Below are 57,384 nucleotides of genomic sequence, written 5' to 3' on the forward strand. Positions count from 1 at the left end.
ACGGCGCGGCTCGCCCGCGAGGCGCTGGAGACCGACCTCGTCAAGCTCGAGGTGATCGCCGACGACCGCACGCTCCTGCCCGACCCGATCGAGCTCCTCGACGCCGCCGAGCAGCTGGTCGACGACGGGTTCACCGTGCTGCCCTACACCAACGACGACCCGGTGCTGGCGCAGAAGCTCGCCGACGCCGGGTGTGCCGCGGTGATGCCGCTGGGCTCGCCGATCGGCACGGGACTGGGCATCCGCAACCCGCACAACATCGAGATGATCGTGGCGGCCGCGGCGGTGCCGGTCGTGCTCGACGCCGGGATCGGGACCGCCTCCGAGGCGGCGCAGGCCATGGAGCTGGGCTGCGACGCCGTGCTGCTGGCCACCGCCGTCACGCGGGCCTCCGACCCCGAGGCGATGGCGACCGCGATGAAGCTGGCCGTCGAGTCGGGCCGCCTGGCCCGCGGGGCCGGTCGCATCCCGCGCCGGTACTGGGCGCACGCGTCGTCGCCGGCTCCCGACCAGTGACGGGAAAGCGTCGTTGCTGTCACCCGGTGACAGCAACGACGCTTCGCTGCCACGTGGGGTGAGAGGTCAGCCCGCCAGATGGTCCTCGATGAGCGGCAGCACGATCTCCGTGCGGTGCATGAGCCGGGTGTGCGTCGACCGGGGCACCACCGCCAGCGTCGCGTCCGGCAGCAGGTCACGTGTGAGCTCGGCGTGGGAGACGGTGACGAAGTCGTGGTCGCCGATCATCACCAGCGTCGGCGCCGTGACCCGGCGCAGCTCCTCGTCGGTCCATCCGGCGGAGGTCATGACGACGGGTCCGAGCTTCGCCATGACGTCGTCGAGGTCCGCGGCCCCGTCGGGCGCCAGCCGCTCGTGCTCGCGCCGCATCGCCGCGAAGTCCTCCTCGGTGGGCATGCGGGTGGAGGTGGCCCAGCGGTCGGGGTCGGTGATGTCGGGGTGGTAGCCGCCGGCGCGGACGAACCCGGACGCGAACACGAGCCGTCGAACCCGCTCCGGGTGCCGGATCGCGAGCAGCAGCCCCGTGAGCGCGCCGAGGGAGAAGCCGCACACGTCGACCTGCTCGAGGCCGAGGTGGTCGAGCAGCCCGAGCAGGTCGCCGGCGAGCGCGTCGAGCGTCGGGGTGCGGTCGACGTCGGCCGTGCGGCCGTGACCCTGCTGCTCGACCGCCACCACCCGGCGTCGGGACGAGAGCGGAGCCAGCACCGAGGAGAACGTGAGGTCGATCGTGTGGTGCCCGCCGGGCACCAGCAGCAGCGGGACGCCGCCGGAGCCGTGCTCCTCGTGGTACAGGTCGAGCGCTCCCAGCGGCGCGAAGGGCATCGTCAGGAACGCCCTTCCACGACGGCCTTGAGGCGGGGCAGCGTCTTCTCGATCGCGCGCGTGTTGGTCGCCGGGTAGCGCAGCAGCTCCAGGACGGCGGGCGCGCGGGAGTCCGACCAGTCGAAGGTCTCGGTCACCTGGGTGCCGCCGTCGACGGGGGTGAGCTCGTAACGCCAGCGGTGGTGGCCGAGGTGACGCCAGGCGATGCGCCGGTCCTGCTCGAACTCCACCACCGTGTTGTTGATCGTGTAGGGGACGCCGAGCTTCATGCTCATCCCGAACGACGAGCCGAGGGAGAGCCGGTCGGGACCCTTGATGGCGGAGCGGACGGTGCCGGAGCCGTCGAACTCACCGTGGCGCCGCGGGTCGGCGAGGAGGTCGAAGACCTCCGACGGCGAGGCGTCGATGACGATGTCGCGGCTGACCTGGCGGGTGCTCACGGGCGGCGAGCCTAGTGACGATGTGGCGTTCCTGCCGCTGGACGACGGCAACGACGCTTCGCTGCCACCAGGGCTAGAGCGTCACCGGCAACGCGTCGACGCCGTAGACCATCGAGGTGCCGCGCAGCGGGAGGGTCCGCTCGTCGACGGCCATCCGGAGCTCGGGAAAGCGGCGCAGCAGGGCCGGGTAGGCGGTGCGCAGCTCCATGCGGGCGAGCTCGGCGCCGATACAGCGGTGGATGCCGTGCCCGAAGGCCAGGTGGGGGGACGGCGGGCGGCGCGGGTCGAAGATCTCGGGGTCCGGCGTGAGGCGCGGGTCGCGGTCGGCGCCCGAGAGCGAGACGAGGACGCCGTCGCCCACCGCGATGTCGACCCCGCCGATCGTCATGTCCTCGGTCGCGAACCGCGGGAACGCGAGCTGCACCACCGTCAGGTAGCGCAGCAGCTCCTCGACGAACCCGTGCACGGAGTCGGGCTCGTCGCGCACCATGCGCGCGACCTCCGGATCCCGCAGCACGATCACCGAGCCCAGCGCGAGCATCGACGCGGAGGTCTCCAGCCCGCCGGTGAGGAGGCCGTCGGCGAGCTCGGCGAGTTCATCGGTGTCGAGCTCGTCGCCGTGCTCGCGGATCAGCATCCCGAGCAGGCCCTCGCCGGGCTCGGCGCGCTGCCGCTCGACGACGCCGCGCAGGTAGACCAGCGACTCGGAGATCTTGTCGAAGACGGCGGTGGCGCCGGACAGCAGGTCGAACCGGGCCGTCGACAGGGCCTGGAACTCGTCCCGCTCGTCGTAGGGGATGCCCAGGAGTTCACAGATGGTGAGCGCGGGGATCGGGGTCGCGAAGTCGCGGACCAGGTCCACCTCCTCGCCGCGGGCGGCCATCGCGGCCATCACGTCGAGGCGGTCGTCGACGATGCCGGTGATCCGCGGGCCGAGCCGGGAGAGCCGTCGTCCCGTGAACTCCGGCGTCAGCAGACGGCGCAGCCGGGTGTGCTCCGGGGGATCCTTGAAGCCCAGGCCGCCCGGGTTCTGGCTGCCGCCGATGCCCGCGCGCCCGACCAGGTGCCCGAAGTCGGTGGAGAAGCCGTGCGTCCGGCCGAGGACCTCGCGGGCCTCCTCGTGCCCGGTGACCAGCCACGCCTTGACCCCGAAGGGCAGCGGGAAGTCCCGGACCGGGTGGTCCTCGCGGGCCTCGCGCAGCTCCGGCACCGGGTCGAGACCGTCCCGACGCAGCGGCATGAGCGCGTAGTCGGGGATCAGCGACATCGGGTCCAGCCCGCGACGGGAGCGCCAGGCGAGGTACTGCCGGGCGACGAATCCGGTCGCCCGGGAGCGCACCGCGTCCAGGCCGCGGGTGAGCGCGGTCCCCGTCCTGCTCACGGTCACCACGCCCCCTACCTTCCCGTACGGACCGGTCCGACCTGGACGTCGGGGTGCAGGGTAGGACGTTCCGGCGTGTCGCTCGGGTGAGGGTGCCGTGTCGCAGGTCTCGTCACGGCTCCCGGGGAGGGCCGGACGTCACCGAGGTCGCACCCCGCAGCCCCATCCGCGCGAGCTCGACGTCGGCCAGCCGGATCAGCACCGGCAGCTCCCCGCGCCGCCAGGCCCCCGCCGCGTCGCCGCCCGGTCCCGCCGCGCGGCGGATCCGCCCCGGCGAGCCGCGGGTGAGCGCCCGCAGCGCGAGGAGGTCGACGTCCAGGGCGCGCGCCGCGACGGCGTGCCGGGCCCGGAGCACCCACCGCAGCCGCAACCAGAACCAGGTCGTCACCACCGGGAACGCCGCCACCACGACGACGAGCCACGCGAGTCCCGTCGCGATCGCCGCCACCGCCTCGACCTGCGCGCGGCCCGCATCGACGAGGGACGTGCCGGCGTCGGTGCCGGGGGAGAACGCGCCGGCGAGCCGGTCGCCCACGAAGGGCACGCCGCCCGCGGCCTCGGCCGCCCCGCTGAACGCCCCGCGCACCCGCTCGCCCGCGTCGGACAGCCCGCGGCCGGGGGCCTGGAGGGTGAGCACGAGGTCGTGCAGGGCGATCGCGGCCGACACGACCAGCGCGGCCCAGACCAGGACCGCGATGTCCGCGAGGACCTGCAGCATCCGTCGTCGGGGGCGCTCGGCGTAGAACAACAGGGTGCGCCGCGGCGGCGGGAACGAGGTCACGTCCCGGTGTGTGCCCTCCCCGGCCCGGGCATACGCGACCATGAAGGTCGCGCTGCTCGACGACTACCAGCGTCTCGCCCGGTCCATGGCCGAGTGGGACCGCCTGTCCGACGCCGAGATCACGGCGTTCGACCACCACCTCGGCGGCCCGGACGACGTCGTCGCGGCGCTCGAGCCCTTCGACGTCCTGGTCGCCATGCGCGAGCGGACGGCGTTCCCGGCCGACGTCCTCGAGCGGCTGCCGAACCTGCGTCTGCTCGTGACGACGGGTCCGGCCAACGCCGCGATCGACATGGACGCCGCGGCCGCACGCGGGATCACCGTCGCCGGCACGGGCGGGGTCGACGGCAACGCCTCGACCGTCGAGATGGCCTGGGCGCTCATCCTCGCCGTCGTCCGGCACGTCCCGGAGGAGGACGCCCGGGTCCGGGCCGGCGGGTGGCAGCGGACGCTCGGGCGGGACCTGGCCGGACGTCGCCTGGGCATCGTCGGGCTGGGCGGGATCGGGAAGCCGGTGGCCGCGGTCGGGCAGGCGTTCGGCATGGACGTCGTCGCCTGGAGCCGCCACCTCGACCCCGAGGACGCGCGCTCGGTCGGCGTCGAACCGGTCTCGAAGGAGGAGCTCTTCTCGACGGCGGACGTGGTCACGATCCACATGAAGCTCTCGGAGGGCAGCCGTGGCCTCGTCGGGCGGGCCGAGCTGGACCTCATGACGGCGAACGCGGTGCTGGTGAACACCTCTCGCGGCCCGATCGTCGACGAGGACGCGCTGCTCGAGGCGGTGACCGAGGGACGGATCGGCGGCGCGGGACTCGACGTCTACGGGGTGGAGCCGCTGCCGGTCGACTCGCCCTGGCGCTCGGCCCCGAACACCGTGCTCACCCCGCACCTGGGCTACGTCACCGGCGAGACGTACACCGCGATGTACGCGGACGCCGTGGAGGACATCGAGGAGTGGGCGGCGGGACGGGCGGTGCCGCGGCTCATCGTGGCTCCGCCAGGTGAGCAGAAAGGGTCGTGATAGCGGCCGTTGGTGCTCACGTGGGCGGAGCCCACAAGTCATTGACAACTGGGCCCGGCGACCGTCGGCGCCGTGACCACACTCGTTCCTTCCCGACGACGGGTCCCGGCTCCGGTCGGCCGGCTGGCGCGGCAGCCGTGGCCCACCGCTGACGTCCGACGCCGGCCGGGCGGGAGGCCGCCCACGGGGCAGCCGTGTGCCACCGCTGACACCCGACATCAGCAGGTCGACACGACGGCGCCCCGGACGCTGCACGACGACGCGGACCGGCTCGGCGGGCTGGTCCGCGGCCTCCTGCACGGCACGGTGACGCTGCGCCGCCCCGACCTGCTCGGCGCCGGGCTCCGGCGGCTCTGCGACGACGCCGCACCCCGGCTGACCGGCCAGGACCGGCTCGTCGACGACCTGCGCACCGCCGCCGGCCTCGCCGTGCACGCCCTCGAGTCCCGCCCGCTCGCGCTGGCGACCCCGGCGGACTTCGGACGGCTGGCCCGCCTCGGTGAGCTCCTCGGCGCCCTGTCCGCCGCGGCCGCCTCCGGCCCCGCCCACCCGGCGGGCGAGGTGACCCGTCGTCGGGAGGGCTGGAGCGCCCGCCGCCGGCGCGCCCGGGACGAGCGCGCGCTGTTCGGCGACCGCTGAGTCACCGGCGACGCCAAGTCCGCCGCCAAGTCGTCACCAAGTCGGCTCAGCCAACCTCGTCGTCATCAGCCAGTCGTCGACCCGCAGTCACCGAGGAGTCCGCCATGACCACCACCGCCACCCCCGTCCTCACCTCCGACACCGACCTGCTGGGCATCCGGGTCGCGCACCGCATCATGCGTCGGGACGCCCGTCGTCTCGCGGGTCTCGCCGCGGCGTGGGCCGACGGTTCCGACCCGCTCGTCGGGCGCCGACGGCGCGTGTTCGGGGCCTGGATCGAGGGCCTCTGCCTCGACATCCACCACCACCACGCCACCGAGGACGACGTGCTCTGGCCGGTGCTGGAGCGGTACGCGGGCGCCGAGGTCGACCTCGCGCCGCTGTCCGACGACCACGCCGCCCTCGACCCGGTGCTCGACGACATCCGCGCGGGATTCGCGGTCGCCGCCTCCGGGGGCCGTGTCGACGTGCTCGCCGAGCGCCTCACCCACCTCGCCGACCTGCTCGACGAGCACATCGGTGAGGAGGAGCGCGACCTGTTCCCGATCATCCGGGCCCACGTCCCGCTCGCGGAGTGGCAGGTCGTCGAGAAGGCCGCGCAGCGCGGTGGTGCCGGCATCCGCTACGCCCTGCCGCGCATCGTCGAGAACACCTCGGACGCGGAGTTCGCGACGATGACGGCCTCCGCCCCGAAGCCGCTGCTGCTCGTGATGAAGCTGCTGCTGCCGCGGTTCCGGCGGGAGTCGGCGGTGTTGTGGCCTGCGGCCAGGTGAGCAGAAAGTGGGGCTATAGCGCCACTTTCTGCTCACACGCGGAGCACCAACGTGGCCGTCCCGCTCATCGCGCCGGCCAGGTGTCCCTCCCAGGGGGCGAGGTCCCGACGGCAGGTCCCGGCGACGTCCGCGTCGCCGAGGGCCTGCGCGATCTCGAGGCGCAGCACCGTCCAGTAGACCCACCACCAGTCGCGGCGGATCGGCTGGTCGGGGCGCCACACCCGGCGTGCGTCGTCGGTGCGCCCGGCCGCGACCAGCGCCGCCGCGTAGGGCTCGGAGACCACGTCGCCGCGTCGGGCGTACTCGGTGGCCAGCGGGTCCACCAGGTCGGCCAGCCGACCCTGGGCGTGGCGGACGCCGATGAGCCCGGCCAGGGTCAGGGCCGAGGCGTTGGCCATGCCCTGCGCCTCCATGGCCTCGCCGAACCCGACGTAGAGCCGTTCGGCCTCGTCGTAACGACCCTCGATCGTCGCCATCATCCCGCGGAAGATCGAGGTCCAGCCGAGGACGGCGGCGAGCTGCCCGTCGGCGGCCTCGGCGAGCGCGGTGTCCGCGTGGGCGCGGGCCGCCGCGAAGTCCTCGCGGTAGCAGGCGTGCAGGAACCGGGCGTGGTGCCCGACCGCCCGGTGGCCGTGCGAGCCGGCGCGCTCCGCGGCGGCGAGCAGGTCGACGCCGAGGTCGTCGAGCCGGTGCCACAGGTCGGGCCGCAGCAGCGACCAGAACCGGGCGTTGAGCACGACGCACCGCAGGGCCGGGTCGTCCGGCAGGACCTCCAGGGCGGCCACGGCGTCGGCCTCCGCCCGTTCCGGTTCCCGCGGGTGCCAGGCGAAGGCGCGGACGGCCAGCAGGCGGGCGCGGTCGGCGGCGGGGAGGTCCCCGTCGAGCAGGCGACCGACCGCCGCGATCAGCGGCCGGTCCAACGCGCCGTTCTCCGCGAGGGCGAAGGTGACCGGTCCGTCGACGCAGGTCGCGGCGGCCAGCAGGGCCCCGTCGTCGCCCAGTCGCCCGGCCTCGACGAGGGCCGTCGCCCGCTCCCGCAGCGCGGGCGCCCCGGCTCCGGTGTGGGAGTACGCGGAGGCGAGCGCGCAGCGCAGGCGCAGCCGACGACCCGGCTCCTCGACGAGGTCGAGCGCGCCCGCGAGGAGGTCGGCCGCGGTGCGCGGCACCCGGTCGCGGCGGGCCTCGGCGGCGGCCCGCTCGACGTGGTCGAGGACCCGGTCGAGGCCCGCGACCGGACCGGCGGCGAGGGCGTGGCGGGCGAGCGCGGCGTGGTCGTCGGGCCGCAGCGACTCCAGCACCGTCAGCACCTCCGCGTGCACGCGCGTGCGCCGCAGGCGGGGGAGCTCGTCGTAGAGCGTCTCGCGGACGAGGTCGTGGGTGAAGCGGACGGCGTCGGGGCCGGACTCGACGAGCAGCCCGGTGACCACGCCCGCCTCGCACGCCGCGAGCACCCGGTCCTCGTCGTCGCCCTCGAGCGCGACCAGTACCGACACGTCGACGTCCCGCCCGAGCACCGCGGCCCGGCGCAGGGCGGTCTGGGTCGGGGCGGGGAGCTGGGCGGCGCGGCGGGACAGGACGTCGCGGACCCCGGACGGGACGGTGCGCCCCGCCGCCTCGAGCCCGACCGTGCGGGCGAGGCGCGCGACCTCGCGGACGAACAGCGGGTTGCCGCCGGTGCGGGCGGCGATGCGCCGGGCCGTGTCGTCGTCGATCGCGAGGTGCTCGGCGGCCACGAGGGCGGCGACCGCCTCCGGGGCGAGGCCCGCCAGCTCGACGCGCTCGGCGACGACGGCGGTGAGGGCGGCGAGGGTCGCGACGAGCTCGTCGGGGACCTCGTCGGGCCGGGCCGTGACCACGATGAGCACGCCCGGCACCCGGGCCGCAGCCACCACCCGCAGCAGCCGCCAGGTCTCCTCGTCGCCGCGGTGCACGTCGTCGAGCACGACGAGCAGGGGACGGGGCGCCCGCGTGACCACGGCGAGCAGGGCCCGGCCGACGTGGAAGGTGGTCCCGGTGGGGGCGCCCTGCCCGAGGCCCTCGACGACCTCGGTCCACGCCCACGCGGGCGGCGCCCCGTCGACCTCCGGGCAGCGGCCGCGGACGGTCCGCCAGCCACGGGCGGCGAGCGTGTCGGCCAGGTGCTCGGCCAGCACCGACTTCCCCGCGCCGGCCTCGCCCGTCACGACGGCGAGCTGTCCCGGCCCGCCGGCGACCGCGTCGGCGACGGCGAGCAGCCGTGCGGTCTCGCGCTCGCGCCCGAGGAGGCCACTCCCGTCGTCGGGAAGGATCTCGTCCCGTGGCAGCGGAGCGTCGTCGCTGTCGTCCGGTGACAGCGACGACGCATCGCTGCCACCGCCGTCGACGTCGTGGCACAGGATCGACGCCTCGAGCGCGGCGGTCGTGGGGGAGGGGTCGAGGCCGAGCTCGTCGGCGAGCCGGTGCCGGAGGTCCGCGAGCGCGGCGAGGGCGTCGGCCTGACGCCCGGCCCGGTAGAGCGCGCGGGCGAGCAGCCGGGCCGGTTCCTCGCGCAACGGTTCGTCGCGGACGTAGGGGGACAGGAGGTCGACGACGTCGACCGGGTCGGGCTCGAGTGCGGCGAGGCTCTCGACGACGGATCGGCGCAGCTCGGCGAGGCGCTCGAGCTCGGGCGGGGCCCACAGCGTGTCGGCGAACTCGGCCAGCGGGGGCCCGGTGAACGTCGCGAGCGCCGCGCGGAGGTCCTCGAGCGTGCCCGTGCGGCGCCGTTCCCGGACCCGGGTCACGTCCAGCTCGGCGTGCAGGGCGTAGCCGCCCGCGGCGCTGACCAGCACCGTCGCGGGGGTGCGGGGCGCGCGGTCCGGCTCGAGCGCGCGGCGGAGGTGGCTGACGTGGGCCTGCAGACCGGCGAGGGCGCGGGGCGGGGGTTCGCCGGCCCAGAGGTCGTCGACGAGCCGGTCGACCGGCACGACCTCGCCCTCGGCGACCGCCAGCCGTGCCACCAGAGCCCGCCGCTGCGCGCTGCCGAGGTCGACGGGGCGTCCGTCGAGCGACGCGGTCAGCGTCCCGAGCAGCCGGACCTCGAGCACGGCGGTGAGCTTCGCATGTGAGCACTAAAGGGGCCTATAGCCCCACTCAGTGCTCACGAGGGACGGAGTCCCACTCCGCGATCGCCCACAGCGGCGAGACCGGCCCGGTCCCGGCGCCCAACGGGTACGACGCCGCGACGGCCCGCCGGATGTAGCGCTCGGCGTAGGCGACGGCGTCGGGCATCGCGAGCCCGCGCGCCAGGCCGGCGCAGGTCGCACTGGCGAGGGCGTCGCCGGCGCCGTGCACGTGCGGGGTGTCGATGCGCGGGCCGGTGAACTCCCAGGTGTCGGTGCCGTCGGAGAGCAGGTCGACCACCTCCGGCGACCCGTGCAGGTGCCCGCCCTTGACCAGCGCCCACCGCGCGCCGAGGTCGTGCAGGGCGTCCGCGGCCTTCCGGGCGGTGTCCCGGTCGGTCACGGTGACCCCGGCGAGGAGGCGGATCTCGTCGAGGTTCGGGGTCGCCAGCGCCGCGCGGGGGAACAGCAGGGTGCGGATCGCCTCCATGGCGTCGTCGGCCAGCAGCGGCTCGCCGTACATCGAGGCGGCGACCGGGTCGAGGACGAACGGTGTGGTCTCCCGGCCGATCCCGACCTCGTCGATCACCTCGGCGACGGCGGTGATGATCCCCGCCGTCGCGAGCATCCCCGTCTTGGCGGCCCCGACGCCGATGTCGGTCACCACCGCCCGGACCTGCGCCGCGACCGTCTCCGGCGGCACGAGGTGCACGCCGGAGACGCCCAGCGAGTTCTGCACGGTCACGGCCGTCATCGCCACGCAGCCGTGCACCCCGCACGCGGTCATCGCCCGCAGGTCGGCCTCGATCCCGGCGGCGCCGCCGGAGTCGGAGCCGCCGATCGTCAGCGCGCGGGGCGGGGTCTCGGCCATGCTCGCAGTGTGGCCTACGGCCAGGTGAGCAGAAATGGTCGTCATGGCGACCCTGACTGCTCACATGGGCGCAGCCCACAGACTCGACACCGGACCGTGCCCGGCGCCGAGCGGGTAGGAGTCCTCGACCGCCCGGGTGATGTAGCGCTTGCCCAGCGCCACGGCGTCGACCAGCGACATCCCGCGCGCGAGGCCGGCCGTGATCGACGACGCCAGCGAGTCGCCCCCGCCGTGGGTGTGCGGCCGGTCCAGGCGCGGCGAGCGGAACTCGTGCTCCTCGCCCGTGGCCAGCGACAACAGGTCCACGCACTCGTCCTGACGACGGCCCGAGGTCGCCTCCAGGTGCCCGCCCTTCACGAGCACCGCGTGCGCCCCGAGGGCGTGCAGTGCCCGCGCGGCCTCCCTCGCCGAGGCGTCGTCGACGACCTTCACGTCCACGAGCAGCGCGATCTCGTCGAGGTTCGGCGTCACCAGCGTGGCGCGGGGGAGCAACTGCGTGCGGACCGCGTCGAGCGCGTCGTCGGCCAGCAGCGACGACCCGTGCATCGACGCCGCGACCGGGTCGACCACGAACGGGATGCGGCCCGAGCCGATCCCGACCTCGTCGCACACCGCCGCGATCGCCGCGATGATCTCGGCGGTCGCGAGCATCCCGGTCTTCGCCGCGTCCACGCCCATGTCCCCGGCGACCGTGCGGATCTGGTCGGCGACGACGTCCGGCGGGATCGGGTGGAACCCGCTCACCCCGAGCGAGTTCTGCACCGTCACCGCCGTGACGGCGACGGCCCCGTGGACGCCGCACGCGGCGAACGCGCGCACGTCCGCCGTCATGCCGGCGCCGCCGCCGGAGTCGGTGCCGGCGATCGAGAGCGCGACCGGTGGGCTCGAGGTGCGCGGACCCGGCGTCATGAACCGGCCACCGGCAGGTAGACGCGGTGGCCGCCCGCGGCGAACTCCGCCGCCTTGTCCGCCATGCCGGCCTCCACCTGGTCGCGGATCTCGTGGCTGATGCGCATCGAGCAGAACTTCGGCCCGCACATCGAGCAGAAGTGCGCGGTCTTGGCCGGCTCGGCGGGCAGCGTCTCGTCGTGGAAGCTCCGCGCAGTGTCCGGGTCGAGGGCGAGCCGGAACTGGTCGTGCCAGCGGAACTCGAAGCGGGCCTTCGACAGCGCGTCGTCCCGCTCCTGGGCCCGGGGGTGGCCCTTCGCGAGGTCGGCGGCGTGCGCGGCGATCTTGTAGGTGATCACGCCGACCTTCACGTCGTCGCGGTCCGGCAGCCCGAGGTGCTCCTTGGGCGTCACGTAGCAGAGCATCGCCGTCCCGGCCTGCGCGATCTGCGCGGCACCGATCGCCGAGGTGATGTGGTCGTACCCCGGCGCGATGTCCGTCGCGAGCGGGCCGAGGGTGTAGAACGGCGCCTCACCGCACCACTCCTCCTCGAGCCGCACGTTCTCCGCGATCTTGTGCATCGGGACGTGGCCGGGGCCCTCGATCATCACCTGCACGCCCTTCGCCCGGGCGATGTGCGTGAGCTCGCCGAGGGTCCGCAGCTCGGCGAGCTGGGCCTCGTCGTTGGCGTCGGCGATCGATCCGGGCCGCAGGCCGTCGCCGAGGGAGAACGTCACGTCGTAGCGGCGCAGGATGTCGCAGAGCTCGGAGAAGTGCTCGTAGAGGAACGACTCGCGGTGGTGCGCCAGGCACCAGGCGGCCATGATCGAGCCGCCGCGGCTGACGATGCCGGTCATGCGGCGCGCGGCCAGCGGGACGTGCCGCAGCAGCACCCCGGCGTGGACGGTCATGTAGTCCACGCCCTGCTCGCACTGCTCGATCACCGTGTCGCGGTAGACCTCCCAGGTGAGCTGCTCGGGGTCGCGCACCTTCTCCAGCGCCTGGTAGATCGGCACGGTCCCGATCGGCACCGGCGAGTTCCGCAGGATCCACTCCCGCGTCTCGTGGATGTCGGCGCCGGTGGAGAGGTCCATGACGGTGTCCGCGCCCCACCGGGTCGCCCACACCATCTTCTCGACCTCCTCGGCGATCCCGCTGGTGACCGCCGAGTTGCCGATGTTCGCGTTGATCTTCACCGCGAACGCCTTGCCGATGACCATCGGCTCGGACTCGGGGTGGCGGTGGTTCGCCGGGATCACCGCGCGGCCGGCGGCGACCTCGGTGCGGACCAGCTCCTCCGGCACCCCCTCGCGGACGGCGACGAACGCCATCTCCGGGGTGGTCTCGCCGTTCCTCGCGCGCTCCAGCTGGGTCTGCGCGTGTCCTTCCCGACGACGGGGCAGGCCCGCCTCGAGGTCGATGGTCGCGGTCCCGTCGGTGTACGGCCCCGAGGTGTCGTACACGTCGAGATGGGTGCCGTCGGTCAGCTCGATGCGCCTCGTGGGCACACCGTCCTCGTCGTAGATCTTCCGGGACCCGTCGATCGGGCCGGTGGTGACGTGCTGCGGTGCGGTGCTCATGACTCCCTACGCCGGCATTACCCGGTCAGGTTCCTGCGGTCGGCGGCGCCGGATCCCCGGGGATCCAGCCGCCCTCTCAGCCCGCTCCTGGTGCGAGCTCCCGCGTGTGCAGTTGTGGACGTCCGCCGTCGACGGTGCCACGCCGATCCGGACGTGGGCAAGGGATCCGGCGCACCTCATGATCACCGGTCCCTCGGCGGGCGCGCGGGTGCTCCGCGCGCCCGCTGAGGGACCGATGATCACTCAGCCGGTGAGCTCCGCCGGCACCGCGAGGACGTCGACCATCGCGTCGCCCCGCAGCACCGTGACCGGCAGGGTGCGGCCGATGGCGTCGGCGAAGAGGCGCCGCTGCAGGTCCCGGGCCTGGCTGACCGGCTCGCGGTCGGCGTCGACGATGAGGTCGCCGGCCTTCAGTCCGGCGCGCGCCGCCGGACTCTCCCGGACCACCTCGGCCACCCGCAGACCCTGGCGCCGTCCGAGCCGCAGCGCGACGTCGACCGGCAGCGGGGCCGGGGCGCCGACCACGCCGAGGTAGCCGCGGCGCACCCGACCGTCGCGGCGCAGGCTCGCGACGATCGCCCGCGTCGTCGAGTTCCACGGCACCGCGAGGCCCAGCCCGACGCCCGCCACGGCGGTGTTGATCCCGACGACGTGCCCGTGCGCGTCGGCCAGCGCCCCGCCGGAGTTGCCGGGGTTGAGGGCGGCGTCGGTCTGGATCACGTCCTCCACGACGCGGCCGTCCTTCGTCGGCAGGCTGCGCCCCAGCCCGCTGACGACCCCGGCGGTGACGCTGCCGGCCAGCCCGAACGGGTTGCCGACCGCCACCACGAGCTGCCCGACCCGCAGCCCGCTCGCGTCGCCGAGGGTGACCGGCCGCGGGGTCGTGGCGTCGGGGTGGGCGGCCAGCACAGCGAGGTCGGACAGCGGGTCGGCACCCAGGACCCGGACGTCGGCGTGGCTGCCGTCGGCGAACGTGGCCCGGCCACCCCGCGCCCGGTCCACGACGTGGGCGTTGGTGACCAGCACCGTGCCGGCGCCGGCGGGGTCGTCGATCACGACGGCGCTCCCGGCGCCGCTCGGGCGTTCCGGGTCGCCGACGGCGAGGGCGGCCACGGCCGGTCCGAGGGTCTCGGCGACCGTGACGACGGTGCGGGAGTAGGAGTCGAGCTCGTCCACGTCCTCGTGCTTACACCGTTGCAGTACGTGCGACCGCCGTGTTCGTCGTGGGCGGACGCACCTCCCGGTGCCGGCAATGCGTCGTCGCTGTCACTGGATGACAGCAACGACGCTTCGCTGCCACGAGGGGGTGGGTCAGTGGCCGAACGGGTCCGGGTCCACGCCCGGCATCCACGAGTGGCCGGGGACGCCCCACCCGTGGGCGCGGATCGTCCGCTTGGCGGCGCGCTTGTTCCGCCCGATGAGCCGGTCGGTGTAGACGAACCCGTCGAGATGGTCGGTCTCGTGCTGCAGGCAGCGCGCGAAGAAACCGCGGCCCTCGACGGTCACGGGTCCGCCGTCGACGTCCCGCCCGGTCACGCGGGCCCACTCGGCCCGGCCGGTCGGGAAGTTCTCCCCGGGCACGGACAGGCAGCCCTCGGCGTCGTCGTCCTCGTCGGGCATGGTCTCGGGGATCTCGTCGGTCTCCAGGACCGGGTTGACCACCACGCCGCGGCGCCGCTCGCCCTCGAGCTCCGGGTCCGGGCAGTCGAAGACGAACACCCGCCGGCCGACGCCGATCTGGTTCGCGGCCAGGCCCACGCCGTGGGCGGCGTCCATGGTCTCGAAGAGGTCCTCGACGAGGGTGCGCAGGGCGTCGGAGCCGAACTCGTCGTCGGTGAACGGGGTCGTCGGGGCGTGCAGCACGGGTTCGCCGGTCACGACGATCGGGCGGACGGTCACGGCGGGCGAGCCTAGACGGCGGCTCCGCCGCAGGTGGGAGCTGGTGACGACGTGCGTTGTGGGGGTGTTGTCAGGGGCTCGTGGTTGAATGGAGGAAGCGCGAATGACACCCGTGTCATTCGGCGTGGCGGTTCCCGCGGGAGCCGACGGAACCCTCTGGCGAGGAGCGTGATGGACGCACCTGCAGCTTCGACCGGCCCGGCCCCCACGGCCGGTCGGCACGCCTCGGCGCCCGACGACGGGCTGACCCGCCGGGACCGCGAGATCCTCGCGTTCGAGCGGCAGTGGTGGAAGTACGCGGGCGCCAAGGAACAGGCGGTCCGCGAGCTGTTCGACATGTCCGCGACGCGGTACTACCAGGTCCTCAACGCGCTGGTGGACCGGCCGGAGGCGCTCGCCGCCGATCCGATGCTCGTGAAGCGCCTCCGGCGACTGCGGCAGACACGACAGCGCGCCCGTGCGGCGCGTCGGCTCGGTGTGGAGCCCTCGTAGTGGTCTCCTGATCCCTCGAACGGTTGTCGCCGGAAGGGGAGCAGGGTCATGACGGGTCCCGGGGCGTCGGGCGCCTCCCGCTTGCGCATCGCGGGGGTCGCGTTGCTCGGCGTGGCCGCCATCGCCGCCGTGGTGGGCCTGATCAGCCTCGGTGGGCAGGGCACCTCCAGCGCACCGGCCGCCTCCCCGACGTCGACCATCGCGCCCCCTCCGAGCGACACCGCGGCGCCCGGGCAGCCGGGCGCACCCGGCCAGCCGGGCGCCGACGCGCAGGGTGCCGGCGCGCTGCCGGGCGCCGGGACGGCGCCGGGCGCGCCGACCCCGGGGGCCGCGCCGCCGGTCACCGGGGCCCTCCCGCCCGTCGCGGCGGCGCCGCCGATCGTGCCGGGCGGCGGCTCGGGCTCGGGCTCCGGTTCCGGCAGCGGAGGAGGCGGGGGTGGCGGCGGTGCCTCGTACGCGGGGGTGCCGGTCCGGGTCTACAACAACTCGACGATCCGCGGTCTCGCGGAGACGGCGGCCGGCCAGATCACGGGCCGCGGCTTCGACGTGGTGGAGACCGGCAACTACGCGCAGGGGATCATCCCCGCGAGCACGGTCTACTACCGCCCGGGCAGCGGCGAGCAGGGGGCGGCCGAGGCCCTCGCCGCCGCGTTCGGTATCCGCGCCGAGCCGCGCTTCGCGGGCATCCAGAACGCCTCGCCCGGCGTCATCGTGATCGCCACGAACAACTGGGGGCAGAACGCCCAGAAGGGCTCCTGATCCCACCTCGACGCCGACGGCCCGTCGCTCGCACCGGATGCGAGCGGCGGGCCGCCGTCGTTCCGGGCCCGGTCAGCCGCGGTTCGCGTAGGCCTCCAGCTCGGCGAGCTGCCGCGGGTCCAGGGACGGCCGGACCACCCGGCGGGCGGCCTCGAACTGCGCGGCCGTGACCTCCGTGGAGTCCAGCGACGCCCGCATCGCGGTGAGCGCCGCCTCGCGCACGAGCGCCGCGCAGTCCGCCGCCGAGTAGCCCTCGAGGGAGGCGCCGAGGGCGTCGAGGTCGACGTCGTCGGCGAGCGGGGTCGCCTTCGACGCCGCGCGCAGGACCGCCGCCCGGGCCTCGGCGTCGGGCGGGGGCACGTAGATCTGGCGCTCCAGCCGGCCGGGACGCAGCAGCGCGGGGTCGATCAGCTCGGGCCGGTTGGTGGCCCCCAGCACCACGACGTCGCGCAGCGGGGTCGCGCCGTCCAGCTCGGTGAGCAGGGCCGCCACCACCCGGTCGGCCACCCCGGCGTCGGAGGACCCGCCGCGCCGGGGCGCGAGGGCGTCCACCTCGTCGAGGAAGACCAGCGCGGGTGCGGCGTCGGCGGCGCGCCGGAACAGCTCCCGCACCGCCCGTTCGGACTCGCCGACGTACTTGTCGAGCAGCTCCGCGCCCTTCACCACGAACACGTTGAGCTGCCCGGTGCCCGCCAGCGCCCGCATGAGGAACGTCTTGCCGCCGCCGGGCGGGCCGTAGAGCAGGACGCCGCGCGGCGGGTCGACGCCGAGGCGCGCGAACGAGTCGGGGTAGGTCAGCGGCCACAGCACGGTCTCGGTGAGCGCCTGCTTCGTCTCGACCATGTCCCCGACGTCGTCGAGGGTCAGCCCGCCGGAGTGCAGCGTCTGCGATCCCGAGGACGACAGCGACACCGGCCGCACCGAGGCCACCGCGCCCACGAGGTCGTCGTGGCCCAGCTCGAGGTCGTCCCCGCCGCGCAGGGCCGCGCGCACGGCGGCCTCGCGACGCAGCGCCACGAGGTCGGCCGCGACGAAGCCCGGCGTCCGGAGCCCGACCGCGCCGAGGTCGACGTCGGCCGCCAGCGGCACCTCGCGCAGGAGCACCCGGAGCAGCTCGGCGCGCTCGCGGTCGCCCGGGGCCGGCAGCCCCAGCTCACGGTCGACGAGGTCGGGCGCGCGCAGCCGCGGGTCGACCGCCTCGCCGCCCTGCGCGGTCGCCACGAGGGCCACGCCGTCGGCGACGACGGAGCGGAGCTCGTCGAGCACCACGGTCGCGAGCGGCGGCGGGTCGGACGCCGGCAGGAGGGTCTCGACGTCGGGGACGAGCAGCACCGTCGGGCCGCCCGCGGACCGCGCGCGGGAGCACGCGGACCGCACCCGCTCGGCCGCGGCACCCGCTTCGAGCGCGGCGGCCGCCGGGGCGTCGAGCACCACGACGCCCACCTCGGCCTCGGCGGCGACCGCCCGGACGAAGGTCGTGCGGCCGACGCCCTCGGGGCCGGTCACCAGGACGCCGAGCCGTGCGGCGGCGCCGAGGCGGGTCAGCAGCTCCGGGCGCCTGAACACGAGGTCCAACCACTCCCGCAGCCGCCGCGCGGGCTCCTGCTGGCCGACGAGGTCGGTCACGGGCACGGCGGGGTCCGCAGCCGGCGCGGGTGTGACGGGCGCCGTCGCAGGCGCCGGTGTCCCCGTCGACGCGGCGGCGAGACCGGGACCGGGCGCGGCCGGACCGGTGGTGCGCGGGGCCGAGGCGAAGAACCCCGAGGGGGCGAACGCCGACCCGTCGTCAGGAAGGCTCCGCGCGCCGGTCCGCGGGCCGTCCTGCCAGCCGACGACGGTGCTCGGCGCGACGACGAAGGCGCCCGGCCCGGGCGGCTCGACGGCGACGACCGTGACCAGCTCGGTGGTCCACGTCCCGCCCAGCTCCGCGGCGAGGCGGGAGCGGGTGCCCGCGGCGTCCGCGCCGGGGACCGGGGCGAGGTCCTGGGGCAGCAGCGAGACCGTGTCGCCCGGGCTGAGCACCTTGCCGGTGAGCGCCAGGCGCAGCGTCTCGGGCGCGACGGCGGCGGCGGCGAGGCGGGACCCGGAGACCGTGACGGTGCGGGCCGAGCTCACCGCGACGGGCTCGACGGCCACGGAGGTCCCGGCGACGATCCCGGCGTTCACCATGGCGGTCTCGTCGAGCGTGGCGGTGCCCGGCGCGGTCATCCCGACGGCGGGCGCGGCGAGGGCCACGGTCGCGCGGGTGCCGACGAGGCGCACGGCGTCCCAGGCGCTCAGCCCGAGCGCGGAGAAGACCTCGCCGTGCAGCCGGACGACCCCGCGGCGCGCGTCGACCGCGGAGGTGGACAGCTGGGCGGTGAGGGTCACCTGCGGGGTGGTCACGACCGGTCCTGTCCTCGACGTGGCCGACGCGTGCCGAGCCGCTGGGGCCCGGGCCGGTCACGGTTGATCGTGCGGCGCCCGGCGCGGGCCGCGGCCCCGGCGACCCGGCGGGGGAGGGGCCGGCGCGGCGGCAGCAGGCCGAGCCGGCGGTGGGCGCGGCGGACGGCCCGGCGCTGGCGCGGAGGCACGTGCCAGACCTCGGGGTGCCGGTCGAGCCAGCGGTACCGGTAGACGGCGTACGGGATGTGGGCCAGGTAGGCCAGGATCGCGATCGGGTAGAGCAGGAACGGCACCGCGACGATCGCCGCCGCGATCAGCGCGACCAGCACCAGCGCGGGCGCGATCGCCTGCGGGGGCACGCGGACGCTCTTCAGCGACGCCGTCGGGATACGCGAGATCATCAGCCCCGCGGAGAACACCGTCCAGATCGCGACCGTGACCGGCGCCGACCACCAGCCCGGGCCGAGCAGCAGCTCGGTGGCCAGCGGCGTGAGGGCCACCAGGGCGCCCGCCGGGGCGGGCACGCCGACGAAGAACTCGCCGGCGAACGGCTTGGCCTCGGTGTCGTCGGCCAGCGTGTTGAACCGCGCCAGGCGCAGCGCGGCGGAGACGACCAGGACGAGGGCGACGACCCAGCCGACCCGGAGGTCGTGCAGCGACCAGAGGAAGAGGATGAGTGCGGGGGAGACCCCGAAGGAGATGCAGTCGGAGAGCGAGTCCAGCTCCGCGCCGATGCGGCTGGAGGCGTCGAGGAGCCGCGCGAGCCGGCCGTCGAGGGCGTCGAACACCCCGGCGAGGGCGATCGCCGCGACGGCCGCGACCTGGTTGCCGGCGATCATGAACTGCACGCCGGAGAGCCCGGAGCACAGGGCGAGGACGGTGACGGCGTTCGGCAGCAGGCGGACGCCGGGGGCGGTCCGCACGGCCGAGGCGGTCGGCGCGGGCACTAGGGCACCTGCCCCGAGGGCCCGCCGGGCCCGCCCGCTCCGGCCGCAGAGCCCGTCCCGCCCGCCAGCTCCGCCAGGACCGTCTCGGCCCCGACGGTCCGCTGGCCCACGTGCACGCCGATGTCCGCGCCCGGCGGGAGCAGCAGGTCGACCCGCGAGCCGAACCGGATGAGGCCGTAGGTCTCGCCGGCGGTGACCTCGTCGCCGGGCTCCGCGTCGCAGACGATCCGGCGCGCCACGAGGCCCGCGATCTGCACGACGGCGAGGTCGCGGCCCGCGGTGTCGCGCAGCCACAGCGAGGTGCGGGAGTTGGCCTCGCTCGCCTCGGGCAGGTCGGCCGAGACGAAGGTGCCGGGACGGTGCTCGACCGCGAGCACCTGACCGTCCGCGGGGATGCGCTGGACGTGCACGTCGTACACCGACAGGAACGTGCTCACCCGCGGGCGGGGACCGGCCGGGAAGCCCTTGGCGATCAGCTCGGGCGGGGCCTCGGCGTCGCCGATCACGCTGACCGTGCCGTCGGCGGGCGCCACCGCGACGTCGGCCCGCTGCGGGGTCGCGCGGTGCGGGGCGCGGAAGAAGGCCGCGACCGCACCCGTCGTCAGGATGGCGCCGAGGGTGCCGCGCCCGCGGAGCGCGCGGACGGCGAGGGCACCGGCGGCGACGGCGCCGATGACGGGCGCACCGCCCGGGTGCAGCGGCGGGAGCGTCTCGCGCACGAGGTCGACCGCGTGCAGGACCGGGTGCCGGCGCGGCGCGGGGAGTTTCTCCCGCGCGGTCGCCGCGGGGTCGCCAGGTGCGGGGGAGCGATCGGGCACGGCCAACCTTCGCGTCGACGACGGGTGCGATTCGAATCTATCGGGACGCTCCGGGTGGGGCCGGGGCCGCCATCCCCCGAGACGGCGACCCCGGCGAGAACCGCTCGTCCGCTCCCCAGCGACAAGCGGTTGGTCGACGCTGATCGGCAGCGCGTCGCGCTCCGATCGGCCATCGGGTTACCCGGGGTGAACTCGTCCGGCGAGTACGCCATGAGAGTTCTCACACATGGTGCCCGATCTTCCGGTCCCTGCCAAACCGTTTTCACGCGGACGGCGCCGTGCGACCACTCGAACGGAGGCTTCCACGCAGGTCGGCGGACCGGGACCGGTTCAGCTCTCGAGGAGCCAGACCTCGACCTCGCTCCCGGCGGCCACCTCCGTGACGTCCTCGCCGACCACGAGCAGACAGTCCGCCTGCGCGAGCGCGGCGAGCAGGTGCGAGCCCGCCCCGCCCACCGGGGCGACCGTGCCGGCCACGGCGTCCAGGCGCCCGCGGCGGAACTGCCGCCGGCCCGCGGGCGAGCGCAGGTCCTCGGCCACGCGGGCGCGCACGCGGGCCCGGTCGGGGTGCGGGTGGCCGGCGGCGCGGCGCAGGGCCGGGCGCACGAAGACCTCGAAGGAGACGAGCGAGCTGACCGGGTTGCCGGGCAGCGTCACCACCGCGACCCGCCCGTCGTAGGTCCCCGCCCCCTGCGGCATCCCGGGCTGCATCGCGACCTTGGTGAAGTCGACGCCGCGGGAGGTGAACGCGTCCTTGACCACCTCGTAGGCGCCCGCGCTCACGCCGCCGGAGGTGATGAGGAGGTCGGTCGGCTCGGCGAGGGCCGCGTCGAGCGCCGTCCGGAACTCCTCGACGTCGTCGGGCACGAACCGCAGCAGCCGGGCCTCGCCGCCCGCGTCCTCCACCGCCGCCGCGAGCATCGGGCCGTTGGACTCGTGGATCTGCCCGTGGCGCAGCGGCTCGCCGGGGGCGACGAGCTCCGAGCCGGTGGAGAGGACGAGGACACGGGGCCGCCGGTGCACGGTCAGCTCCGGGGCACCGACCGCGGCCGCGAGCCCGATCTGCGCGGCCCCCAGCACGGTGCCGGCGCGCAGCACCACCTGGCCGGCGGTCACGTCGTCGCCCGCCCGGCGCACGCTCTGCCCGGGCTCGACGCCGCGCTCGATCGACACCGTCGCTCCGGGCGGTCCGCCGTCGGTCCACTCGACCTGCACCACGGCGTCCGCGCCGTCGGGCACGGGGGCGCCGGTCATGATCCGGTGCGCGGTGCCCGCCTCGAGCGGGGGACCGTCGACCCGCCCGGCCGGCACGTCCTCGGCGACCGGCAGCGTCACCGGCGTCGTCGCGACGTCGGCCGCGCGCACTGCGTAGCCGTCCATCGCCGAGTTGTCGAAGGGCGGCAAGGCCACCGGGGACGTGAGGTCCGCGGCGAGGACCCGGCCCCGGGCGGCCGCGAGCGGGACGACCTCGGTGCCGGTGTCCGCGATCAGGGCCGCGACGGCGGCGGCGTGCTCCTCGACCCCCCGCATGGCCGCGGGGTCGCCGTGGTCGTGTCCGTGTCCGCGCGCTTCGCTCACGGTCGGTCATCGTGCCCCGCGGGCGCCGACCAGGGGCGGCAGGGGCGATCACGCCCGGACCGGGTGGTCCGGCCTCTACCCTCGGCGCCGTGACGACCGGGACCGAGGACCTGACCGGCTCCTCGCTCGGCCGCTACCGGGTGGAGGGCGTCATCGGGCGCGGCGGCATGAGCACCGTCTACCGCGCCACCGACACCCGACTCGGTCGAATCGTCGCTCTCAAGGTCATCGACCCGTCCCTCGCCGGCGACGAGGAGTTCCGCGAACGGTTCCGCGACGAGGCCCGCAACACCTCCGCGGTCGACCACCCGCACGTCGTGCCGCTCTACGACGTCGACAGCGTGGACGACCGGCTCTACATCGCGATGCGCTTCGTCGAGGGCCCGGACCTCGCGACCCTGATCGGCGGGCGCCCGCTCGCCCCGGACCGCGCGCTGCGGCTGCTCGACCAGGTCGCCGACGCCCTCGACGCGGTGCACGCGCACGGCCTGGTCCACCTCGACGTCAAGCCGGCCAACGTCCTCGTCGGCGGGTCCACCTCCGGCGCCGACCACGCCTACCTCGCCGACTTCGGCCTCACCCACCGCGGCGCCACCGGCCACCGCACCCGCGGCGGCGACTTCCTCGGCTCGCCGACCTTCGCCGCACCCGAGCACCTGCGCGGCGAGCCGGTCGACGCGCGCACCGACCTCTACTCCCTGGGCTGCGTGCTCTACACGTGCCTGACCGGCCACGCCCCCTACCGCGGCTCGGTCACCGAGGTCATCGACGCGCACCTGGCCGGCGCGGTCCCGACCGCCTCCCACGGCGTCGCCCTCGGCCCCGACGTCGACGCGCTCGTCCGCCGGGCCCTGTCGGTCGACCCGGCCGGGCGGCCCGCGAGCGCCCGGGACCTGATCGCCGAGGCCCGGTCCGTCCTCGCCCGGCGGCCGGCCTTCCCGACGGCGGTTGCTGCCGCTGCGGCTCCCGCCCCGCCCCTTGCGCGTGAGGGGAACCCTCATGCCGATAGAGCGCTCGGATCCTCCCCTCACGGAGCCCCGCCGCCCGCGCGTCCGGTCCCGCAGCGTCAGCCGTGGCCCACCGCTGACGTCCGACGTCAGCAGCCCGCCACGCCGGGCCGACCCCACCTTCCCGCGGCAGGACCTGTCGTCGGGAACGGGATGCCGCCGCGGGCCCCGCTCCCTCCGCGCCCTCCCGCGCCGCCGCAGCGGACCCGCGCGCCCGCCCCGCCGAGCGACCTCGGCGCGTTCGGCCGTGGAGGGGCACCCGGTCGGCCGGTCGTGGCCCTCGTCGTCGGGGGTGCCGTCCTGGCCCTGCTGATCGTCGTCGCGGTCCTGCTGCTGAGCTGACGCACGCCCGTCGGGTCGCTTGCACTCGACCCACCCGAGTGCCAGACTCGGGTTGGCACTCGGTACTGTCGAGTGCCAGGTCGGGTCGGTGAGACCGGCGTAATGGAGCCGGTCGTCCGTCGCGGGCACCCCCTGGCCGAGCACACGTGTCTCTCATCGGAGGACCACCCAGCATGGCCAAGATGATCGCGTTCGACGAGGAGGCCCGTCGCGGCCTCGAGCGGGGCATGAACAGCCTCGCGGACGCCGTCAAGGTGACCCTCGGCCCGCGCGGCCGCAACGTCGTCCTGGAGAAGAAGTGGGGAGCCCCCACGATCACCAACGACGGCGTCTCGATCGCGAAGGAGATCGAGCTCGAGGACCCGTGGGAGAAGATCGGGGCCGAGCTCGTCAAGGAGGTCGCGAAGAAGACCGACGACGTCGCGGGTGACGGCACGACCACCGCGACCGTCCTCGCTCAGGCGCTCGTCCGCGAGGGCCTTCGCAACGTCGCCGCCGGCGCCAACCCCATGGCCCTCAAGAAGGGCATCGAGAAGGCCGTCGAGGCCGTCTCGCAGGCGCTCCTGAAGTCCGCCAAGGAGGTCGAGACCAAGGAGCAGATCGCCGCCACGGCCTCGATCTCGGCCGCCGACCCGCAGATCGGCGAGCTCATCGCCGAGGCGATGGACAAGGTCGGCAAGGAAGGCGTCATCACCGTCGAGGAGTCGCAGACCTTCGGGCTCGAGCTCGAGCTCACCGAGGGCATGCGCTTCGACAAGGGCTACATCTCGCCCTACTTCGTCACCGACCAGGACCGGATGGAGGCGGAGCTCGACGACCCCTACATCCTGCTCATGTCCTCCAAGATCTCGTCGGTGAAGGACCTGCTCCCGCTGCTGGAGAAGGTCATGCAGTCCGGCAAGCCGCTGGCGATCATCTCCGAGGACGTCGAGGGCGAGGCCCTCGCGACCCTGGTCGTCAACAAGATCCGTGGCACCTTCAAGTCGGTCGCCGTCAAGGCCCCCGGCTTCGGTGACCGCCGCAAGGCCATGCTCGCCGACATGGCGATCCTCACCGGTGGCGAGGTCATCTCGGAGGAGGTCGGGCTCAAGCTCGACACCGCCGACCTCACGCTCCTGGGCCGGGCCCGCAAGGTCACCGTGTCCAAGGACGAGACCACCATCGTCGACGGTTCCGGCGACGCCGAGCAGATCGCGGGTCGCGTGACCCAGATCCGCTCGGAGATCGAGCGCTCGGACTCCGACTACGACCGTGAGAAGCTCCAGGAGCGCCTCGCCAAGCTGGCCGGCGGTGTCGCGGTCATCCGCGCCGGTGCCGCCACCGAGGTGGAGCTCAAGGAGCGCAAGCACCGCATCGAGGACGCGGTCCGCAACGCCAAGGCCGCGGTCGAGGAGGGCATCGTCGCCGGCGGCGGCGTCGCCCTGCTGCAGGCCTCGACCGGCGACGTCTTCTCCGGCCTCGGGCTGGACGGGGACGAGGCCACCGGCGCCAACATCGTGCGCACCGCGCTCGAGGCGCCGCTGAAGCAGATCGCGCACAACGCCGGCCTCGAGCCCGGCGTCGTGGCCGAGAAGGTCCGTGGACTCAACACCGGTGAGGGCCTCGACGCCGCCACCGGCGAGTACAAGGACCTGATCAAGGCCGGCATCATCGACCCGGCCAAGGTCACCCGCTCGGCGCTGCAGAACGCCGCGTCGATCGCCGCGCTGTTCCTCACCACCGAGGCCGTCGTGGCCGACAAGCCCGAGAAGGCGGGCGCCGGTGCCGGCGCCGACCCGACGGGCGGCATGGGCGGCATGGACTTCTAGTCCACACGCGCTCTTCGGAGACGACGGGCCGTACCCCACCGGGGTGCGGCCCGTTCGTCGTTCTCGGCCCTCCCTCGTGGCAGCGAAGCGTCGTTGCTGTCACCCAGCGGCAGGAAAGCCACATCGTCGATCGTGTGGTCGAAACGGGAGGAATCGCCTACGGTGCGCGCACGACCGGCGACCTCGAGGGAGCGCGCATGAGCCAGGTGACGGACTCCGCGTCCACCGAACGTCACAAGCTGCCCGTCCGGACGCTCGTCGCCGCCTCGATCGGCAACGCCGTCGAGTGGTTCGACTGGACGATCTACGCGACGTTCGCGGTCTATTTCTCCTCGCAGTTCTTCGACAAGAGCAATCCCACGCTCGCCCTCATCGGCACCACGTCGACCTACGCGCTGGCATTCTTCTTCCGCCCGCTCGGTGGTGTGCTGCTCGGCCGCCTCGCCGACCTGCGCGGCCGCAAGTTCGCGATGCTCGTGACGATCCTGCTGATGGCCGGCGGGTCGCTGCTGATCGCCGTGCTGCCGACCTACGGCGCCGTCGGCTGGCTGGCGCCGATCCTCCTGCTGCTGGCCCGGATCGCGCAGGGCCTCTCGCTCGGCGGCGAGGTGTCCAACGCCAGCGCCTACCTCGCCGAGATCGCGCCGCCGGCCCGCCGCGGCCGGTACTCGAGCTTCTTCTACATCTCGACCGGCACGGCCCTGCTGGCCGCGTCGCTGCTCGGCCTGCTCCTGACCTCGACGCTGTCCCGCCCCGACCTCGAGTCCTACGGCTGGCGCATCGCCTTCGCCGTCGGCGGGGTGCTCGGCCTGGTCGGGCTCTGGCTGCGGCGCAGTCTGTCCGAGACCGACCAGTTCGAGGAGAACGTCGAGAAGGCCAAGGCCACGAAGAACCCGCTGCTGCGGACCCTCACGCACCACCCGCGCTCGGTGCTGCAGCTCTTCGGCTTCACGCTGCTCTCGACGCTCTGCTACTACACGTTCTTCAGCGCCCTGACCCCCTACGCGGTGCAGTTCCGCGAGGCCTCGGGCAGCGACGTCTTCCTGGCGCTCTCGATCGGGACCGTCGTCTTCATCGTGCTCCAGTACCCGATGGGGGCGTGCGCCGACCGGTTCGGGCGCAAGCCGCAGATGCTGGTGTGGTCGGCGGCGTTCGCGCTGCTCACGGTGCCGTTGAGCCTGCTCATCACCGACCGGCCACCGCTGATCAACCTCATCGTGGTCTTCTCCGTCGGCCTCGGGCTCTACGCGGTGTTCTCCTCGATCGCGCCCGCGATCATGAGCGAGATCTTCCCGACGGAGCTGCGCGCCCTCGGCATCGGCGCCTGGTACAACCTCACGGTCGCCCTCTTCGGCGGCACGGCGCCACTGCTCATCGCGGCGCTGTCCGGGGCCGGGACCCCGCAGCTGTTCTTCTGGTACGTGGCGGGGGCCGCCCTCGTGGCGTTCCTGATCATCCTGACGCTGCCGGAGACGAAGGGGCGCGTGCTCGACTGACCCGCCCCGACCCGACGTCGGGAAAATAGTTCCCGGCCTGCTCAGGGAGCTCTCAGCGGATCCCGGCATCCTGGACACATGGAAGCCCTGCGGATCGTGCTGAACCTGGTCTGGCTCGTGCTGGCCGGGGTGTGGATGGCGATCGGCTACGTGATCGCCGGCGTCATCTGCTGCGTGCTGATCGTGACGATCCCGTGGGGCATCGCCTCGTTCCGCATCGCCCTGTTCGCGCTGTGGCCGTTCGGCCAGCGACTCGAGCGGCGTCCGGACCACGGCGTCGGGTCGACGCTGGGCAACGTCGTCTGGTTCGTGGTGGCGGGCTGGTGGCTCGCCCTCGGGCACGTGTTCACCGCGATCGCGCTCGCCGTGACGATCATCGGCATCCCGTTCGCGTGGGCCAACCTCAAGCTGATCCCGGTCTCGCTGACCCCGCTGGGCCGCCGCATCGTCGACGTCGACGACCCGCGGACCTTCGGGGTGGGGCCGACCACGGCCACCACCCCGATCCCGGGCGCCCGCTCCGAGGTGCCCTGGTACGGCCGCTAGTCGGCGTCGACCTCCGGCACGGGCGGGCCGAGGATGTCGTCGGCGTCGACGATCCGGTAGGCGTAGCCCTGCTCGGCGAGGAAACGCTGCCGGTGGGCGGCGTAGTCGGCGTCCACCGAGTCGCGCGAGACGACCGAGTAGAAGTGCGCCTGCCGACCGTCCGCCTTCGGGCGCAGCAGTCGGCCGAGGCGCTGGGCCTCCTCCTGGCGTGACCCGAAGGTCCCGGAGATCTGCACCGCGACCGACGCCTCGGGCAGGTCGATCGAGAAGTTCGCGACCTTCGAGACGACGAGCCGCGGCAGCTCCCCGCGCCGGAAGGCGTCGAAGAGCTTCTCCCGCTCCTTGTTCGACGTCGAGCCCTGGATGACCGGGCAGTCGAGCGCAGCGCCCATCTCCTCGAGCTGGTCGATGTAGGCGCCGATGACGAGGGCGGGCTCGTCGGGGTGCTTCTCCAGGATGGAGCGCACCACGGGGATCTTCGTCCGCGCGCAGGCGCACATCCGGTACCGCTCGTCGGCCTCGCTGGTGGCGTAGACGATCCGCTCGTTGTCGGTCATCGTCACGCGGACCTCGACGCAGTCGGCGGGGGCGACCCAGCCCTGCGCCTCGATGTCCTTCCACGGCGCGTCGTAGCGCTTCGGGCCGATCAGGGAGAACACGTCGCCCTCGCGGTTGTCCTCGCGGACGAGCGTGGCGGTGAGGCCCAGGCGCCGACGGGACTGCAGGTCGGAGGTCATCCGGAAGACGGGTGCGGGCAGCAGGTGCACCTCGTCGTAGATGATCAGACCCCAGTCCTTGGAGTCGAAGAGCTCCAGCGCGCGGTGCACGCCCTTGGTCTTGCGCGTCATCACCTGGTAGGTCGCGATGGTGACCGGGCGGATCTCCTTGCGCTCGCCCGAGTACTCGCCGATCTCGTCCTCGGTGAGCGACGTGCGGGCGACCAGCTCGCGCTTCCACTGCCGGCCGGCGACCGTGTTCGTCACCAGGATCAGCGTCGTCGCCTTGGCCTTCGCCATCGCGGCCGCGCCGACCAGGGTCTTCCCGGCGCCGCACGGCAGGACGACGACGCCGGAGCCGCCCGCCCAGAAGCCCTCGACGGCCGCCGCCTGGTAGTCGCGCAGCTCCCAGTCGTCCTCGGCGAGCTCGATCGGGTGCGCCTCGCCGTCGACGTAGCCCGCGAGGTCCTCGGCGGGCCAGCCGACCTTGAGCAGGATCTGCTTGAGCAGGCCGCGCTGCGACGGGTGCACGATCACCGTGTCGTCGTCGATCTGCTCGCCCAGCAGCGGGGCGATCTTCTTGTTGCGCAGCACCTCCGCGAGCACGGCGCGGTCGTACGACACCATGACCAGGCCGTGCGCGGGGTGGTTGGTCAGCTGCAGCCGCCCGTAGCGCCCCATCGTCTCGACGACGTCCATCAGGAGGTTCTGCGGCACGGCGAAGCGGGAGTGGCTGACGAGCGCGTCGACGACCTGCTCGGCGTCGTGGCCGGCCGCCCGGGCGTTCCAGAGGGCGAGCGGCGTGACGCGGTAGGTGTGCACGTGCTCCGGCGCGCGCTCGAGTTCGGCGAACGGCGCGATGGCGGTCCGCGCCGCCGCTGCGTCCTCGTGGTCGACCTCGAGCAGCAGCGTCTTGTCGGACTGGACGATCAGCGGTCCGGTCCCGGGGGTGCTCACGCGTCCGGCCTCCAGGGGGTCTCGCGGGGTTTCTCGACGGCGGGGAGTCCGCCGCCATTGTCCTCTCAACGCCGCGACGGTCCCCGGCCGTCCCGTGCAGGCCCGTGACCTGCCACATCCGGTGATCGACGCCGCTCGGAGGGGGTGCGGGGAGAACGGGGAGATGATCTCGTCGGGGGGGCGGTCTACACTCCGGCATCACCGACACCTGCTCCGAGGAGTGACCCACCACCCGACGGAGCCGTCGCGAGCCACCGACCGGTGGCCGTGCCGGCTGCACTGCCCACTGCCCCCGCGTCGGGGCGTCCGGCCCGTCCCCGACGGGCCACGACGGTCGCTCCGACCCGACGTGACGGACTCAGCTATGCGACCGACTGCCGCGACCCGTGCACTTTGCGTGCACGTTTGTGCGCCGTCCGCGGTGACCGTGTCACCCACGGTGGGTCGTGATGCCCGCTCCGTCGTCAGTGTAGCCCATGAACAACTACACAGGGTGCAGCAGGCGTCCGTTCGAGGGGGCGTGTCCGTGACAGGCGACCGACCGACCGGTGCAAGGGGAAGGACCACCGCGTGACCGCTCCCGTCCGTCGGACCGACGCGCGAGGCGAGGCCCGCGGCGGTGCTCCCGACCCGCAGGCCCGTCCGCCCCTGGGGGAGCGGCTGGCCCTGCGCAACTGGAGCCTGCCGGTCAAGCTCGCGGCGGTCCTCCTGGTCCCCACCCTGTTCGTCATCACCCTGGGCGTGCTGCGGATCGTCGAGCAGACCGACAAGGCCCGCTCCTACGACGGCGTGCAGCAGGCCGTCGCCCTGGAGAGCAACAACGCGAAGGTGCTGGCCGCCCTCGACGCCGAGCGGCGCGCGGCGGCCGTGTTCCTCGCGACGAACCGGGCCGGCGGCTTCGGTCCGGTGCAGGAGGCGGCCGACGCGACGAACGACCAACTGGGGCAGCTGCGCAGCGCCTACGGTTCGGCCGACTCGGTCGACGACCAGACCCGGTCGGCGTACCGCGACGCGTTCTCCGCGGTCGAGGGCCTCGACCGCGTGCGGGACGACGTGCGCGCCGGGGCGGTCGACCCGGCGGGGGCGATCTCGCGCTACACCGACGCCACGTCGGCGGTGCTCACCTTCGACGAGTCGCTGACCCGGGAGGCGGCGGACCCGTCGATCGCCGGGCTCTCCACCGGGCTCTACGCGCTGTCCGTGGTCCGCGAGCAGGACGCCTACGTGCAGGCCGTGGTCGCCGCCGCCATCGCGGGCGGCCGGATCGACGCCCCGTCGATCGACCAGGCGCGCAACGCCACGCTGCGCCGGAGCATCGCCGTCGACGAGTTCCGCAGCGCCGTCGGCACGGACAACGCCGCACTCGCGGACGCCCTCGTCGGGCCGGACGTCGACCAGCGGGACCGGTTGGCCCAGGTCGTGCTCGGCCGCGGCAGCGCCGGGCTGCCGCTGCAGGTCTCGGCCCAGGACTGGGACGCCGCGTCGACGGCCGTCCAGCAGAAGGTCACCGGGGTGTCCGACCAGCTGCGCGAGCGGCTGCAGGTCAACGCCGCGTCCCTGCAGAACGGGGCCCGCAACGCCGCGGGTGTCGCGTCGGTGGTCCTGCTGCTCGCGCTGATGGCGGGCGCCGCCGTGGTCTTCTTCGTCACCCGGTCGCTGCTGCGCCCGCTGCGGCTGCTGCGCCGCACCGCGCTCGACGTGGCGGAGCGGCGCCTGCCCGACGCGGTCCGCAGCCTGCGCGAGGGCGAGGCGCCCGACACCGACGTCAGCCGCACCCCGATCGAGACCCGCGAGGAGATCGGGCAGGTCGCCCGCGCCTTCGACCAGGTGCACGAGCAGGCCGTGCGGCTCGCCGCCGAGCAGGCCGGTCTCCGGTCGGCGTTCAACAGCATCTTCGTCAACCTGTCCCGGCGGTCGCAGGCCCTCGTCGAGCGCCAGCTGCGCCTGATCGAGCAGCTGGAGAACAAGGAGGAGGACCCGGAGGCCCTCGCCGACCTGTTCCAGCTCGACCACCTCGCCACCCGCATGCGGCGGAACTCGGAGAACCTCCTGGTCCTCTCGGGCACCGACCTCGCGCGCCGCGGCGGGCGGCCGGTGCCGCTGGTCGACGTGCTGCGGGCCGCGGCGTCGGAGGTGGAGCAGTACCAGCGGGTCGAACTCTCCCCGCCGCCATCGGTGCAGCTGCTCGGCCGCACCGCCGCCGACGTCGTGCACCTCGTCGCCGAGCTCCTGGAGAACGCCACGGCGTTCTCCGCCCCCGAGACCCGGGTCGACGTCTCCGCGCGTCCGGAGCCCGACGGTGCGGTCGTCCTCGAGATCGCCGACAGCGGCGTCGGGATGACCCAGGAGGACCTCGCCGACGCGAACCAGCGGCTCGGCTCGCCCCCTACCGTCGACGTGTCCGCCTCCCGTCGCATGGGCCTCTTCGTGGTCGGTCGCCTGGCGATCCGTCACGGCATCGGCGTCACGCTCCGCACCCGTGAGGACGGCGGCGTCGTCGCGGCCGTCCGGATCCCTGCCTCCGCGGTGCTCTCCGGCGTGCCGGGGTCCCGCCCCGGTGGCGGCACCTCCACCCGCGCCCTCGGCGGGACCGGCCTGCCCGTCCGCTCGCCCGGCTCGAGCCCGCTCGGCGGGCCGGCCAACGGCGCCGCGCGGCCCGACGTCCCGGGCATCCCGCGCCAGGAGCCCCGCGAGGAGCGCACCGACCTGCCCCGCCGTCCCGCCGCCCGCGGGGCCGAGGTTGCCGGTGCCGCGGCGGCCGGAGCGGGCGCCGCCGGTGCCGCGGCGTTCTTCGCCCCCTCGGGCGCACCCGACGAGGCGCCCGCGGAGTCGACCGCGGCCCCTGCGGGCCCCGAGGCTCCGGCCGCGGACGCCGCGCCGGAGCGTCGCAACGGGCTGACCGGGGCGCTCGCCGCCGCACTGCCCCGCCGCCCGGTCCGTCCGGGCGCCACCCCGCCGCCGGAACCGCCGACCGAGGTGCGTGGACCGCAGTCCGACGGCGCCGACCTCGACGACGACGAGGACGACGAGGACGACGACCGGGTGGCCACGGTCTGGGGTGGCGGCCAGGACGACGGCGTGGCCGTGTGGAGCCAGAACGCCCGCGAGGCTCCGGAGCAGGCCCAGGAACAGGCCCAGGAACAGGCCCCGAGCGGGGTTCCCGAGCGCCCCGTCGCCGCGCACGCCTGGCACGGCGCAGACGGCGCCGTGGACGAGGACGACGTCGCGACCGGCACCGCCGAGGACGCCGGCCCGGCCGGGCGCCACGGTCTGCGCCCGGAGCCCGCTCCCGAGCGGACCTCCGGCGGGCCCGGCGCCGACCGGACCACCCGCGACGGCCGTCCCGCCCCGCGCCCGCGGCCGGACCAGGGCTGGGCGGAGGGCCCGCAGGGTGCGCCCGTCGGCCCCGGTGGTCCGGGCCTTCCCCCCGGTCCGCCGCCGAGCCGCCCCCTGCCTCCGCGTCCAATGCCCCAGCGGCCGGGCGCTCCCTTCCCGGGTGCCGCGGCCGGCCCACGCCCCGGCCCCTGGGGACCCCAGGACCAGGGCCCGCAGCCGCCCGGATCGGCTCCCGCCCCGCCGCCCCCGATGTGGAACGGCGCGGAGATCGTGCCCCCGCCCGGTCCCACGGCGCAGGAGCCGCAGGTCGACGCGGCCGGGTCCACGGAGGGTCCCGCCACCGGCGCGTCCCCCGTGGTCGAGCCGACGGCTCCCGGCGTCGCGGCGTCCGCGTCCGATCCGGACGACGTCCCGGCGGAGGCCGTCGCGGGCGCCGCTGCGGGCGAGGACGTGGCCGGGTCCACGCCGTCGCCGGCCGACGGCGAGTCCGTCGAGGGCGACGCCGTGGCGGGGTCCGAGGAGGCCGAGGAGCTTCCGTCGCGCCCGAACCGCCGCTCGCTGCGGCCGCTCGCGCAGCGCCGTCGGCCCGAGGGCGGTCCGTTGCTGCGGCCCGGCTCGGCGCCCCGGCTGCGCCCGCGGCCGGCCGACGAGGCGGCGGAGGCCGACGCCGCACCGGCGGCGTCGGGGGACGAGCTGTTCGCCCCCGGCGACGACACCGCGGCCCCCGCAGCCCCGGAGCCCGCAGCCCCGGAGCCCGCAGCCCCGGAGCCCGCAGCCTCGGAGCCCGCAGCCCCGGAGCCCGCAGCCCCGGCCGCGGCCGCCCACGGGCCGGCGCGGAACGGCCTGACCACGTCCGGCCTGCCGACGAACGGCCTGCTCACGAACGGGACGTCGGACGGCCACACCAACGGTCACGCGAACGGCGCCTCGCCGAACGGTGCGCCCCCCAACGGCGCCCCACACGGAGGGGACGCGGTACCGCCCGGCGGGCTCGGCTCGAACGGCACGGGAGCCCTCCCGGTGCGGCCGGCGCCCGAGGGACTGGCGCGTCGTCCGGCGGCGGTACGGCCGAACCGGGAGCGGACGCCGATCTTCGACGAGGTCGCGTCGGTCTGGTTCCGCGAGGCGGAGCCGAACGCGCCCGACACCGTCGACCCGGAGTGGTCGGACGCCGGGCGGCCCGGGTTCGACGCGGGCGCCCCGTCGCTCGCCGCCGTCGACGCCGGGACCACCGAGTCCGGCCTGCCCCGCCGTCGTCCCCGGGCACACCTCGTTCCCGGCAGCGCCCGGCCCTCACCGACGCCGGTCGCGCCCGGCGGCGGTGGTGGCCCGGAGGCGCCGCGCCGCAACCCCGAGGCGGTCCGCGGGCGGCTCGCGAGCTATCAGCGCGGCGTCGCCGACGGGCGCTCGACCCGGCCGAATCCCGAGGGCGGCCCCGCCGCCGACACGAACGCCATCGAGGAGGAGCAGTGACGGCACCCCAGTCGCAGCCCAGCAGGTTCGGCTGGCTGGTCTCGAACTTCGCGGAGCGGGTCCCGGGCGTGGCCCACGCCGTGGTCGTCTCCGCCGACGGGCTGCTGCTGACCGCCTCCAGTCGGCTGCCGCGGGACCGGGCCGACCAGCTCGCCGCCGTGGCATCCGGGCTGGTCAGCCTCACGCAAGGTGCGGCCCGCTGTTTCGAGGCCGGCGACGTGGTGCAGACGGTCGTCGAGATGGAACGCGGCATCGTGCTGCTGATGTCCATCAGCGACGGCTCGTGCCTGGCCACGCTCGCGGCGCCGAACTGCGACATCGGCCTCGTCGGCTACGAGATGACGCTGCTGGTCGACCGGGTCGGGCAGTTGCTCACCCCCGAACTGCGGGCGGAGCTCCAGGGGTCGGGATTCCGGTGAGGTGGTCCGGGGGAGGTGAGCGGCGGTGAGTGAGGACGACTCGTACGCCGAGGTCCTCAACGGGATCACCGGGGGCGGGGTGCGCCGGTCCGGGGAGCGTCGCGGGTTGTTCCGGCGCCGCCGCAAGGACGACGCCGCCGACCTCGCCGAGCAGTCCGACCAGGAGGCGGCCCGGCGGCTCGACGCTGAGGACGTCGGCGGCGCCCACCGTGGCCCACCCGCGGGTCCGCCACCCGGCCCCCCGGGCGGCTACCGACCGGGACCGGGGCCTCGGCCCGGTCCGCTGTTCCCGAACGGTGACCCGGCCCTCCCGCCGACCACGCCCGGGGGCATCCAGGTCCCGGGCCGCCACGAGTTCGTGGCCCCCGACTACCCGGACGGCCCGCGGGGCGGCGACGAACCGCCCGAGGCCTCGTTCGTCCGGCCCTACGCATGGACCCGCGGCCGGACCCGCCCGGCCTACGACCTCGCCGTCGAGACGCTGCTGTCGACGACGGCCCAGGGGCGCGACCCGGCCCAGGTCGTCCAGTACGAGCACCGCATGATCGCCGACCTCTGTGCCGAGCCCAAGTCGGTCGCGGAGGTCGCGGCGTTGCTCCGGCTGCCCCTCGGGGTGGCCCGGGTGCTGCTCGGCGACATGGCCGCGCACGGATCGATCGTGGTGCACGAGACCGCCTCGTCGACGGGGGAGAACCCGGACATGGCGTTGATGGAAAGGGTGCTGAGTGGACTACGACGGCTCTGACGAGGCGGTCCCGACGACCACGTCGGCCAAGATCGTCGTCGCCGGGGGGTTCGGGGTCGGCAAGACGACCTTCGTCGGCTCGGTCTCGGAGATCGACCCGCTGACCACCGAGGCGGTCATGACCGACGCCAGCGCCGGCGTCGACGACCTCACGGCGGTGCCGAACAAGCGCACCACCACCGTGGCGATGGACTTCGGCCGCGTCACCCTCGACGCCGACCTGATCCTGTACCTGTTCGGCACGCCCGGGCAGGACCGGTTCTGGTTCATGTGGGACGACCTCGTGCGCGGCGCCATCGGCGCGGTCGTGCTGGTCGACACCCGCCGCCTCGCCGACTGCTTCGCGGCGGTCGACTTCTTCGAGGACCGGAACCTGCCCTACGTGCTGGGCGTGAACCTCTTCGACGGGGTGCTGACCCACTCGCTGGAGGACGTCGCCGAGGCGCTCGCCATCGATCCGTCGGTGCCGGTGGTCACCGTCGACGCCCGGGACCGGGAGTCGACGAAGGAGACGCTGATCGCGCTCGTGGAGCACGCCATGCAGGTGTGGGCGGTCGGCGCCCGCGCCTGACCCCTCCGCCGACCGAGCGAGCGGCACGTTCGCGCACATCGCTGCTGCGAACGTGCCGCTCGCTCGCGGCGGACGGCCCGGCCCTGGCCGAGCGAACGGCACTCTCACGCACCTCGATGCTGCGAACGTGCCGCTCGCTCGTGGCGGCGGGGTCGGGCTCAGTTCTCGGTCAGCACACTGACCGAGGTGATGCGGTGCAGCGCGAACGACACCGCCGAGCCGGGGCCGGTGTCCTCCGCCTCGACCGCGGCGTCGGTGCCCTCCAGCAGCCCACCGCCGACCCGCAGCGGGCGGACCACACGCTGGGACGCGGTTCCGGCGGCGTCGACGTAGCCGATCCACACGGTCCGCCCGGTCCGGGCGGCGTCGGCGAGCACCGCCACCGTCGCCGACGCGGTCTGCCGGGTCGAGCCGGGGACGGTCGCCGACCCGCGGGCGGCGGTCGCGGCCCGGTCGCCCGCCCGCAGCTGGGCGACCAGCGCCGCGATCTGGTCGTCGGAGAGCCAGGGCGACCCGGTGCCGGAGCGGTCGGGCCGTCGGGGGGCGGTGCGACGGCCACGCGGCCGCAGGTCGAGCACCCCGCCGTCGGCGTCCTCCGCGACGGGGGAGAGCCCGGCGGCCCGCAGCGCGTCGAGCACCTCGGCGAGCGGGGAGGTCGAGATGACGACGGTCGGGGCCAGCCGCCGCAGCCCCAGCGCCTCCGCCGTCGGGAGGGCCATGACCTCGACGAGGAGGGCTTCGTCCTCGGAGCGCAGGAACGACGCGGCCGACCCGCCGCGCAGGCGGCCGTGGCGGCGAGCGACGTCGTCGACGAGGTAGGTGAGGCCCTGCGGCACCGGGGTCGCGGACCGCTCCGAGAACAGCGCGTGCACGTCGGCGGCGGTCCAGCCGAGGTCGAGGGCCCGCCGGATCGACCCCTCGCTGATCCGGTAGACCGTGGCGCCGCCGGCCGACTCGACATCGGCGAGCCGGTCCATCGCCGCCGCCAGGTCCGGCTCGAGCCGACCCGGGGCGACCGCCGTGAGGTCGGCCTGCAGCAGGATGTGGCCCACCGGCGCGGGCATGGCGGGTCGCAGCGCGGCCGCGGCGGCGGCGTCCGGGTCGTCGTCGGGGCGACGGGGGACGCGCAGCAGCTCCCGACCCGCCGTCGTGATGGCGTCCAGGGCCACGACGCCGAGCGCGGTCGCCTCGCGGACGGTGGCGCGGACCAGCTCGTCGCGCTGCCGTCCGCCGCGCCGCGGGGCGCGCCAGGCCAGCGACTCCACCAGCGCGTCGACCGAGACCGGCCCGGCCCCGTCGTCGAACTCGGCGAGCCGCGCGAGCACGCGGCGGCGGACCTGGGCGGCCCACGGGCGCCGCACCTCGTCGGAGAGCGGCCCGACCAGCTTGTCCATCGAGTCCCGCTGCCCGATCGACGACGGCTGGCGGGGCATCTCCAGCCACGCGCGGGCGAGTGCCACCCACTGCGTCTCGGGGGGCGAGGCGAGCCACCGGTCGGCCGTGGTGGTCGGGCACCAGACGGCGTCGGCGTCCTCGCTCACGGCGAGGAGCGACGCGGCGGCGAGGGTCTCGACGACGAGGCCCGCGGCGGTCTCGTCGACGTCGAGCGTCTTCGCGAGCCGGCGCAGGTCCCGCACCCCGAGCCCGCCGGAGCGCAGGACGGCGGGCGGGGCGGCCGACCAGGCGGCGAGGACGCCCTCGGCCCGCCGTACCGTCTCGAGGGCCTCGCCCGCGGCGGTCGCGTCGATCGTGGCCGGGTCCTGCACGCGGGGGGCGGGCATCGGGTCGGCGGCCACGAGCGGGCCGAGCGGGCGGTCACCGCGCAACCCGAGCCCGGCCTCGCGGGTCAGTTCGACGGTGTCGTCGTCGATGCGGCGCAGGATGCCGTCGGCGAGCAGCCGGGCGACGGGGTTGTCGTCCCCCTCCTTCGCGCGGCTGCGCCCGACGGGGCCGTCGCGGTCGAGGGCGACGACGACGGCCCGCTGGTCGTCGGGCAGGCCCGCCATGACCGACGCCGGGTCCTTCTCGTGCAGCACCGACGGCGACGGCGCGGGCCGGCCGAGCCCGGCCGGGTAGCGCCGGGCGGTGTCGCGCAGGGCGGGCACCGCGCGGACGCGGACCGGGCCACCCCCGTCGTCGGGAACGTCCCAGACCAGCGCGAGCACCCGCAGCCGGTCGAGCGCCGCGCGGCCGCGCTCCGGGGGGACGTCGGCACCGAGGAGGCCTAGGACGTCCGCGGGGTCGGCGGGGGACTGGTCGGCCTCGGCGACGAGCAGGGCGTCGACGAGTGCGAGGTGCAGTTCGTCGAGGTCCTCGCAGGCCCGCCCGACCGACGTGCGGACGCCGGCGCGGGTGGCGACCACCCCGGTGTCGGCGGGCGCGGGCAGGGCCAGGTCGGGCCGCGCCCGCAGCAGCGCGCCCAGCGTCTCGTCGTCCTGGGCACGCAGGTGCTCGAGGAGGGTCCTGGCCATCCCTACCAGGCTAATCGGTCGTGATCGCGGAGGCGGTCCGGTCGGTGGGTCGGGCCGGGATGCGGCAGACTGGAGACCCACGGAGCGACCAGGGAGGAACCGGTGGCAGCGCAGAGCGACGGTGAGCAGACTTCGAAGGCCGCCCAGCCCCGGCAGGACCCGGGCTGGCCGCAGGTCGACGGCGGACACCCCATCACCGAGCTGATGGCGCCCACGCAGGGCGCCGCCTCCCCGTTCGGTGAGATCGAGTTCCCGCTCCCGGCAGACCAGCTCGGCTACGAGCACCCCGTGACGGAGATCAATCGCTGATGACGGTCGCCGGCCTCCTGCTCGCGGCGGGGGCCGGCCGCCGGATGGGCACACCGAAGGCGCTCGTCGAACTCGGCGGTGAGCCGCTGGTGGCCCGGGCACTGCGCGCTCTTCAGGACGCCGGGTGCACCCCGCGGGTCGTGGTGGTCGGCGCGGACGCCGACCGTGCCGCCGCGGCCGCGCGCGACGCGGACCCGGAGGCCCTCGTCGTGACGGCGTCCGCCTGGGAGCAGGGTATGGGGGAGTCGCTGCGAACTGGGCTCGCGGCGCTGCCCGACGTCGACGCCGTCCTGGTCCTGCTCGTGGACACCCCCGGGATCGGACCGGTCGCGCTCGCCCGGGTGGCCGCCGCGGCGACCCCCGGGGACATCGTCCGTGGCGCCTACGACGGCCGTCCGGGCCATCCGGTGGTGTTCGGACGGGACCATCTGGCCGCGGTCGCGGCCGCCGCGCACGACGATGTCGGCGCGCGGGGCTACCTTGCCGGGCGGGACGACGTGCGGGCCGTGGAGGTCGGTGACGTCGCCACCCGAGACGACGTCGACACCCCGGCCGACCTGGCCCGGGTGTCATCGGACCGAGCGCAGGAGGGCTGAACCGTGGCGGTCCCCGGACCCGGCTATGCCATCACCGCGAGGGTGGAGGCGCCGCCGAGCGCCACCGCGGCGGGTGACCTCGCGGTCGCCGTCGGGCGGGTCGGCGGTGTGATGACGGCGTTCGACGTCGTCGAGTCGCGCCCCGACTCCATCATCGTCGACATCAGCTGCAACGCCCTCTCCGAGCGGCACGCTGAGGAGATCACCGACGCCCTCGGCACGCTCGACGGCGTCCGGGTGCGCAACGTGTCCGACCGGACGTTCCTCGTGCACCTCGGCGGCAAGATCGAGGTGACCGCGAAGGTCGGCCTGCGCACCCGCGAGGACCTCTCCCGGGCCTACACGCCGGGCGTCGCGCGGGTCTGTCAGGCGATCGCCGCCCGCCCCGAGGCCGCACGGAGCCTGACCATCAAGCGCAACACCGTGGCGGTGGTGACCGACGGCTCGGCGGTGCTGGGGCTGGGCAACCTCGGTGCTGCCGCCGCGATGCCGGTCATGGAGGGCAAGGCCGCCCTGTTCAAGCGCTTCGCCGGGGTCGACGCGTGGCCGGTGTGCCTCGACACGCAGGACACCGAGGAGATCATCCGGACCGTCGAGATCCTCGCGCCGGCCTACGGCGGGATCAACCTCGAGGACATCGCCGCGCCCGCGTGCTTCGAGATCGAGGCCCGCCTCCGCGAGACGCTGGACATCCCCGTCTTCCACGACGACCAGCACGGCACCGCCGTCGTCGTGCTCGGGGCGCTGCGCAACGCGCTGCGGGTGGTGGGCAAGCGCGCGGAGGACTGCCGCATCGTGATCTGCGGGGTCGGCGCCGCCGGCTCGGCGATCATCCGGCTGCTGCTGCCGCTGCAGCCCGCCGACCTGCTCGCCGTCGACGTCGACGGGATCATCCACGAGGGCCGGCCCGGGCTGCACCCGTCGCTGGAGTGGGTGGCCGAGCGGACCAACGCCGAGAACCGCACCGGCGACGTGCACGACGCGCTGCCCGGCGCCGACGTGTTCATCGGGGTGTCGGCGCCCAACCTGCTGCACGCCGACGACGTGAAGGGGATGGCCGACGACGCGATCGTCTTCGCGCTCGCCAACCCCGACCCGGAGATCGACCCGGGCATCGCGCAGCACTACGCCGCCGTCGTGGCGACGGGGCGCTCGGACTACCCGAACCAGATCAACAACGTGCTCGCGTTCCCCGGCATCTTCCGAGGTCTGCTGGACGCGCAGGCCCGCACCATCACCGACGCGATGCTCCTCGCCGCCTCGGCCGCCATCGCCGACGTCGTCGCAGAGCCGAACCCGCTGTTCATCGTGCCGAGCGTGTTCGACTCGACGGTGTCGCCGGCCGTGGCCTCCGCGGTGCGCAAGGTGAGCGAGGCGCGCGGCTCCGAGCTGGCCTCGGTGCAGGCGGCCCTCGACGCGGGGGCGGAGTCCGCCGAGGGCGTCACGAAGGAGGAGACGTGAGCGCGGCGCAGGGAGACGCGGCGCCGCGGAGCTCGACCGCCGGGCGGGGACTGACGCACGTCGACGAGACCGGCGCCGCGCGCATGGTCGACGTCGGCGACAAGGAGGTCACCCGGCGGGTGGCCACGGCGAGCGGGGTGCTGCGCACCACCGACGAGGTGTGCGCCGCCCTGCGCGACGGCACGGTGCCCAAGGGCGACGCCCTGGCCACCGCCCGGATCGCCGGGATCATGGGCGCCAAGCGCACCCCCGACCTCATCCCGCTGTGCCACCCGATCCCGCTCGCCGGCGTCACGGTGGACCTCGAGGTGGGCGACGCCGAGGTGTGGATCACGGCGACCGCGCGGAGCGCCGACCGCACCGGGGTGGAGATGGAGGCGTTGACCGCGGTGTCGGTCGCGGGCCTCGCGCTGCACGACATGGTCAAGGCGCTCGACCCGGCCGCGACCATGGACGGGGTGCGGCTCGAGCGCAAGGAAGGTGGACGCTCCGGCGTCTGGACGAGGCCGGAGGGACGCTAGATGGCGGAGCCGTTGCGACGGGCACGGGTGATCACGGCGTCGAACCGGGCGTCGGCGGGGGTGTACTCCGACCGCGGTGGGCCGGTGATCGTCGACTGGCTGCGCGAGCGCGGCTGGACCGCCGACGACCCGCAGGTGGTTCCCGACGGCGAGCCGGTGGCGGAGGCGCTGCGGGCGGCGGTCGCGGAGCGCGTGCAGCTCGTCCTGACGACGGGTGGCACCGGCATCTCGCCGACCGACGGCACTCCGGAGGCCACCCGGTCCGTGCTGGACTACGAGGTGCCCGGGATCGCCGACGCGGTGCGCGCGGCCGGGGCCTCGACGGTGCCGACCAGCATGCTGTCCCGCGGGGTCGCCGGCGTCGCGGGGCGCACACTGGTGGTGAACCTGCCCGGCTCGCCGGGCGGGGTGCGCGACGGACTGTCGGTGCTCGAGCCGGTGCTCGAGCACGCCGTCGACCAGATCCAGGGAGGGGACCACCAGTGAGTGCACCGACGGAGCGGGCCACCGTGCTGCGGGCGGCCGTGGGCGAGGAGCCGCTCGACGTCGCCGAGCACGCCGCGCTGGTGGACGGGCCGCGCAGCGGTGCGGTGGTGACGTTCTCGGGGGTCGTGCGCGACCACGACCACGGCCGCTCGGTCCGGGCGCTCGACTACGAGGGACACCCGTCGGCGGGCTCCGTGGTGGAGAAGGTGGCGGCCGAGATCGCCGGGCGCTTCGAGGGCGTCACCGCGATCGCCGTGTCGCACCGGGTCGGTCCGCTCGCGATCGGGGACGTCGCCCTGGCGTGTGCCGTGGCCGCCGAGCACCGGCGCGAGGCGTTCGACGCCTGCAGCGACCTGGTCGACGAGGTGAAGCGGCAGCTGCCGGTGTGGAAGCGCCAGGAGTTCGCGGACGGCTCCGAAGAGTGGGTCAACTGCCCGTAGCCGCGAGGGTGACGTGGGGCAGCTTTTCGGGCTGCCCCGCCTGCCTGGTGTGCACCTCGCGGTGGGGCGGCCGGGAGGGCCCGCCGCGAGGGTGACGTGAGGCAGCTTCTGGGGCCGCCCGACCTGCCTGGTGTGCACCTCGGGAACGGGCCGACCGACCCTCGACGCGCGCCGACCCCCGTCGGCGCTCGGGGCGCCGGCGGGGGTCGAGGCGGTGCGGCGGGATCAGCTCAGGGCGAGCTGCTGCCCGACGGAGATGGCGTCGGGGTTCGTGATGCCGTTGCGCTGCGCGACCTGCTGCCAGTTCACGCCGTGGGCGGCGGCGATCGAGCTCAGGGTGTCGCCGGAGACGACGGTGTAGCCACCGGCGGGGGCGACGGCCGAGGGAGCCGGGGCCTTGATGGCCTCGGTCTCGCTGCTCTGCTTCTTCGACGACCCGGAGGAGCCCGACGACGAGGACTTCGACGAGGACTTCGACGAGGACTTCGACGACGAACCGCTGTTGGCGCTGTTCGAGGTGTTGCCGGTCTTCTTGGAGCAGGTCGGCCAGGCGTTCATGCCCTGCGCGGCCTTGACGCGCTCGGCGACCTGGATCTGCTCCTCGCGGCTGGCGTTGTGGGCGCTGCCCGACCCGCCGAACGCCTTCCAGGTGGACGGCGTGAACTGCAGGCCGCCGGAGAACCCGTTGCCGGTGTTCGTCGACCAGTTACCGCTGCTCTCGCACTTGGCGAGGGCATCCCAGTCCGTGTCGGCGGAGGCGGTGCCGGCCGTGAGCGCGAGCGGGGTCGCCGCGAGCGCACCGACCAGCGTCAGCTGGGCAGCCTTCCGGATGAGGACGTGCGCCAGCGAGGACTCGGAATTACGAAGCATGACCTCTCGTCGCACCGCGTCCCACGACACAGTCGGCCGGGAGATGACTCTCCCCAACGGATCGACGACCGGTTCCACGCGGTCTCACCGGGGGTACGCCCCGTGGGGCGCACCATGCCTCTGCTCGCTCGGCCCGTCCGGTCCGCACCTCTCGTATCGGGTCACCCGGGGCCGCTGGACGGGCGTCGGACGCGGCGACCTCGGGGCTGGTCGATGGCCGCGTCGAGCACGGCCGAGACGGAACGGTACGGAGCACGCGCGCTCTTTCAACCACCTCTCAGAAACACCAAGATCACCCTATTGGGGCCTTGCCACGACCCATCGTCACCGTCGTTGCAGGTCAACCCTCGTTTCCAGCACGTTCGTGCAGGTGTTACACGCCTGTGACTTATGAAGGTGGTGTCACGGGCGTCACGGCCACGTCGGGCCGGTTTGCGGCGTGTGCCACAGCAACCTGAGCGTGATCCGGTCGTGTAGGGAACGATGGGGACGTGACCGCCGCCTCCGAATTCGACCGGCCCGATGCCGTCGCCGCCGCCCTCGAACGCACCGGATACCTCGCCGACCCGGGCCTCGCGTCCGCGGCGTTCCTCGCCATGCGCATGGGGCGGCCGCTGTTCTGCGAGGGGGAGCCGGGCACCGGCAAGACGGCGCTCGCGCAGGCGCTGGCGCAGGTGCTCGACGCGCCGCTCGTGCGGCTGCAGTGCCACGAGGGCATCGACGCGGCGCAGGCCCTCTACGACTGGGACTTCCCGCGGCAGCTCCTGCACCTGCGCACGATGGAGGCCGCCGCCACCGCCTCCGGTGACGCGCTGGACGCCGACGCGGTCGAGGCCTCGCTCTACGACCGGCGCTTCCTGCTCGCCCGGCCCGTGCTCGAGGCCCTCCAGACGACGCCGAGCGTGCTGCTCATCGACGAGGTCGACCGGGCCGACGACGAGTTCGAGGCCTTCCTGCTCGAGGTGCTCGCCGAGAACTCGGTGACGATCCCCGAGATCGGGGTCGTGCGGGCCGAGACGCCGCCGCTCGTCGTCCTGACCTCCAACCGCACCCGCGAGGTGCACGACGCGCTCAAGCGCCGCTGTCTGTACCTGTGGCTCGAGCACCCCGATCTCGCCCGCGAGGTCGCGATCCTCAAGTCCCGGATGCCGCAGCTCTCCGACGAGCTGGCCCAGCAGGTGGCGCAGGCCGTGCACCGCCTGCGCGGCCTGGACCTGCTCAAGCCGCCCGGCGTCGCGGAGTCGTTGGACTGGGCCGCGGCGCTCGAGCTCATCGGCGCGCGGCATCTCGACCTCGAGTCGGCGACGACCACGCTCGGCGCGGTGCTGAAGTACCGGGAGGACGCCGACCGCGCCCGCGACGCGCTGGACGCCCTGCTCGCCTCATGACCACCTCGGGCGAGCGGAGCGAACCATGACCGCGGCCGACCGGGGCGGGAGCACCGACGGCCCGGCACCCCGGGCGCACGCCGGGGCCGTCCTGGCGGGCGGGATCATCGACGCCCTGGCGGCGCCGCCCGACGAGGACGCCGTGCTGCGCGATTTCGTCGCCTTCACGCGCCTGTTGCGCAACGCCGGGGTGCCCGTCACCTCCGACCGCACTGCGACCTACCTGCGCGCGCTGCGCGAGATCGACCTCGCCAGCGAGGTGGCGACCTACTGGGCGGGGCGGCTGACGCTCTGCGGCGATCCCGACGACGTCGCGCGCTACGACCACGCCTTCTTCGCCTGGTTCTCCTCCGACCCGCGCGAGCAGCGGATGGGGCGGCCGGCCCCGCCGAAGCCGCGCGCGGCGACGATCGCGGCGCTCACCCCGCCGCCGGGGCAGGGGCAGGGCGACGAGAACGACGACACCCCCGAGCTCAAGGTGGCCGCCTCCGGGGAGGAGGTGCTGCGCGACCGCGACATCGCGGACCTGACGATCAGCGAGCGCGAGCACATCCGCCGCATGCTCGCCCTGCTCACCCCGACGCCGCCGCGTCGTCGGGCCCGCCGTCGCCGACCGAATTCCCGCGGCGAGCCGGACCCCCGGCGCACGCTGCGCGCGACGCTGCGCCACGCGGGCGAGATTCCGGGACTGTCGCGGAAGAACCGTCGCGAGCGGCCGCGCCGCGTCGTGATCCTGCTCGACGTGTCGGGCTCGATGGCCCCGTACGCCGACGCGCTGCTGCGGTTCGCGCACGTCCTCACCCGCCGGACCCCGCAGGCCGTCGAGACCTTCACCCTCGGCACCCGGTTGACCCGCGTGACGCGGGAGCTCCGCCAGCGCGACCCCGAACGCGCCCTGCGCGACGCGGGCAACACCATCCCGGACTGGTCCGGCGGCACCCGGCTCGGCGAGGTGCTGGCGGCGTTCCTCGATCGCTGGGGACAGCGTGGGGTGGCCCGGCGGGCCGTCGTCGTGATCTTCTCCGACGGCTGGGAGCGGGGCGGGACGGAACTGCTCGGCGAGCAGATGGAGCGCCTGGCCCGGTTGGCCCACGCGGTGGTGTGGGTGAACCCGCACGCCGGCAAGCGCGGGTACGAGCCGGTCCAGGGGGGAATCGCCGCGGCCCTCCCGCACGTTGACCGGTTGCTGGCCGGACACTCGCTGGCCACGTTGCAGGAGCTCACGGAGGTGCTCGCCGATGCGTGACGTGCTGGGAACCCTCGAGGGATGGTGGTCGGAGGGCCGGTCGGCGGCGCTCGCGACCGTCGTCGGGACCTTCCGGTCCGCGCCCCGCCAGCCCGGGGCCTCGATGCTGGTCGGACCCACCGGCGAGGCCGTCGGCAGCGTGTCCGGCGGGTGCGTGGAGGGCGCGGTCTACGAGCTCGGCTCCGACGTGCTGCGCGGGGAGGACCCCACGCTGCAGCGCTACGGGGTCTCCGACGACGATGCCTTCGCGGTCGGGCTGACCTGCGGCGGCATCCTCGACGTGTTCGTCGAGCAGGTCGACCGCGAGACCTACCCGCAGCTCGGCGAGATCGCCGCGGCCGTCCGCGAGCACCGCCCGGTGGCCACCGCGACCATCGTCTCCGGGCCCGGTGTCGGGCGCCGCCTCGTGGTGTGGCCCGACCGCACCGAGGGATCGCTCGGCAGCCCGCGGCTCGACGACGCCGTCCGCGACGACACCCGGGGGCTGCTCGCCGCCGGGCGCACCACCCTCGTGACCTACGGGACCGACGGCGAGCGCCGCGGCGAGGGGCTCGGGGTGTTCGTCGAGTCGTTCGCCCCGCCGCCCCGGCTCATCGTGTTCGGCGCCATCGACTTCGCCGCCGCGGTCGCGCGCATGGGCACCTTCCTCGGCATGCGGGTCACGGTGTGCGACGCGCGCCCGGTGTTCGCCACCTCGAGCCGCTTCCCCGAGGCCCACGAGGTCATCGTGGAGTGGCCGCACCGCTACCTCGCGGCGGAGGCGGAGGCGGGCCGGGTCGACGGCCGCACCGCCCTCGCCGTGCTCACCCACGACCCGAAGTTCGACGTCCCGCTGCTCGAGGTGGCCCTGCGGCTGCCCGAGATCGGCTACATCGGGGCGATGGGGTCGCGCCGCACCCACCACGACCGCCTGGAGCGGCTCCGCGAGGCCGGGGTCACCGACGCCGAGCTCGGGCGGATGTCCAGCCCGATCGGGCTCGACCTCGGCGCGCGCACCCCGGAGGAGACCGCGGTGTCGATCGCCGCGGAGATGATCGCCCACCAGTGGGGCGGGGACGGCACGCCGCTCTCCGACCGCCAGGGCCCGATCCACGGCGACTCGAACGTCGAACCCGGCATCCAGGCGTCCGAACTGGCGACGGGCGCTCGCTGACCGGAACTACCTGCGGGTAACCGGCATGATCCCTTCCGAGGCTGCCCAACCCCGTCGTCCGTCTGTAACGTGGACTACACCGAGCAGCCGAACCAACGGTGGGGAGGGGGCAGCGTGGTCCTCGTCGACTCCGTGACCCGTGCGGGCGAATCGCTGGTGGTGAGCCGGCGCAGGGTGGCGGCGGAGACCCCGACGGGGCCCGCTCCCACGCCACGTGACGCCGCCACCGGGCGCGGTCACCTGCAGTCGGGGCCGGAGACGCCGCGCCTCGCCAAGTTCCACGTCCCGGAGATCGTGTTCGGGTCGGGCTCGCTCTCCGAGGCCGCCCACGCGGCGGCGCGCCTCGGCGCGCGCCGCCCGCTGCTCGTCACCGACGAGGGCCTGCTCGCGGCTGGCTGGCCGCAGCAGCTCAGCCGCCACCTGCACGACGCCGGGATGCGGCCGGCGGTGTGGAGCGGGGTCACGCCCAACCCCAAGGACCACGAGATCGCCGCCGGGCACGAGTGCTATCGCGCCGAGCGGTGCGACGTGCTCGTGGCCGTGGGCGGCGGATCGGTGATCGACGCCGCGAAGGGCATCGCCCTGCTCGCGGGCAACGGGGGCGTGATCACCGACTTCGAGGGCGTCGACCGCATGGTCAACCCCATCCCGCCGATGGTGATGGTGCCCGCCACCTCCGGGACCGGGGCCGACGTCAGCCAGTTCTGCATCGTCACCGACACCCTGCGGAACACCAAGATCACGATCCTCGGCCGGGCGCTTGTGCCCGACGTCTCGGTGGTCGACCCGCAGCTGCTCACGACGATGCCCGACTGGCTGAACGCCGCGACCGGGCTCGACGCGCTCACCCACGGCATCGAGGCCTACGTGTCGCGGGCGCACAACCCGCTGACCGACCACCACGCGCTGCAGGCGATCTCGCTGGTCGGCGGGCACCTCGAGCGCACGATGGACCATCCGCTCGAGCAGGAGTCGCGGGTCTTCATGGCCCAGGCCGCGCTCGAGGCGGGCCTCGCCTTCACCAACGCGATCCTCGGCGCGGCGCACGCGATGAGCCACCAGGTCGGCGGCCTGCTCGACCTGCCCCACGGCGTGATCAACGGGATCCTGCTGCCGCACGTCGTGCGGTTCAACGCGGAGCCCGATCCGGCCCGCTTCGTGCCGATCGCCCAGGCCCTCGGCTTCGCCGAGGTCAGCGGCGGCCGCTGCTCGGACGCGATGGCGGAGGACGCGGCCGAGTGGGCGGCGGAGGAGGTCCGGCGGCTGGCCGACGAGCTCGGCGTCCCGAAGGGGCTGGCCGAGATCGGGGTGACCGAGGACGACGTCGCGCAGCTCGCGACGATGACGATGGCGGACGCCTGCCTGTCGACCAATCCCCGGGAAGCCACGCGGGACGACATCGAGGCGCTGTTCCGGCAGGCCCTGTAGCCGCAGTGACCGAGCACCGCATCTCCGGCCGCGACACGGACCCCGGCCTCGATCTGGACCTGCTCACCGGCATCCGTTCGGGCAAGCCCTCGTTCTACGTCGAGTATCTCGCCTCCGCCGAGCGGCTGCGACGGGTCATCCACGCGCTCGACCGGATCAGCCGGGCCCTGGTGCGGACCACCGAGGGGCCGGGCACCCTCGTGCGCTCGGTCGCCGAGGCCGCCTCGGAGCACCTCACCGCCCACTGGGTGGTCTTCGCCCTCGCCGACGGCGCGCTCCCGGAGGCCTCGCCCCGCCACCTCGTGCTCGGGCCCGATCTCGCCGAGGTGCCGTTCGCCGAGGTGCCCCGCGACGGGGACGGGGCCGCTGCGGAGGCCGGGGCGCCGGAGCTGCCGCCGTACGTCCTGCGACACCTGCACGCCGTCCGCCGCGGCGACCACGACGAGTCCGACCTGAACGCGGGCGACGGTGCGGCGGCCGACCCGCACCCGCACGACCCCCACCACCTCCACGTGCCGGTCCGGCTCGACGGCACGGTGGTGGGCGAGATCGTCGCGTGGACCGGGGTCGAGCGGCGCATCGACGCCACCGACGCCTCGGTGCTGCGCGTCCTCGCGAGCCAGACCGCGGCGGCGCTGCAGAACTCGGCGCTGCACCAGCGGACGCTGCGGCTCTACGACGAGGCCAGCCGCCACGCGGAGGACCTCGCGGCCCGCAACGAACAGCTCCAGCGCACCCGCGACGCGCTCACCGTCGCCCGGCAGCGCGAGGTGCTCGACTCGGAGCGCCACCGCATCGCCCGGGAACTGCACGACTCGGTCACGCAGTACGCGCTCTCGGCGGGCATGCAGATCGAGGTGGTGCGCTCGGAGATCCGGGACGAGCGGCAGCGGGAACGGCTGGAGACCGCGAAGCAGCTCACCCGACGCGCGGTCGAGCAGCTGCGGTCGGCCATCTACGCCCTCAACCACTCCGGCGAGCACGGCCACCGGAGCCTGCCGGCGATGCTCGAGGAGCTCTCCACCGTCCACATGCCCTCCGACCTGCGGGTGGAGGTCCGGATCGAGGGACGGCCGGTGTCGTTGCCCTCGGCCGCGGAACGGTCGCTGTTCCGCGTCGCGGGGGAGGCCCTGTTCAACGCGGCGGTGCACGCGGAGGCCACGGTGGCGGTCGTGCGGCTCTCGTTCCGCAAGGACCGCCTCGTGCTCTCGGTCGCCGACGACGGGACCGGCGACCCCGAGCGCGTCCGCCGCTCGCTACGGGTGTCGGCTGCGGGCGACCTCGACGGCTCGCACCGGGGGCTCGCGAACATGGCCGAGCGGGCCCGCGAGTTCGGCGGCGTCCTGCAGGTGCAGCGTGCCCGCCAGGGCGGGATCCGCGTGCAGGTGAGCGTCCCGCTGCCCATCGAGGCCCGCCCGCAACCGAGCGAGGCCACCGAGGCCGCCGCAGAACCGTCGGGAACGACAGGGACGGCGGGTGGCCCGACGGGCGAGGATGGGCCTGGTCCGAACGACGCTGGGAGCACGACATGACCGACATCCGCATCCCCGCCCGCGCGGCGGTCCGCCGGGGCGAGGTCCGCATCGTGCTGGTCGACGACCACGCGATCGTCCGCCAGGGCCTGCGCTCGGTGCTGGAACGGGAACCGCAGCTCGCCATCGTCGGGGAGGCCTCCTCGGCGGCCGAGGCGCTCGCCGTCGTCGCCCACGAGCGACCCTCGATCGTGCTGCTCGACCTGAAGCTCTCCACGAGCTCGGACTCCGAGGGCCTGCAGCTGTGCCGCCAGCTCACCCAGGCCCACCCCGGCGTCGGGGTGCTGGTGCTGACGACGTTCCTCGACGACCGGCTCGTCGTCGAGGCCGTCCACGCCGGCGCCCGCGGCTACGTGGTCAAGGACGTCGACACCACGGAGCTGATCGCCGCGATCCGTGCGGTGTCGCGCGGCGAGTCCGCGTTCGACTCGCGTTCCGCGGCCGCCGTGGTCCGCTCGCTGAACGGGCAGCAGCCGCACGGCGAGACGCTCACCGGCCGCGAGCTCGACGTGCTGCGCCTGCTGGCCCGGGGCATGAGCAACCGCACCATCGGCCGCGAGCTGTTCATCTCCGAGACGACGGTGAAGTTCCACGTCGGGAACCTCATGCGCAAGCTCGACGTCTCCCGCCGCGCGGAGGCCGTCTACGCCGCCTCGAAGATGGGACTCATCTGACGGTCGCGGCCCGCCCGCACGAGGTGGCGGCGGCGCTGCCGGGCGACCGGGTCGTGCCCGACGCCCAGGTCACGATGGACCGGGCGTTCGACCTGCCGGCCGGGCCGGACGCCGTCTGGCCCTGGTTCGTCCAGCTCGGGAAGAGCCGGGCCGGCTGGTACCTGCCGGCGTGGGCGGAGCGGGTGGTGCCCGCCCGACGACGGGGCCTGCGCCGGATCGACCCGTCGCTGCAGCACCTCGCGCCGGGCGACGTCATCCCCGACTGGGGCGGGCGCGACGCGACGTTCGAGATCGTCGAGCACACCCCGCCGACGGCGCTCGTCCACCGCTCCGAGCGCGGCGACCTGCGCATCAGCTGGGCGATCGTGCTGCGTCCCGTCGCGCACGGCACCCGCGTCCACCTGCGCTTCCGGATCGCCGGGGTCCGCCGGGTGTGGCTCGTGCGCACCGGCGGTGAGCTGATGGACCTCCTGACGGTGGCCGGGCTCGCCGCCGGTCTGCGCGAGCGGCTGCGGTCGACGACGGGCGTCAGGTGAAGACCACCTCGGTCCCGTCGATGGTCCGTGGGTCGCCCACGACCTCCATCGCGGTGACCAGGCCGTCGACGACGGTGAACCGGAACATCGACACGACCCGTTTCGGGGTCGCGTACACCAGGCCCGGCACACCATCGATGAGCACCGGCACCGCGGCCTGGGCGCGGCCGGCGAACACGCGGGCCACCGCGTCGGCGCCGGGCACCTCGGGGGCGAGTTCGGGGGCGCCCCGGCCGGCGTTCGCCGTCGCCATCCGCACGGCCACCGGGTCCGCGCGCAGCACGACCTCGGGGTCGAGCAGTTCCAGGAGCGCCCCGAAGTCCCCGTCCCGGGCGGCGGCCAGGAAGGCCGAGACCACCTCCGCCGGGGCGCGGGAGGCCCCGGCGTCGGGAAGGCCCCGGACCCGCCGCCGGCCCCGGCTGGCGAGCTGGCGGGTGGCGGCGACCGAGCGGTCGACGATCGGCGCGATCTCCTCGAACGGCAGCCCGAAGACGTCGTGCAGCACGAACGCGAGCCGTTCGGCGGGGGAGAGGCGGTCGAGGACGAGGGTGAGCGCGGGCCCGACGGCGTCCGCCGAGACGGCGAGGGACTCGGCGCCCGGGTCGTCGTCGGGGAGGTCCTCCGGCTCCTCGGCGTCCGGACGCCGGGCCCGGAGCTGGTTGAGCGCGATCCGCGCGACCACCGTGGTGAGCCAGCCGGCGAGGTTGTCGATGGCGTCGGGGTCGTCCTGCCGGGCGAGGCGCAGCCACGCCTCCTGCACGGCGTCCTCGGCGGCGTGGGGGCCGACGAGCCGCCCGGCGACGGCCAGCAGGTGGGGCCGGTGGGCGGCGAACCGCCCGGCCAGCTCGGTCGGGTCCATGGCTGTCACATCCTCCGCGGGGTGGGTGTCGGTGACATGACCGACCGGCGCCGAGGGATGTGACCGGCGGTCCGAGGACGAGGAGCCGTCATGACCACCAGCATCGCGCTCGAGCCCCGCATGCCCAACCCCGCCGCAATCCTGCCCGGCGTGGGCGAGGCGATCGGCGGGCTGATCGCGGCCACCCGCGCGGGCGGCCTGCCCGAGCCCCTCCTGGCGCTGGTCCACCTGCGCGTCAGCCTGATCAACGGGTGCGCGTCATGCGTGCACGGGGGCACGGTCGAGGCGCGGGCGCAGGGCGAGACCGACGACCGCCTCGCCACGGTCGGCGTCTGGCGCGAGGCGCCCTGGTTCACCGACGAGGAGCGGGTCGCGCTCGAGCTCGCCGAGCATGTCACGCGGCTCGCCGACGCCGGGGACGCGGTGCCGGACGCCCTGTGGTCGGAGGTGGTGCGGGTGTTCGACGAGCCGGCCCGCGCGGCCCTGCTGCTGTGGATCGCCGTGGTCAACCTGTTCAACCGCTGCAACGCGCCGATCCGGCACGTCGCGGGGAGCGGGTGGTGACCCCTCCCGGACGGCAGGAAAGCGTCGTTGCTGTCACTGGGTGACAGCAACGACGCTTTCCTGCCACGGAGGGGGTGGCACTCAGGGCAGCGGCGTGAGGAGCCGGTGCGGGGACCGGAGGGCGACGCTCACCGGATCCTCGCGCCGGCCCGGCCCGGCGGTCGCGCGGACGACGAGGTCGGGTGGTGGGGGCACCGTGCCGCACGCCGGGCAGTGGCCGTCGGGGGTGGTGTCGGTCCCGCACGTGACGTGCGAGAACCGCCGCACCGACCCGCCGGTCGCGACCTGGTCCGCCTCCCCGAACGCCGCCAGGGACCGCAGCGCCGGCCACAACGGCCACGCGGCCTCGGAGACGCGGTAGGACCTGCCGTCGGGACGGAGGAGCCCGGCGGTGACGAGCCGGTCGAGGCGGTCGGCGAGCACGGCGCGGGGGATGTCGAGGCGCGCGACGAGGTCGGCGAAGCGGTGCACGCCGAAGAAGCAGTCGCGCAGGACGAGCAGGGTCCAGCGGTCGCCGACGAGCTCGAGGGCCCGTGCGATCGCGCAGTCCTGCGCGGGATATCCCTGGCCGAGGGGCACGTCACCCATGCTAGTTCAATGACCGAACTTCCGTGCTAGCGTCCCGGACCGTGCGGTCCCGAACCACGCTGGCCGTCGCCTCCACGGCGACGTTCCTGGCGCTCGTCGTGTTCACCTCCACGCTGGCGACGATGCCCGCCACCGCGGCCGCGCTCGGCGCCGGCCCGGAGGGGCAGGCGTGGATCCTCAGCTCGATGAGCATCGGGCTCGGCGTGGCGTTGCTGCCCGCCGGCGCGGTGGCCGACGACCTCGGCCGCCGCCGCGCCCTCGTGCTCGGCGCGCTCGTCCTCACGGTCGGTTCGGTGCTGTGCGCGGTGGCGCCGAGCACCGCGGTGCTGGTCGCGGGACGGATCGTCGCCGGCATCGGGGCGGCGGCGCTCGTCGCCGCGAGCCTCGGGCTGATCGGCCACGCCTTCCCCGCCGGCACCCCCGACGCCCCGCGGGCCAGCGGCATCTGGGGGGCCTCGCTCGGCGGCGGCATCGCGATCGGTCCGCTGCTGGCCACCGGCAGCGAGCGGATCGCGGGATGGACGGCCGAGTACTGGATCGAGGCGGTCCTCGCGGTGCTGCTCGCGCTGTGGGCGCGGTTCGCCGTCGAGGAGTCGAAGGCGGAGCGGCCGCGGCCGGTCGACCTGCCCGGCGTCGCGCTGCTCGCCGCCGGTATCGCCCTGCTGCTCACCGGCCTCGTCGAGGCCCGCACCGGCGCCTTCCGGCCCGCGCCGGTCTCGCTCGTCGTCGGGGGCCTGCTGGTGCTGGCGGTCTGGCTCGTCGTCGAGCGTCGTCGGGCGGCCCCCATGATCGACCCGACCCTGTTCCGCTCGCCCCGCTTCCTCGCCATGATGCTGGCCGCGCTCGCCACGGGGATGGGCATCATCGCCACCACGTCGGTCCTGCTCAGCGTGGCCGAGCGGGGACTGCGCGCCTCCGCGCTCGCCGCCGCCGCGGTCCTGCTGGCCTGGTCGGTGACCAGCGTCGTGACCTCACTCCTGGCCCGTCGGCTCCCGCCGTCGGTCAGCGGGCGGCTCCAGATGGCCGTGTCGCTCCTCGTGGTCGCGGTGGGCCAGGCGCTGCTGCTCGGGGCGACGCCCGAGTCGTCGGTCTGGCGGTTCGTGCCGGGGCTGTTCGTGGCCGGGATCGCGAGCGGCGTGCTCAACGCGGCGTTCGGGCGGGAGGCCGTGGCCAGCGTCCCGGCCGGTCGTGCGGCCATGGGCAGCGGCGCGAACAACACCGCGCGCTACGTCGGGTCCGCGATCGGGACGACGGTGGTCGCCGTCATCGCCACCCGCCCCGGGTTGGAGCCGGGGGCGGTCGGCCTGCTCGGCGGGTTCGACGACGCGGTGGTGATCGCGGGCGTGTTCTCACTGCTCGGGGCGATCGCCGTGTTCGCCTGCCGCCCTCGCGCCGGGCAGGCCGAGCAGGCATCCTTGAAGGATGGACAAGGCAGCGCTCGCCGAGACCCAGGGCCCCCTCAAGCAGCAGTACCGTGACGACCCGGAGTCGGCCACCGTCGTCCTCAAGGCCGACGGTGACCTCGACGGCTCCGGCATCGCGTGTCGTGTGCAGACCGCCCAGGCCATGGTCGAGGCCGGGCTGCACCCCGCCACCGGCGGGACCGGAGAGCTCCTCTGCTCCGGCGACATGCTCCTCGAGGCGCTCGTCGCCTGCTCCGGGGTGACCCTGCGCGCCGTCGCCACCTCGATGGGGGTCGACGTCCGCGGCGGGACGATCCACGCCGAGGGCGACCTCGACTTCCGCGGCACGCTCGGCGTCGCGAAGGACGCCCCGGTCGGCTTCAAGGACATCCGGCTCTCGTTCGACCTGGACACCGACGCCGACGACGACACCCTCGCGACGCTGCACAAGCTGACCGAGCGGTACTGCGTCGTCTACCAGACCCTCGTGCGCTCGCCCGAGGTGTCGCTGACCCTCGACAAGCGTGCGGCCGCGCAGGCCTGACCACTACGGAACGACGAACGGCCCTCCCGCACCCGCGGGAGGGCCGTTCGTTCGTCGGGGAGACCCCTAGTCCGTGTGGTAGGGGTCGTAGTGGATCTGCATGAACGGCGTCCCGGCGTCGAGCATCGCGGACACCGTCGAGCGGACCATGGGCGGCGAGCCCGCGACGACCACCTGCCGGTCGGCCCACGCGCCGTAGCGCGCGACGACCTCGCCGAGGGTGCCGGTCTCCGCGCCGTACCGACGCCCGTCCTCCTCGACGACCGGGACGACGGTCAGCCAGGGGTTGTCCTGGGCCATCCGTCGCAGCGTGTCGATGTCGTAGAGCGAGCTCCACGTCCGGCCGCCCACGAACAGCGCGACCTTGCGGTCCGAGCCGTCGATCATGAGCTGCTCGATCAGCGCGCGGGCCGGGGCGAGCCCGGTGCCGCCGGCGACCATGAGCAGGTCGGCGCGCGAGCGCGGGTCCAGCGTCATCTGGCCCATGGGCGGGCCGATGCGCCACACGTCCCCGACGCGGGCGTGCGAGACGATCGCCCGGCTCACCCAGCCGCCCGGGACGGTGTGGACGTGGAACTCCATCACGCAGTCCGGGCCCGGCGCGTTCGCCGGGGTCAGCGAGCGCCACATCCGCGGCCGCTGCGGGGTCTCGACGGTGACGTACTGGCCGGCCTGGTACGGCACCGGCTGGCTGGTCTGCACCCGCACGATGGCGAGGTCGGGGGCCACGCGGCGGTGCTCCATCACCCGGGCCATCCAGACGGCGGGTCCGCGCTCGGCGTCCGCGGCGTCCCGCATCGCCTGCGCGACGACGCCGTAGGCGCCGACCCAGGCGGTCTTGACCTCGGTGGTCCACAGCGGTCCGGCGATCTCGCCGAGGGCGCCGAGGAGGGCCTCGCCGACGCGGTCGTAGTGCTCACCGATGACGCCGAACTTGCGGTGGTCGCGGCCGAGCTGGCGCAGGAAGACGCTCAGTTCGTCGGGCCGGTCCACCATCTGCACGACGTGGATGAGCGCGCGCAGCAGGCGCGTGCGCTGCAGCTCCATCGTGACGGGGAAGAGCTCGCGGGTCTCCGGCGCGATGCGGAAGAGCCAGCCGTAGAACAGCTGGGTCAGCTCGTCGGCGCGCGGGGCGACCGCCTCGAAGCTGGCCCGGATGATCGCGACCATGTCGGAGGCGTCGTTCGAGGCGGGGGCGGCCTCCCGCGGCTGCGGCAGCCCGACGCCCTCGGGCACGGCGTGATTCGGGCCGGGTGCGGAGAGCGCGGTGGTGCGCGGCGGCTCGTCGTAGCGGCCGGAGAGCCCGTCGGAGGGGTAGCCGGTGTCGGAGCCGTAGCCGCCGTACCCGCCCGAGGGGTAGCCGGTCTCGTACCCGGTGCCCGTCGACCCGCCGGACCAGCCGTCCGAGGCGCGACCGCCCGAGGAGTAGGAGTCCGAGGACCAGGAGGCCGCGGCCTGGCCGCCGGTGGCGTAGCCGCCCGTCTCGTACCCGCCGGTCTCGTAGCCGCCGGACTCGTACCCGCCCGGCTCGTAGCTGCCGGACCCGTAGCCGCCGGACCAGCCGGGCTCGGGCCGGGCCGAGGGGAGGGCGGCCGGCGGGAACGTGTTGCGCGGCGGAGGCGGGGGAACGGGCCCGCGACCCTGCGGATGGCTCATCGTCGTCCCGTCGTCGCGCCGGTCGTCGGCGATGTCGAACACGGCGTCGTCGGGGTCGTAGGCCCCGGCGGACTGGGGGGTGTGGCCCGACCCCGTCGTGGAGTCGAACGGTCCGGCACCGAACGATCCGTGGCCCGGAAGTGCGGAGCGGTCGAGCGCTGCGGCACCCCAGTTCCCGGGCGCGTCCCCGGGCCGGCCCTCGCGGGGAGGTCCCGCGGGTCCGACGGGACCGTGCCGGCCCGCGTCGGGACCGTTGTTCCTCGCTGCGGTCACGTCCGGTCGACTCCTCATCTCACGATGACTCGCTCGCCCCCCGCCCGGGCCACCCTGGCGGTGGGCACTGCGGCGCGACGCTACTCCGCGTCCGCCCACGAACGAGCAGGGTGGCACACGGTGCGGTCAGCGTACGGCCACGGCCGGTGAACGGCGACGTACCGAACGCCGTCGTGGGACCCCGGACGACCCGTCGTCACTGGTCGTGGCGGGTCGACCGTTCTTCCGGTGACGTGATCGTCACTCGTCCGGGACAGCGGCGGCGTCGACGGGGTCGTCGACCGGCCGGGTCGTGCCCCCGGGTGCGGGTTCCGCGACGGTGGGGTCCTCGGCGGGCTCCTCGACCGTGCCCGACGGGGCCAGCGCGGAGGTCTCGGCGACCCGGCGCGGTGCGGCGGTCGCGGGCGGGGTGGTCGTCGTGGAGCGGGGCGTCGCCGAGCGCGTGACCGTCGGACGCGGCGGGCGTGTCGGGCGGGTCCTCGTGGTCCGCGTCGTCGTCGGCGTCGTGCTCGTGGTGGTGGACGTCGTGGTGGTGCTGCGCGGCGTTCCCGACGACGGGGCGGGTCGGTCGACCGACCCGGGTCGCTCCGCGGGGCGCACGAGCTCGGCTCCCGCGACGGCCGGGTCGAGGTCGACCGTGGCCGGTCCGCCACCCGCCGTGGTGGTCACCGGCAGGTCGGTCGCGGGGTCGGCGAGGACCGGCGAGGGGGCGGCGGGGAGCTGGCCCTCGACGCCGGTCGGGGTCAGCCCGAGGGCGAGTCCCACGCCGCCGACGCTGAGGGCGCCGAAGGCGGCGACGGCGGCGGGGAGAGCGGTCGAGCGCCGTCGTCGCTGCCGCCGGGAGCGGGGCGCGGCCTCCTCGAGGAGCGCCGCCATCTCGTCGGCCTGGGCGCGCAGGTCACTCGGGCGCACGCGTCCCCGGGTGCCTCCCCAGGGGCTCGCGCCGTGCGCGCCGCCCCGTCCGGTCCGCCTCACTCCAGGCCTCCCACCGTCGGTCCCGTCACGCTGGGTTCCCGTGACGACTACTGCCGGTCGCCGGTCAGGGTGCCAGAGCGCGGGGGGTGTCGTCGCGGTGACCCGACACGGAGAGCACCAACGGGTGACGCTGGGTGAGAGGCGCCCGCCCTCCCGAGCGCATCGGGCGACCCCCTACAGTGCGCCGGTGTGACAGGTCACGATCGGGTTTCGGCTGCGCCGCCGGAGTGGCCGTTCGACCGAAAGGCCGATCATGGGGGCCCGGATCGCGGCTGACGTGAGTCCGAACGGAGAGATCCGCTCGGCGGGGACGTCGGTGAGGATG

51 protein-coding genes (1 of these 51 cut by a window edge) are annotated in these 57,384 nt (G+C 74.8%); 30 read left to right on the plus strand and 21 right to left on the minus strand.

Annotated features, from left to right (window positions below; all coding sequences use genetic code 11):
* Positions 1-516, plus strand: the 3' portion of a protein-coding gene (gene thiG, locus BJ983_RS26490; protein WP_179796556.1) for a thiazole synthase. It extends 243 nt beyond the left edge of the window; 516 of the gene's 759 nt are visible here — the last part of the coding sequence; the start codon falls outside the window, past its left edge; its stop codon occupies positions 514-516.
* A gap of 66 nt (positions 517-582) precedes the next feature.
* Here the strand turns inward: thiG and BJ983_RS26495 are convergent, their stop codons facing one another.
* The 4 genes from BJ983_RS26495 to BJ983_RS26510 all read right to left on the minus strand — a co-directional run bounded on the left by BJ983_RS26495 (position 583) and on the right by BJ983_RS26510 (position 3,940).
* Entirely contained in the window at positions 583-1,338 is a 756-nt protein-coding gene (locus BJ983_RS26495) for an alpha/beta fold hydrolase (RefSeq protein ID WP_179796557.1), read from the minus strand.
* Between the two features lie 2 nt (positions 1,339-1,340).
* Complete coding sequence (locus BJ983_RS26500; RefSeq protein WP_179796558.1) at positions 1,341-1,778, minus strand: SRPBCC family protein; 438 nt, start codon at positions 1,776-1,778, stop codon at positions 1,341-1,343.
* A gap of 73 nt (positions 1,779-1,851) precedes the next feature.
* A complete protein-coding gene (locus BJ983_RS26505) occupies positions 1,852-3,126 on the minus strand; it encodes a cytochrome P450 (protein ID WP_179798277.1) in 1,275 nt (424 codons plus the stop codon).
* Positions 3,127-3,271: 145 nt separating this feature from the next.
* Positions 3,272-3,940 (minus strand): hypothetical protein, encoded by a 669-nt coding sequence (locus BJ983_RS26510; RefSeq protein ID WP_179796559.1) that lies wholly within the window; start codon positions 3,938-3,940, stop codon positions 3,272-3,274.
* A 40-nt stretch (positions 3,941-3,980) separates the two neighbouring features.
* Between BJ983_RS26510 and BJ983_RS26515 the strand changes: the two genes are divergently transcribed.
* From BJ983_RS26515 to BJ983_RS26525, 3 genes are all read left to right on the plus strand, one after another.
* Entirely contained in the window at positions 3,981-4,961 is a 981-nt protein-coding gene (locus BJ983_RS26515) for a D-2-hydroxyacid dehydrogenase family protein (protein WP_179796560.1), read from the plus strand.
* Positions 4,962-5,033: 72 nt separating this feature from the next.
* On the plus strand, positions 5,034-5,600 hold the full coding sequence (locus tag BJ983_RS26520) for a hypothetical protein (RefSeq protein WP_179796561.1): 567 nt from the start codon (positions 5,034-5,036) through the stop codon (positions 5,598-5,600).
* A gap of 104 nt (positions 5,601-5,704) precedes the next feature.
* The gene (locus BJ983_RS26525) at positions 5,705-6,373 is read left to right on the plus strand and encodes a hemerythrin domain-containing protein (protein ID WP_179796562.1); all 669 of its coding nucleotides are present in this window, start codon (positions 5,705-5,707) and stop codon (positions 6,371-6,373) included.
* A gap of 32 nt (positions 6,374-6,405) precedes the next feature.
* Here the strand turns inward: BJ983_RS26525 and BJ983_RS26530 are convergent, their stop codons facing one another.
* The 6 genes from BJ983_RS26530 to BJ983_RS26555 all read right to left on the minus strand — a co-directional run bounded on the left by BJ983_RS26530 (position 6,406) and on the right by BJ983_RS26555 (position 14,691).
* Positions 6,406-9,438, minus strand: a complete 3,033-nt coding sequence (locus tag BJ983_RS26530) for a BTAD domain-containing putative transcriptional regulator (protein WP_179796563.1) — start codon at positions 9,436-9,438, stop codon at positions 6,406-6,408.
* 46 nt (positions 9,439-9,484) lie between these two features.
* On the minus strand, positions 9,485-10,324 hold the full coding sequence (gene thiD / locus BJ983_RS26535) for a bifunctional hydroxymethylpyrimidine kinase/phosphomethylpyrimidine kinase (protein ID WP_179796564.1): 840 nt from the start codon (positions 10,322-10,324) through the stop codon (positions 9,485-9,487).
* A gap of 60 nt (positions 10,325-10,384) precedes the next feature.
* Positions 10,385-11,233, minus strand: a complete 849-nt coding sequence (gene thiD, locus BJ983_RS26540) for a bifunctional hydroxymethylpyrimidine kinase/phosphomethylpyrimidine kinase (protein WP_179796565.1) — start codon at positions 11,231-11,233, stop codon at positions 10,385-10,387.
* Positions 11,230-12,792: a phosphomethylpyrimidine synthase ThiC gene (gene thiC / locus BJ983_RS26545; protein WP_179796566.1), complete on the minus strand. Its 1,563-nt coding sequence runs from the start codon at positions 12,790-12,792 to the stop codon at positions 11,230-11,232. Before thiC ends, thiD (BJ983_RS26540) begins: the two co-directional genes overlap by 4 nt.
* 243 nt (positions 12,793-13,035) lie before the next feature.
* Entirely contained in the window at positions 13,036-13,968 is a 933-nt protein-coding gene (locus tag BJ983_RS26550; RefSeq protein ID WP_179796567.1) for a trypsin-like peptidase domain-containing protein, read from the minus strand.
* Positions 13,969-14,103: 135 nt separating this feature from the next.
* Entirely contained in the window at positions 14,104-14,691 is a 588-nt protein-coding gene (locus tag BJ983_RS26555) for a peptide deformylase (RefSeq protein ID WP_179796568.1), read from the minus strand.
* 171 nt (positions 14,692-14,862) lie between these two features.
* Between BJ983_RS26555 and napA the strand changes: the two genes are divergently transcribed.
* Positions 14,863-15,183 carry a nucleoid-associated protein NapA gene (gene napA, locus BJ983_RS26560; protein WP_179796569.1) on the plus strand — a complete coding sequence of 107 codons (321 nt, stop codon included), beginning with the start codon at positions 14,863-14,865 and terminating at the stop codon, positions 15,181-15,183.
* Between the two features lie 48 nt (positions 15,184-15,231).
* A complete protein-coding gene (locus BJ983_RS26565) occupies positions 15,232-15,942 on the plus strand; it encodes a LytR C-terminal domain-containing protein (RefSeq protein WP_179796570.1) in 711 nt (236 codons plus the stop codon).
* Between the two features lie 72 nt (positions 15,943-16,014).
* On the opposite strand, the gene BJ983_RS26570 is transcribed toward BJ983_RS26565, so the two are convergent.
* The 4 genes from BJ983_RS26570 to moeA form a co-directional block, all read right to left on the minus strand.
* Positions 16,015-18,327, minus strand: a complete 2,313-nt coding sequence (locus BJ983_RS26570; protein ID WP_179796571.1) for an AAA family ATPase — start codon at positions 18,325-18,327, stop codon at positions 16,015-16,017.
* The gene (locus tag BJ983_RS26575) at positions 18,324-19,274 is read right to left on the minus strand and encodes a CDP-alcohol phosphatidyltransferase family protein (protein ID WP_179796572.1); all 951 of its coding nucleotides are present in this window, start codon (positions 19,272-19,274) and stop codon (positions 18,324-18,326) included. Before BJ983_RS26575 ends, BJ983_RS26570 begins: the two co-directional genes overlap by 4 nt.
* Positions 19,274-20,092 (minus strand): phosphatidylserine decarboxylase, encoded by an 819-nt coding sequence (locus tag BJ983_RS26580; protein WP_425484793.1) that lies wholly within the window; start codon positions 20,090-20,092, stop codon positions 19,274-19,276. Before BJ983_RS26580 ends, BJ983_RS26575 begins: the two co-directional genes overlap by 1 nt.
* A gap of 330 nt (positions 20,093-20,422) precedes the next feature.
* Positions 20,423-21,622, minus strand: a complete 1,200-nt coding sequence (moeA, locus tag BJ983_RS26585) for a molybdopterin molybdotransferase MoeA (RefSeq protein WP_179798281.1) — start codon at positions 21,620-21,622, stop codon at positions 20,423-20,425.
* A gap of 137 nt (positions 21,623-21,759) precedes the next feature.
* Between moeA and BJ983_RS26590 the strand changes: the two genes are divergently transcribed.
* From BJ983_RS26590 to BJ983_RS26605, 4 genes are all read left to right on the plus strand, one after another.
* The gene (locus BJ983_RS26590) at positions 21,760-23,019 is read left to right on the plus strand and encodes a serine/threonine-protein kinase (protein ID WP_343054362.1); all 1,260 of its coding nucleotides are present in this window, start codon (positions 21,760-21,762) and stop codon (positions 23,017-23,019) included.
* Positions 23,020-23,192: 173 nt separating this feature from the next.
* Complete coding sequence (gene groL / locus BJ983_RS26595; protein WP_179796573.1) at positions 23,193-24,827, plus strand: chaperonin GroEL; 1,635 nt, start codon at positions 23,193-23,195, stop codon at positions 24,825-24,827.
* A gap of 197 nt (positions 24,828-25,024) precedes the next feature.
* Positions 25,025-26,323, plus strand: coding sequence for an MFS transporter (locus BJ983_RS26600; protein ID WP_179796574.1), 1,299 nt, complete (start codon positions 25,025-25,027; stop codon positions 26,321-26,323).
* An 87-nt stretch (positions 26,324-26,410) separates the two neighbouring features.
* Entirely contained in the window at positions 26,411-26,869 is a 459-nt protein-coding gene (locus tag BJ983_RS26605) for a YccF domain-containing protein (protein ID WP_246326611.1), read from the plus strand.
* Here the strand turns inward: BJ983_RS26605 and BJ983_RS26610 are convergent.
* Complete coding sequence (locus tag BJ983_RS26610) at positions 26,866-28,542, minus strand: DNA repair helicase XPB (protein ID WP_179796576.1); 1,677 nt, start codon at positions 28,540-28,542, stop codon at positions 26,866-26,868. The two genes, BJ983_RS26605 and BJ983_RS26610, sit on opposite strands and share 4 nt — an antisense overlap.
* 570 nt (positions 28,543-29,112) lie before the next feature.
* Between BJ983_RS26610 and BJ983_RS26615 the strand changes: the two genes are divergently transcribed.
* Genes BJ983_RS26615 through BJ983_RS26630 form a run of 4 tightly spaced genes read left to right on the plus strand, consistent with a single transcriptional unit; the run spans position 29,113 to position 35,086 of the window.
* Positions 29,113-33,351, plus strand: coding sequence for a nitrate- and nitrite sensing domain-containing protein (locus BJ983_RS26615; protein WP_179796577.1), 4,239 nt, complete (start codon positions 29,113-29,115; stop codon positions 33,349-33,351).
* Positions 33,348-33,770 (plus strand): roadblock/LC7 domain-containing protein, encoded by a 423-nt coding sequence (locus tag BJ983_RS26620; protein WP_179796578.1) that lies wholly within the window; start codon positions 33,348-33,350, stop codon positions 33,768-33,770. The genes BJ983_RS26615 and BJ983_RS26620 overlap by 4 nt, the downstream gene beginning before the upstream one ends.
* 25 nt (positions 33,771-33,795) lie before the next feature.
* Positions 33,796-34,515 (plus strand): DUF742 domain-containing protein, encoded by a 720-nt coding sequence (locus BJ983_RS26625; RefSeq protein ID WP_343054363.1) that lies wholly within the window; start codon positions 33,796-33,798, stop codon positions 34,513-34,515.
* Positions 34,496-35,086, plus strand: coding sequence for a GTP-binding protein (locus BJ983_RS26630; RefSeq protein ID WP_018332373.1), 591 nt, complete (start codon positions 34,496-34,498; stop codon positions 35,084-35,086). Before BJ983_RS26625 ends, BJ983_RS26630 begins: the two co-directional genes overlap by 20 nt.
* 158 nt (positions 35,087-35,244) lie before the next feature.
* On the opposite strand, the gene BJ983_RS26635 is transcribed toward BJ983_RS26630, so the two are convergent.
* A complete protein-coding gene (locus BJ983_RS26635; RefSeq protein ID WP_179796579.1) occupies positions 35,245-37,557 on the minus strand; it encodes a helicase-associated domain-containing protein in 2,313 nt (770 codons plus the stop codon).
* A 102-nt stretch (positions 37,558-37,659) separates the two neighbouring features.
* Between BJ983_RS26635 and BJ983_RS26640 the strand changes: the two genes are divergently transcribed.
* Genes BJ983_RS26640 through BJ983_RS26665 form a run of 6 tightly spaced genes read left to right on the plus strand, consistent with a single transcriptional unit; the run spans position 37,660 to position 41,370 of the window.
* Positions 37,660-37,866, plus strand: coding sequence for a hypothetical protein (locus BJ983_RS26640; protein WP_179796580.1), 207 nt, complete (start codon positions 37,660-37,662; stop codon positions 37,864-37,866).
* On the plus strand, positions 37,866-38,462 hold the full coding sequence (locus BJ983_RS26645) for a nucleotidyltransferase family protein (protein WP_179796581.1): 597 nt from the start codon (positions 37,866-37,868) through the stop codon (positions 38,460-38,462). The genes BJ983_RS26640 and BJ983_RS26645 overlap by 1 nt, the downstream gene beginning before the upstream one ends.
* A 3-nt stretch (positions 38,463-38,465) precedes the next feature.
* Positions 38,466-39,923: a malic enzyme-like NAD(P)-binding protein gene (locus BJ983_RS26650; protein WP_179796582.1), complete on the plus strand. Its 1,458-nt coding sequence runs from the start codon at positions 38,466-38,468 to the stop codon at positions 39,921-39,923.
* Positions 39,920-40,444 (plus strand): cyclic pyranopterin monophosphate synthase MoaC, encoded by a 525-nt coding sequence (gene moaC, locus BJ983_RS26655; protein ID WP_343054364.1) that lies wholly within the window; start codon positions 39,920-39,922, stop codon positions 40,442-40,444. The genes BJ983_RS26650 and moaC overlap by 4 nt, the downstream gene beginning before the upstream one ends.
* Positions 40,445-40,930, plus strand: coding sequence for a MogA/MoaB family molybdenum cofactor biosynthesis protein (locus BJ983_RS26660; RefSeq protein WP_179796583.1), 486 nt, complete (start codon positions 40,445-40,447; stop codon positions 40,928-40,930).
* Positions 40,927-41,370 (plus strand): molybdenum cofactor biosynthesis protein MoaE, encoded by a 444-nt coding sequence (locus BJ983_RS26665; protein WP_179796584.1) that lies wholly within the window; start codon positions 40,927-40,929, stop codon positions 41,368-41,370. Before BJ983_RS26660 ends, BJ983_RS26665 begins: the two co-directional genes overlap by 4 nt.
* A 225-nt stretch (positions 41,371-41,595) precedes the next feature.
* Here BJ983_RS26665 and BJ983_RS31915 read toward each other — a convergent pair whose 3' ends face one another.
* Positions 41,596-42,240 carry a LysM peptidoglycan-binding domain-containing protein gene (locus BJ983_RS31915; protein ID WP_179796585.1) on the minus strand — a complete coding sequence of 215 codons (645 nt, stop codon included), beginning with the start codon at positions 42,238-42,240 and terminating at the stop codon, positions 41,596-41,598.
* A gap of 491 nt (positions 42,241-42,731) precedes the next feature.
* Between BJ983_RS31915 and BJ983_RS26675 the strand changes: the two genes are divergently transcribed.
* The 7 genes from BJ983_RS26675 (at position 42,732) to BJ983_RS26705 (ending at position 50,197) form a co-directional block, all read left to right on the plus strand.
* Positions 42,732-43,628, plus strand: coding sequence for an AAA family ATPase (locus tag BJ983_RS26675; RefSeq protein WP_179796586.1), 897 nt, complete (start codon positions 42,732-42,734; stop codon positions 43,626-43,628).
* Between the two features lie 25 nt (positions 43,629-43,653).
* Positions 43,654-44,874, plus strand: coding sequence for a vWA domain-containing protein (locus BJ983_RS26680; RefSeq protein ID WP_218890487.1), 1,221 nt, complete (start codon positions 43,654-43,656; stop codon positions 44,872-44,874).
* Positions 44,867-46,027: an XdhC family protein gene (locus BJ983_RS26685; RefSeq protein WP_179796587.1), complete on the plus strand. Its 1,161-nt coding sequence runs from the start codon at positions 44,867-44,869 to the stop codon at positions 46,025-46,027. Before BJ983_RS26680 ends, BJ983_RS26685 begins: the two co-directional genes overlap by 8 nt.
* A 69-nt stretch (positions 46,028-46,096) precedes the next feature.
* Positions 46,097-47,455, plus strand: a complete 1,359-nt coding sequence (locus BJ983_RS26690; protein WP_343054365.1) for an iron-containing alcohol dehydrogenase — start codon at positions 46,097-46,099, stop codon at positions 47,453-47,455.
* A gap of 5 nt (positions 47,456-47,460) precedes the next feature.
* Complete coding sequence (locus tag BJ983_RS26695) at positions 47,461-48,987, plus strand: MadS family sensor histidine kinase (RefSeq protein WP_179796588.1); 1,527 nt, start codon at positions 47,461-47,463, stop codon at positions 48,985-48,987.
* The gene (locus tag BJ983_RS26700) at positions 48,984-49,661 is read left to right on the plus strand and encodes a MadR family response regulator transcription factor (RefSeq protein WP_018332359.1); all 678 of its coding nucleotides are present in this window, start codon (positions 48,984-48,986) and stop codon (positions 49,659-49,661) included. Before BJ983_RS26695 ends, BJ983_RS26700 begins: the two co-directional genes overlap by 4 nt.
* A gap of 23 nt (positions 49,662-49,684) precedes the next feature.
* Positions 49,685-50,197 carry a hypothetical protein gene (locus BJ983_RS26705; RefSeq protein WP_218890490.1) on the plus strand — a complete coding sequence of 171 codons (513 nt, stop codon included), beginning with the start codon at positions 49,685-49,687 and terminating at the stop codon, positions 50,195-50,197.
* Here the strand turns inward: BJ983_RS26705 and BJ983_RS26710 are convergent.
* A complete protein-coding gene (locus BJ983_RS26710; protein ID WP_179796589.1) occupies positions 50,190-51,056 on the minus strand; it encodes a sigma-70 family RNA polymerase sigma factor in 867 nt (288 codons plus the stop codon). The genes BJ983_RS26705 and BJ983_RS26710 overlap by 8 nt on opposite strands.
* 90 nt (positions 51,057-51,146) lie before the next feature.
* Here BJ983_RS26710 and BJ983_RS26715 point away from each other — a divergent pair, with 90 nt between their 5' ends.
* A complete protein-coding gene (locus BJ983_RS26715) occupies positions 51,147-51,620 on the plus strand; it encodes a carboxymuconolactone decarboxylase family protein (protein WP_246325661.1) in 474 nt (157 codons plus the stop codon).
* Positions 51,621-51,701: 81 nt separating this feature from the next.
* Here the strand turns inward: BJ983_RS26715 and BJ983_RS26720 are convergent, their stop codons facing one another.
* A complete protein-coding gene (locus BJ983_RS26720; RefSeq protein ID WP_343054366.1) occupies positions 51,702-52,199 on the minus strand; it encodes a winged helix-turn-helix transcriptional regulator in 498 nt (165 codons plus the stop codon).
* Positions 52,200-52,249: 50 nt separating this feature from the next.
* On the opposite strand from BJ983_RS26720, the gene BJ983_RS26725 reads away from it, so the two are divergent.
* Complete coding sequence (locus BJ983_RS26725; protein WP_179796591.1) at positions 52,250-53,686, plus strand: MFS transporter; 1,437 nt, start codon at positions 52,250-52,252, stop codon at positions 53,684-53,686.
* Positions 53,631-54,155 carry an OsmC family protein gene (locus BJ983_RS26730; RefSeq protein WP_179796592.1) on the plus strand — a complete coding sequence of 175 codons (525 nt, stop codon included), beginning with the start codon at positions 53,631-53,633 and terminating at the stop codon, positions 54,153-54,155. Before BJ983_RS26725 ends, BJ983_RS26730 begins: the two co-directional genes overlap by 56 nt.
* 66 nt (positions 54,156-54,221) lie before the next feature.
* Here the strand turns inward: BJ983_RS26730 and BJ983_RS32750 are convergent, their stop codons facing one another.
* Together BJ983_RS32750 and BJ983_RS26740 are read right to left on the minus strand one after the other, a co-directional pair.
* A complete protein-coding gene (locus BJ983_RS32750; protein ID WP_179798297.1) occupies positions 54,222-55,325 on the minus strand; it encodes a globin domain-containing protein in 1,104 nt (367 codons plus the stop codon).
* A gap of 999 nt (positions 55,326-56,324) precedes the next feature.
* Entirely contained in the window at positions 56,325-56,996 is a 672-nt protein-coding gene (locus BJ983_RS26740; protein ID WP_179796593.1) for a hypothetical protein, read from the minus strand.
* Between the last annotated feature and the right edge of the window lie 388 nt (positions 56,997-57,384).

The organism is Actinomycetospora corticicola (assembly GCF_013409505.1).
Classification (GTDB): Bacteria; Actinomycetota; Actinomycetes; order Mycobacteriales; family Pseudonocardiaceae; genus Actinomycetospora; species Actinomycetospora corticicola.

Coding starts and splice junctions, on each gene's coding strand:
- BJ983_RS26525 (WP_179796562.1), top strand. CDS start 5,705: ATGACCACCACCGCCACCCCCGTCCTCACCTCCGACACCGACCTGCTG.
- BJ983_RS31915 (WP_179796585.1), bottom strand. CDS start 42,240: ATGCTTCGTAATTCCGAGTCCTCGCTGGCGCACGTCCTCATCCGGAAG.
- thiD (WP_179796564.1), bottom strand. CDS start 10,324: ATGGCCGAGACCCCGCCCCGCGCGCTGACGATCGGCGGCTCCGACTCC.
- BJ983_RS26635 (WP_179796579.1), bottom strand. CDS start 37,557: ATGGCCAGGACCCTCCTCGAGCACCTGCGTGCCCAGGACGACGAGACG.
- BJ983_RS26715 (WP_246325661.1), top strand. CDS start 51,147: ATGACCACCAGCATCGCGCTCGAGCCCCGCATGCCCAACCCCGCCGCA.
- thiC (WP_179796566.1), bottom strand. CDS start 12,792: ATGAGCACCGCACCGCAGCACGTCACCACCGGCCCGATCGACGGGTCC.
- moeA (WP_179798281.1), bottom strand. CDS start 21,622: ATGCGGGGGGTCGAGGAGCACGCCGCCGCCGTCGCGGCCCTGATCGCG.
- BJ983_RS26730 (WP_179796592.1), top strand. CDS start 53,631: ATGGACAAGGCAGCGCTCGCCGAGACCCAGGGCCCCCTCAAGCAGCAG.
- groL (WP_179796573.1), top strand. CDS start 23,193: ATGGCCAAGATGATCGCGTTCGACGAGGAGGCCCGTCGCGGCCTCGAG.
- BJ983_RS26710 (WP_179796589.1), bottom strand. CDS start 51,056: ATGGACCCGACCGAGCTGGCCGGGCGGTTCGCCGCCCACCGGCCCCAC.
- BJ983_RS26515 (WP_179796560.1), top strand. CDS start 3,981: ATGAAGGTCGCGCTGCTCGACGACTACCAGCGTCTCGCCCGGTCCATG.
- BJ983_RS32750 (WP_179798297.1), bottom strand. CDS start 55,325: ATGGTCGCGATCATCCGGGCCAGCTTCGAGGCGGTCGCCCCGCGCGCC.
- napA (WP_179796569.1), top strand. CDS start 14,863: ATGGACGCACCTGCAGCTTCGACCGGCCCGGCCCCCACGGCCGGTCGG.
- BJ983_RS26680 (WP_218890487.1), top strand. CDS start 43,654: ATGACCGCGGCCGACCGGGGCGGGAGCACCGACGGCCCGGCACCCCGG.
- thiD (WP_179796565.1), bottom strand. CDS start 11,233: ATGACGCCGGGTCCGCGCACCTCGAGCCCACCGGTCGCGCTCTCGATC.
- BJ983_RS26645 (WP_179796581.1), top strand. CDS start 37,866: ATGACGGTCGCCGGCCTCCTGCTCGCGGCGGGGGCCGGCCGCCGGATG.
- BJ983_RS26660 (WP_179796583.1), top strand. CDS start 40,445: ATGGCGGAGCCGTTGCGACGGGCACGGGTGATCACGGCGTCGAACCGG.
- BJ983_RS26600 (WP_179796574.1), top strand. CDS start 25,025: ATGAGCCAGGTGACGGACTCCGCGTCCACCGAACGTCACAAGCTGCCC.
- BJ983_RS26685 (WP_179796587.1), top strand. CDS start 44,867: ATGCGTGACGTGCTGGGAACCCTCGAGGGATGGTGGTCGGAGGGCCGG.
- BJ983_RS26495 (WP_179796557.1), bottom strand. CDS start 1,338: ATGCCCTTCGCGCCGCTGGGAGCGCTCGACCTGTACCACGAGGAGCAC.
- BJ983_RS26565 (WP_179796570.1), top strand. CDS start 15,232: ATGACGGGTCCCGGGGCGTCGGGCGCCTCCCGCTTGCGCATCGCGGGG.
- BJ983_RS26700 (WP_018332359.1), top strand. CDS start 48,984: ATGACCGACATCCGCATCCCCGCCCGCGCGGCGGTCCGCCGGGGCGAG.